At 64.1% G+C, this 57,503-nt stretch carries 50 protein-coding genes, 1 tRNA gene and 1 other RNA gene (2 of these 52 running past the window's edge); 29 read left to right on the top strand and 23 right to left on the bottom strand.

Annotated features, from left to right (window positions below; translation table 11 throughout):
• The 3 genes in view from FJW03_RS27765 to FJW03_RS27755 are tightly spaced (each overlapping or abutting the next) and all read left to right on the top strand, a layout consistent with a single transcriptional unit that may run on beyond the window.
• Positions 1–290 carry the 3' end of an efflux RND transporter periplasmic adaptor subunit gene (locus tag FJW03_RS27765; protein ID WP_140765070.1) on the top strand. 850 nt of this gene lie to the left of the window's left edge, so only the last 290 of its 1,140 coding nucleotides appear in the window; its start codon lies beyond the left edge, outside the window; the stop codon is at positions 288–290.
• Entirely contained in the window at positions 287–1,366 is a 1,080-nt protein-coding gene (locus FJW03_RS27760; protein ID WP_140765072.1) for an efflux RND transporter periplasmic adaptor subunit, read from the top strand. The genes FJW03_RS27765 and FJW03_RS27760 overlap by 4 nt, the downstream gene beginning before the upstream one ends.
• On the top strand, positions 1,363–4,464 hold the full coding sequence (locus tag FJW03_RS27755) for an efflux RND transporter permease subunit (protein ID WP_140765074.1): 3,102 nt from the start codon (positions 1,363–1,365) through the stop codon (positions 4,462–4,464). The genes FJW03_RS27760 and FJW03_RS27755 overlap by 4 nt, the downstream gene beginning before the upstream one ends.
• Positions 4,465–4,491: 27 nt before the next feature.
• Here FJW03_RS27755 and FJW03_RS27750 read toward each other — a convergent pair whose 3' ends face one another.
• From FJW03_RS27750 to ffs, 12 genes are all read right to left on the bottom strand, one after another.
• Positions 4,492–5,238, bottom strand: coding sequence for an ABC transporter ATP-binding protein (locus tag FJW03_RS27750; RefSeq protein WP_140607800.1), 747 nt, complete (start codon positions 5,236–5,238; stop codon positions 4,492–4,494).
• Complete coding sequence (locus FJW03_RS27745) at positions 5,235–6,068, bottom strand: ABC transporter ATP-binding protein (RefSeq protein WP_140607802.1); 834 nt, start codon at positions 6,066–6,068, stop codon at positions 5,235–5,237. Before FJW03_RS27745 ends, FJW03_RS27750 begins: the two co-directional genes overlap by 4 nt.
• Positions 6,065–6,985 (bottom strand): nickel transporter permease, encoded by a 921-nt coding sequence (gene nikC / locus FJW03_RS27740; protein WP_140607804.1) that lies wholly within the window; start codon positions 6,983–6,985, stop codon positions 6,065–6,067. Before nikC ends, FJW03_RS27745 begins: the two co-directional genes overlap by 4 nt.
• Entirely contained in the window at positions 6,982–8,049 is a 1,068-nt protein-coding gene (locus tag FJW03_RS27735; protein WP_140691289.1) for an ABC transporter permease, read from the bottom strand. Before FJW03_RS27735 ends, nikC begins: the two co-directional genes overlap by 4 nt.
• A gap of 19 nt (positions 8,050–8,068) precedes the next feature.
• The gene (locus FJW03_RS27730; RefSeq protein ID WP_140607808.1) at positions 8,069–9,712 is read right to left on the bottom strand and encodes an ABC transporter substrate-binding protein; all 1,644 of its coding nucleotides are present in this window, start codon (positions 9,710–9,712) and stop codon (positions 8,069–8,071) included.
• 254 nt (positions 9,713–9,966) lie between these two features.
• Positions 9,967–11,244, bottom strand: a complete 1,278-nt coding sequence (locus tag FJW03_RS27725) for a lytic murein transglycosylase (RefSeq protein WP_140765076.1) — start codon at positions 11,242–11,244, stop codon at positions 9,967–9,969.
• Between the two features lie 192 nt (positions 11,245–11,436).
• On the bottom strand, positions 11,437–12,042 hold the full coding sequence (recR, locus tag FJW03_RS27720) for a recombination mediator RecR (protein ID WP_140607812.1): 606 nt from the start codon (positions 12,040–12,042) through the stop codon (positions 11,437–11,439).
• A gap of 81 nt (positions 12,043–12,123) precedes the next feature.
• Positions 12,124–13,092, bottom strand: coding sequence for a cell wall hydrolase (locus FJW03_RS27715; protein WP_140765078.1), 969 nt, complete (start codon positions 13,090–13,092; stop codon positions 12,124–12,126).
• A gap of 231 nt (positions 13,093–13,323) precedes the next feature.
• Entirely contained in the window at positions 13,324–13,731 is a 408-nt protein-coding gene (locus FJW03_RS27710; protein ID WP_140607816.1) for a hypothetical protein, read from the bottom strand.
• A 20-nt stretch (positions 13,732–13,751) separates the two neighbouring features.
• Complete coding sequence (locus FJW03_RS27705) at positions 13,752–14,075, bottom strand: YbaB/EbfC family nucleoid-associated protein (RefSeq protein ID WP_019863040.1); 324 nt, start codon at positions 14,073–14,075, stop codon at positions 13,752–13,754.
• Between the two features lie 23 nt (positions 14,076–14,098).
• Positions 14,099–15,907, bottom strand: coding sequence for a DNA polymerase III subunit gamma/tau (locus tag FJW03_RS27700; protein WP_140765080.1), 1,809 nt, complete (start codon positions 15,905–15,907; stop codon positions 14,099–14,101).
• 105 nt (positions 15,908–16,012) lie between these two features.
• An RNA gene (ffs, locus tag FJW03_RS27695) (signal recognition particle sRNA small type) lies at positions 16,013–16,109 on the bottom strand.
• A gap of 155 nt (positions 16,110–16,264) precedes the next feature.
• Here ffs and FJW03_RS27690 point away from each other — a divergent pair.
• Genes FJW03_RS27690 through FJW03_RS27680 form a run of 3 tightly spaced genes read left to right on the top strand, consistent with a single transcriptional unit; the run spans position 16,265 to position 18,003 of the window.
• The gene (locus tag FJW03_RS27690) at positions 16,265–16,684 is read left to right on the top strand and encodes an HIT domain-containing protein (RefSeq protein WP_140765082.1); all 420 of its coding nucleotides are present in this window, start codon (positions 16,265–16,267) and stop codon (positions 16,682–16,684) included.
• Positions 16,685–16,721: 37 nt separating this feature from the next.
• Complete coding sequence (nudC, locus tag FJW03_RS27685) at positions 16,722–17,666, top strand: NAD(+) diphosphatase (protein ID WP_140765084.1); 945 nt, start codon at positions 16,722–16,724, stop codon at positions 17,664–17,666.
• Between the two features lie 31 nt (positions 17,667–17,697).
• Positions 17,698–18,003 (top strand): Dabb family protein, encoded by a 306-nt coding sequence (locus tag FJW03_RS27680; protein ID WP_140613266.1) that lies wholly within the window; start codon positions 17,698–17,700, stop codon positions 18,001–18,003.
• Here the strand turns inward: FJW03_RS27680 and FJW03_RS27675 are convergent.
• Entirely contained in the window at positions 18,000–18,863 is an 864-nt protein-coding gene (locus FJW03_RS27675; RefSeq protein ID WP_140765086.1) for a prephenate dehydratase, read from the bottom strand. The genes FJW03_RS27680 and FJW03_RS27675 overlap by 4 nt on opposite strands.
• A gap of 38 nt (positions 18,864–18,901) precedes the next feature.
• Positions 18,902–19,630, bottom strand: a complete 729-nt coding sequence (locus FJW03_RS27670) for a 3-deoxy-manno-octulosonate cytidylyltransferase (RefSeq protein ID WP_140765088.1) — start codon at positions 19,628–19,630, stop codon at positions 18,902–18,904.
• Between the two features lie 193 nt (positions 19,631–19,823).
• On the opposite strand from FJW03_RS27670, the gene FJW03_RS27665 reads away from it, so the two are divergent.
• From FJW03_RS27665 to FJW03_RS27635, 7 genes are all read left to right on the top strand, one after another.
• Positions 19,824–20,537, top strand: a complete 714-nt coding sequence (locus tag FJW03_RS27665; RefSeq protein ID WP_140765090.1) for a c-type cytochrome — start codon at positions 19,824–19,826, stop codon at positions 20,535–20,537.
• Between the two features lie 168 nt (positions 20,538–20,705).
• Positions 20,706–22,583: an extracellular solute-binding protein gene (locus FJW03_RS27660; protein WP_140765092.1), complete on the top strand. Its 1,878-nt coding sequence runs from the start codon at positions 20,706–20,708 to the stop codon at positions 22,581–22,583.
• On the top strand, positions 22,583–24,451 hold the full coding sequence (locus FJW03_RS27655) for an extracellular solute-binding protein (protein WP_140765094.1): 1,869 nt from the start codon (positions 22,583–22,585) through the stop codon (positions 24,449–24,451). Before FJW03_RS27660 ends, FJW03_RS27655 begins: the two co-directional genes overlap by 1 nt.
• Positions 24,452–24,481: 30 nt before the next feature.
• Positions 24,482–25,576 carry a microcin C ABC transporter permease YejB gene (locus tag FJW03_RS27650; RefSeq protein WP_140765096.1) on the top strand — a complete coding sequence of 365 codons (1,095 nt, stop codon included), beginning with the start codon at positions 24,482–24,484 and terminating at the stop codon, positions 25,574–25,576.
• Positions 25,576–26,721, top strand: a complete 1,146-nt coding sequence (locus FJW03_RS27645) for an ABC transporter permease (RefSeq protein WP_140765098.1) — start codon at positions 25,576–25,578, stop codon at positions 26,719–26,721. The genes FJW03_RS27650 and FJW03_RS27645 overlap by 1 nt, the downstream gene beginning before the upstream one ends.
• On the top strand, positions 26,718–28,349 hold the full coding sequence (locus FJW03_RS27640) for an ABC transporter ATP-binding protein (protein ID WP_140765100.1): 1,632 nt from the start codon (positions 26,718–26,720) through the stop codon (positions 28,347–28,349). The genes FJW03_RS27645 and FJW03_RS27640 overlap by 4 nt, the downstream gene beginning before the upstream one ends.
• Before the next feature lie 29 nt (positions 28,350–28,378).
• Complete coding sequence (locus FJW03_RS27635; RefSeq protein WP_140691253.1) at positions 28,379–29,320, top strand: 2-hydroxyacid dehydrogenase; 942 nt, start codon at positions 28,379–28,381, stop codon at positions 29,318–29,320.
• A gap of 26 nt (positions 29,321–29,346) precedes the next feature.
• Here the strand turns inward: FJW03_RS27635 and FJW03_RS27630 are convergent, their stop codons facing one another.
• Together FJW03_RS27630 and FJW03_RS27625 are read right to left on the bottom strand one after the other, a co-directional pair.
• A complete protein-coding gene (locus FJW03_RS27630; protein ID WP_140765102.1) occupies positions 29,347–29,706 on the bottom strand; it encodes a hypothetical protein in 360 nt (119 codons plus the stop codon).
• A gap of 112 nt (positions 29,707–29,818) precedes the next feature.
• Positions 29,819–30,736 carry a class I SAM-dependent DNA methyltransferase gene (locus FJW03_RS27625; RefSeq protein ID WP_140765104.1) on the bottom strand — a complete coding sequence of 306 codons (918 nt, stop codon included), beginning with the start codon at positions 30,734–30,736 and terminating at the stop codon, positions 29,819–29,821.
• 125 nt (positions 30,737–30,861) lie between these two features.
• Here FJW03_RS27625 and FJW03_RS27620 point away from each other — a divergent pair, with 125 nt between their 5' ends.
• The gene (locus tag FJW03_RS27620) at positions 30,862–31,869 is read left to right on the top strand and encodes a ligase-associated DNA damage response exonuclease (RefSeq protein ID WP_140765106.1); all 1,008 of its coding nucleotides are present in this window, start codon (positions 30,862–30,864) and stop codon (positions 31,867–31,869) included.
• A 4-nt stretch (positions 31,870–31,873) separates the two neighbouring features.
• A complete protein-coding gene (locus FJW03_RS27615) occupies positions 31,874–33,475 on the top strand; it encodes a cisplatin damage response ATP-dependent DNA ligase (protein ID WP_140613251.1) in 1,602 nt (533 codons plus the stop codon).
• A gap of 104 nt (positions 33,476–33,579) precedes the next feature.
• On the opposite strand, the gene FJW03_RS27610 is transcribed toward FJW03_RS27615, so the two are convergent.
• Positions 33,580–34,704 carry a hypothetical protein gene (locus FJW03_RS27610; protein ID WP_140613250.1) on the bottom strand — a complete coding sequence of 375 codons (1,125 nt, stop codon included), beginning with the start codon at positions 34,702–34,704 and terminating at the stop codon, positions 33,580–33,582.
• A 310-nt stretch (positions 34,705–35,014) separates the two neighbouring features.
• Between FJW03_RS27610 and FJW03_RS27605 the strand changes: the two genes are divergently transcribed.
• The 10 genes from FJW03_RS27605 to FJW03_RS27560 all read left to right on the top strand — a co-directional run bounded on the left by FJW03_RS27605 (position 35,015) and on the right by FJW03_RS27560 (position 41,734).
• A tRNA-Thr gene (locus FJW03_RS27605) sits at positions 35,015–35,090 on the top strand.
• A 359-nt stretch (positions 35,091–35,449) separates the two neighbouring features.
• On the top strand, positions 35,450–35,887 hold the full coding sequence (locus FJW03_RS27600; protein WP_140765108.1) for a VOC family protein: 438 nt from the start codon (positions 35,450–35,452) through the stop codon (positions 35,885–35,887).
• 164 nt (positions 35,888–36,051) lie between these two features.
• Entirely contained in the window at positions 36,052–36,240 is a 189-nt protein-coding gene (locus FJW03_RS27595; protein ID WP_140765110.1) for a YodC family protein, read from the top strand.
• Between the two features lie 222 nt (positions 36,241–36,462).
• On the top strand, positions 36,463–36,891 hold the full coding sequence (locus tag FJW03_RS27590; protein ID WP_140765112.1) for an EF-hand domain-containing protein: 429 nt from the start codon (positions 36,463–36,465) through the stop codon (positions 36,889–36,891).
• A 45-nt stretch (positions 36,892–36,936) separates the two neighbouring features.
• Positions 36,937–37,473, top strand: coding sequence for an RNA polymerase sigma factor (locus FJW03_RS27585; protein ID WP_140765114.1), 537 nt, complete (start codon positions 36,937–36,939; stop codon positions 37,471–37,473).
• A gap of 119 nt (positions 37,474–37,592) precedes the next feature.
• The gene (locus tag FJW03_RS27580; RefSeq protein WP_140613351.1) at positions 37,593–38,045 is read left to right on the top strand and encodes a hypothetical protein; all 453 of its coding nucleotides are present in this window, start codon (positions 37,593–37,595) and stop codon (positions 38,043–38,045) included.
• Complete coding sequence (locus tag FJW03_RS27575; protein WP_140765116.1) at positions 38,042–38,500, top strand: periplasmic heavy metal sensor; 459 nt, start codon at positions 38,042–38,044, stop codon at positions 38,498–38,500. The genes FJW03_RS27580 and FJW03_RS27575 overlap by 4 nt, the downstream gene beginning before the upstream one ends.
• Positions 38,501–38,610: 110 nt before the next feature.
• The gene (locus tag FJW03_RS27570) at positions 38,611–38,889 is read left to right on the top strand and encodes a GCG_CRPN prefix-to-repeats domain-containing protein (RefSeq protein WP_140765118.1); all 279 of its coding nucleotides are present in this window, start codon (positions 38,611–38,613) and stop codon (positions 38,887–38,889) included.
• 108 nt (positions 38,890–38,997) lie between these two features.
• Positions 38,998–40,461 carry a DUF1800 domain-containing protein gene (locus FJW03_RS27565; protein WP_226890476.1) on the top strand — a complete coding sequence of 488 codons (1,464 nt, stop codon included), beginning with the start codon at positions 38,998–39,000 and terminating at the stop codon, positions 40,459–40,461.
• A gap of 34 nt (positions 40,462–40,495) precedes the next feature.
• Complete coding sequence (locus FJW03_RS27560) at positions 40,496–41,734, top strand: DUF1501 domain-containing protein (protein ID WP_140765122.1); 1,239 nt, start codon at positions 40,496–40,498, stop codon at positions 41,732–41,734.
• A gap of 123 nt (positions 41,735–41,857) precedes the next feature.
• Here FJW03_RS27560 and FJW03_RS27555 read toward each other — a convergent pair whose 3' ends face one another.
• From FJW03_RS27555 to FJW03_RS27530, 6 genes are all read right to left on the bottom strand, one after another.
• Positions 41,858–45,268 (bottom strand): acyl-[ACP]--phospholipid O-acyltransferase, encoded by a 3,411-nt coding sequence (locus FJW03_RS27555; RefSeq protein WP_140765124.1) that lies wholly within the window; start codon positions 45,266–45,268, stop codon positions 41,858–41,860.
• Between the two features lie 422 nt (positions 45,269–45,690).
• The gene (locus tag FJW03_RS27550) at positions 45,691–47,271 is read right to left on the bottom strand and encodes an indolepyruvate oxidoreductase subunit beta family protein (RefSeq protein WP_140765126.1); all 1,581 of its coding nucleotides are present in this window, start codon (positions 47,269–47,271) and stop codon (positions 45,691–45,693) included.
• A complete protein-coding gene (locus FJW03_RS27545) occupies positions 47,264–49,417 on the bottom strand; it encodes an indolepyruvate ferredoxin oxidoreductase subunit alpha (protein ID WP_140765128.1) in 2,154 nt (717 codons plus the stop codon). Before FJW03_RS27545 ends, FJW03_RS27550 begins: the two co-directional genes overlap by 8 nt.
• Positions 49,418–49,521: 104 nt before the next feature.
• Entirely contained in the window at positions 49,522–50,004 is a 483-nt protein-coding gene (locus FJW03_RS27540; protein ID WP_140765130.1) for a MarR family winged helix-turn-helix transcriptional regulator, read from the bottom strand.
• Positions 50,004–51,575 carry a phytoene desaturase family protein gene (locus tag FJW03_RS27535; RefSeq protein ID WP_140765132.1) on the bottom strand — a complete coding sequence of 524 codons (1,572 nt, stop codon included), beginning with the start codon at positions 51,573–51,575 and terminating at the stop codon, positions 50,004–50,006. Before FJW03_RS27535 ends, FJW03_RS27540 begins: the two co-directional genes overlap by 1 nt.
• Before the next feature lie 300 nt (positions 51,576–51,875).
• Positions 51,876–52,667, bottom strand: a complete 792-nt coding sequence (locus FJW03_RS27530) for a cyclase family protein (RefSeq protein ID WP_140613360.1) — start codon at positions 52,665–52,667, stop codon at positions 51,876–51,878.
• Positions 52,668–52,786: 119 nt separating this feature from the next.
• On the opposite strand from FJW03_RS27530, the gene FJW03_RS27525 reads away from it, so the two are divergent.
• The 4 genes from FJW03_RS27525 to FJW03_RS27510 all read left to right on the top strand — a co-directional run.
• On the top strand, positions 52,787–54,361 hold the full coding sequence (locus FJW03_RS27525; RefSeq protein ID WP_140766475.1) for a phytoene desaturase family protein: 1,575 nt from the start codon (positions 52,787–52,789) through the stop codon (positions 54,359–54,361).
• A gap of 111 nt (positions 54,362–54,472) precedes the next feature.
• Positions 54,473–56,002, top strand: coding sequence for an ABC transporter substrate-binding protein (locus tag FJW03_RS27520; protein ID WP_140766476.1), 1,530 nt, complete (start codon positions 54,473–54,475; stop codon positions 56,000–56,002).
• An 89-nt stretch (positions 56,003–56,091) separates the two neighbouring features.
• The gene (locus FJW03_RS27515; RefSeq protein ID WP_140766477.1) at positions 56,092–57,099 is read left to right on the top strand and encodes an ABC transporter permease; all 1,008 of its coding nucleotides are present in this window, start codon (positions 56,092–56,094) and stop codon (positions 57,097–57,099) included.
• Positions 57,092–57,503, top strand: partial view of an ABC transporter permease gene (locus FJW03_RS27510; RefSeq protein ID WP_140766478.1) — the start only. Its footprint extends 437 nt past the window's final position; only the first 412 of its 849 coding nucleotides appear in the window; the start codon lies at positions 57,092–57,094; the stop codon falls past the right edge of the window. The genes FJW03_RS27515 and FJW03_RS27510 overlap by 8 nt, the downstream gene beginning before the upstream one ends.

Here is a 57,503-nt window from a genome sequence, read left to right as displayed (position 1 = left end):
CCGCCGGCATGCCGCTAGGGGCCACCGTCATCGGCTCGGTCAGCGCCAAGCCCGCGAGAGCGATCCTGTTGCCCTGGCAGGCGCTGACGTCCAGCGCCGGCAAGCCGGCGGTCTGGGTCGTCGATCCCGCGACCAAGGCGGTTGCGACGACGCCGGTCGATGTGCTGGCTTTCGATTCGGGCACCGTCGTCATCGCCAAGGGACTGAGCGAAGGCCAAAGCGTCGTCACCGCGGGCGGGCAGTTGCTCAGTCCTGGCCAGACGATCGAGATAGCGGGAGCGGGCCAATGAACCGGCTGGTACGCATCCTGCTTGGCCTGTTTGCGCTTGGCGCGCTTGGCGCCTGCTCGAAGTCGGACGAAAAGCCGCCGGAGATCATCCGGCCGGTGCTGTCGGTCGTGATCGAGCCGCGCACCACCCAGACCTTCGGCTTCGCCGGCTCGGTCGAGCCTCAGGTCAGCGCGGATCTTGCCTTCCGCCTGCTCGGCCGGGTTGTCTCGCGCGACGTCAAGGTCGGCGACATCGTCAGCAAGGGCACGACGATTGCCGCGCTCGACCCCACCGCGCTGGAGCTGGCGGTGCAAGCGGCCAAGGCGGAGCTCTCCAACGCCGAGGCACAGTTCGCCAATGCCGCTGCCAGCGAGGAGCGCCAGCGCCAGCTGCTTGCCTCGGCCAACACCTCGCAGTCCGTCTTCGATGCCGCGCAGCAGGCCAGGAAAGCGGCCGAGGCGAGTGTCGAGCGGGCCAAGGCCTCGCTGGCCAAATCGCAGGAGCAGCTCGGCTATGCCAGGCTGTTCTCTGATTTCGACGGCGTCGTCACCGCCGTCGGCGCCGAGGTCGGCCAGACGGTTTCACCCGGGCAGACGGTCGTCACCGTGGCGCGCTCGGACCTGCGCGAGGCCGTGGTCGATATTCCCGACCAGTTGACCGGCGATCTCTCCGCCGGCACGCCATTCCAGGTCATCCTGCAATCGCTGCCGACGATCCAGACGGGGGCCAAGCTGCGCGAGATCGCGCCGCAGGCCGAGGGGGCGACCCGCACCCGGCGCGTGCGACTGACGCTGACCAATCCGCCGCAGGCGTTCCGGCTCGGCTCGACGGTGACGGCAACCCGCGTGACCAAGGTGGCGCCGACGATCGAACTGCCCATGTCGGCACTCCTCGAAAAAGACGGCGCCGAGAAAGTGTGGATCGTCGATCCGCAAACATCGAGCGTGAGCGCGCGCGACATCAAGCTCGCATCGAAGAATGGCGGCACCTTCACCGTTGCCGAGGGGCTTGAAGCCGGCATGCGTGTCGTCACCGCGGGTGTCCACAGCCTGAGCGAAGGTCAGAAAGTGAAGGTGCCCGAGGGAGGGGCCTCATGAAAGGCTTCAACCTCTCCGACTGGGCGCTCAACCACCGCTCGCTGGTCTGGTATTTCATGCTGGTCTTCGTGGTGGCCGGCGTATTTTCCTACCTCAATCTCGGCCGCGAGGAAGATCCGGCCTTCACCATCAAGACGATGATCGTCCAGGCCAACTGGCCAGGCGCCTCGGTCAACGAGACCGTGCGGCAGGTGACCGACCGCATCGAGAAGAAGCTGGAGGAGCTCGACAGCCTCGACTACACCAAATCGGTCACGACAGCCGGCCAGACCGTCATCTTCGTCAACCTGAAGCCGACCACCAGGGCGCGCCACGTCGTGCCGACCTGGCTTGAGGTGCGCAACATGGTGAACGACATCCGGAACCAGTTTCCGCAAGGCGTGCAGGGACCATTCTTCAACGACCGCTTCGGCGACGTCTACGGCAACATCTACGCCTTCACGTCGGATGGGCTGACGCCGCGCCAGCTGCGCGATTATGTCGAGGATGTCAGAACCAGAATCCTGACCGTGCCCAATGCCGGCAAGGTCGACCTGGTCGGCGCGCAAGACGAGGCGATCTATCTCGAATTCTCGACCCGCCAGATCGCGGCGCTCGGCCTCAACCAGCAGGCGATCGTGGCAAGCCTGCAGGCGCAGAACGCAATCACGCCATCCGGTGTCATCCAGTCCGGCCCGGAGCGCATCAGCGTGCGCGTCGGCGGCCAGTTCACCTCGGAGGAGAGCCTGCGCGCCATCAACCTGCGCGTCAACGACCGCTTCTTCCGCCTGAGCGACGTAGCGACAATCACACGTGGCTATGTCGATCCGCCGACGGCGCTATTCCGGTTCAATGGCCAGGACGCGATCGGGCTCGCCATCGGCATGAAACCCAACGCCAACCTGCTGCAATTCGGCGAGGCGCTGCATGAGGAGATGAACAAGGTGCTGGCCGACCTGCCGGTCGGCGTCGGCGTGCATCTGGTTGCCGACCAGCCTGTCATCGTCGAGGAAGCGGTTTCAGGGTTCACCCGCGCGCTGTTCGAGGCGGTCGCCATCGTGCTCGCGGTGTCGTTCATCAGCCTCGGCATGCGCGCCGGCTTCGTGGTGGCGCTGTCGATCCCGCTGGTGCTGGCCATCACCTTCACCGTTATGGAATATCTCGGCATATCGCTGCAGCGCATTTCGCTGGGCGCGCTGATCATCGCGCTTGGGCTCTTGGTCGACGACGCGATGATCGCGGTCGAGATGATGGTGGCGAGGCTCGAAGGGGGCGACAATCTGCGCAAGGCGGCGACCTATGTCTACACATCGACCGCCTTCCCGATGCTGACCGGGACGCTGGTGACGGTTGCCGGCTTCATCCCGATCGGCCTCAACAACAGCGCCGCCGGCGAATACACCTTCACGCTGTTCGTCGTCATCGCCGTGTCGCTGCTGGTGTCATGGATCGTGGCGGTGCTGTTTGCGCCACTGCTTGGCGTCACCATCCTGCCGGCGACGATGAAGGCCAAGCACCACGACAAGCCCGGCCGCCTCACGTCGCTGTTTCGAAGGGTCCTTGTCGGCTCGGTGCGCCGCCACTGGCTGACCATCATCGTCACGGTGCTTCTCTTCGCCGCTTCGATCGCCGGTTTCGGTCTCGTCCAGCAGCAGTTCTTCCCGCCATCCGACCGGCCGGAGCTGGTCGTCGACTGGAACCTGCCGCAGAACGCGTCGATCGCCGATACGCGCGACCAGATGGAGCGGTTCGAGCAGCGGGCGCTGGTCGGCAATCCAGACATCGACCATTTCTCGTCCTATATCGGCCAGGGCGCGGTGCGCTTCGTGCTGGCCTATGACGTGCAGCCGGGCAACCCCTATTTCGGCCAGACCGTGATCGTCACCAAGAGCATCGAAGCCCGCAACCGGGTCAAGGCCGCGCTGGAGAAGCTGCTGCGCGAGGAATTCGTCGGCACCGACGCCTTCGTCAAGCTGCTCGAACTCGGACCGCCGGTCGGCCGTCCTGTCCAGTACCGCGTCGGCGGACCCGACATCCAGACGGTGCGAGAACTGGCGCAACACTTCGCCGGCCTCATCTCGGTCAATCCGAAGCTCGCCGCGCCGACCTTCGACTGGAACGAACCGCAGCGTGTGCTGAGGGTCGACGTGCTGCAGGACAAGGCGCGCCAGCTCGGCATCACCTCTTCCGACATCGCCAGCGCGCTGAACAGCACGGTCGGCGGCGCCACGATCACCCAGGTGCGCGACGCCACCTACCTGATCAATGTCGTGGCACGATCACGCGAGGCCGAGCGCGGCTCGATCGAGACATTGCAAAACATGCAGCTGCCGACCAGCACCGGCGAGGCGATCCCGCTCGCGGCGGTCGCCAACTTCCGCTACGACCTCGAACAGCCGACGGTGTGGCGTCGCGACCGCATCCCGACCATCACGGTGCGCGCCGGCCTGGTCGGCGACGCGTTGCCGGCAACCGTGGTCAACGAACTCAAGCCGTCGGTCGACGCCTTCATCACCAAGCTGCCGCCGGGTTACTCGGTCGAAACGGCGGGCTCGGTCGAGGAAAGCGCCAAGAGCCAGGGACCGATCGCGGCGGTTGTGCCGTTGATGCTGTTCGTGATGGCGACGATCCTGATGGTCCAGTTGCAGAGCTTCCAGCGCCTGTTCCTGGTGGTGGCGGTGGCGCCGCTGGGCCTGATCGGCGTGGTGGCGGCCCTGGTGCCGAGCGGCGCGCCGCTCGGCTTCGTCGCCATCCTCGGCGTCCTGGCGCTGATCGGCATCCTGATCCGCAACTCGGTCATCCTGATCGTGCAGATCGAGGACCTCGTGACCGAGGGCAAGGACCGGTGGACGGCCGTCATCGAAGCCACCGAGCACCGCATGCGGCCGATCGCGCTGACCGCGGCCGCGGCCAGCCTGGCGCTGATCCCTATCGCGCGCGAAGTGTTCTGGGGTCCGATGGCCTACGCCATGATGGGCGGCATCATCGCGGGTACCGCGATCACGCTGCTGTTCCTGCCGGCGCTTTATGTGACGTGGTTCCGCATCAAGGAGCCGAAGCGTGAGCCCGAAGGCAACGGCGTACAAGGGGAAACGGTGCCCGAAGGTGGAGCAGTCTAAGGCGGGAACTCGGCGTCAGCGATAACGTCAGGCCCGCACAAACCCCTCGCTCGCCCTGAGCAAATTCCGCGTATAGTCCGCATTCACGCGGTGGCCGATCAACTGGCTGGCGGTCAGCGTCTCCACCGCCTCGCCGTTCTGCATCACCATCAGCCGCTCGCACATATGGGTGATGATGGCGAGGTCGTGGCTGACCATCAGGAAGGTGAGCTTGCGCCGCCGTCGCACCTCTTCGAGCAGGTTCAGCACTTCGGCCTGCACCGAGGCGTCGAGCGCCGAGGTCGGCTCGTCGAGCAGGAGGATCGAGGGTTCAAGGATCAGCGCGCGGGCAATGGCGACACGTTGGCGTTGGCCGCCCGAGAGCTGGTGCGCGTAGCGGAAGCGAAAACCGTTGCCGAGCCCGACTTCGTCCAGCGCGCGTTCGATGCGCTTTTCGCCGTCGGCGAAGCCGTGGATGGCAAGCGGCTCCTGCAGCAGGCGGTCGACGGTCTGGCGCGGATGCAGCGAGCCATATGGGTCTTGAAAAACCATCTGCACTTCGCGGTAAAAAGCCTTGTCGCGGCGCGCGCCGAGCGTCTTGCCGTTGACGGCGATGCTGCCGGAGGAGACCGGTGCGAGGCCGGCAATCGCTCTTAGCAATGTCGACTTGCCGGAGCCGCTTTCGCCGACAAGCCCATAGGACTCTCCTTCCCTGACCTCCAGGCTGACGCCCTTCAGCGCGCGAAAGCGGTCGAAGATCACCTCCAGCCTGTCGACGGCAATCGCTGACGTCATGCCGCCCACTCCGGCTTGCGGTCGAGCACCGGCAAGGGATGGCGCTCGAAGCCGATCCGCGGCATGCAATTGAGCAGGCCGCGCGTATAGGGATGCTGGGCCTCACGCAGCTCCGAGGCCTTCAACTGCTCGACCACTTTGCCGGCATACATCACGACGACGCGGTCGCAGAAAGACGAGACCAGGCGCAGATCGTGCGAGATGAAGATCAGCCCCATGCCGCGCTCGCTGACCAGCTTATCGAGGATGTTGAGCACGTCGAGTTGCACGGTGACGTCGAGCGCCGAAGTCGGCTCGTCGGCGATCATCAGCTCGGGTCCCGCAATCAGCATCATGGCGATCATGGCGCGCTGGCCCATGCCGCCGGAGACTTCGTGCGGATGCAGGTCGAAAACGCGCTTGGGATCCCGGATCTGTACGGCCTCCAGCATGGCCAGCGCCCGCTCGCGCGCCTCGGCCTTGGAGACCTTCTCGTGCGTGCGCAGCGTCTCGACGATCTGGCGGCCGATGCTCATCACCGGATCGAGCGAATATTTCGGATCCTGCAGGATCATGGCGATGCGGTTGCCTCGTAGCGCCCGGCGTTCGCGCGGCGAGATGCCGAGCAGGTCGATGCCGTCGAAGGCCAATTTGCCGGCCGATATCCGGGCCTGCGGCGGCGTCAGGCCCATGATGGCGCGGCCCGTCTGCGACTTGCCCGAGCCGGACTCGCCGACGATGCCGAGGCGTTCGCGGCCAAGCGAGAATGAAACGCCACGCACCGCCTCGATCAGCCCAGTGCGGGTCGGGAAGGTGACGCGCAGGTCCTCGACGTCGAGAAGGGCGCTCATTGGTCACCGCTGCGGGGATCGAGCGCGTCGCGCAGGCCATCGCCAAGCAGGTTGAAGCCGAGGCTGACGATGAGGATCGCGAAGCCCGGCGCGCCGGCCACCCACCATTGGTCGAGCACGAAGCGGCGGCCCGAGGCGATCATGGTGCCCCATTCGGGCAGCGGCGGCTGCGCGCCGAGGCCGAGGAAGCCGAGGCCGGCGGCGGTGAGGATGATGCCGGCCATATCGAGCGTCACACGAATGATCAGCGAGGAGATGCAGAGCGGCATGATGTGGCGCAGCACGATGCGGGCGGGCGACGCGCCCATCAGCTGCACCGCCTTGATGTAGTCGGAGTTGCGCACGGTCAGCGTTTCGGCACGCGCGATGCGCGCATAGGGTGGCCAGGACGTGATGGCGATGGCAAGCACCGCATTCTCGATGCCGGGGCCGAGGGCGGCGACAAAGGCCAGCGCCAGGATCAGCTTGGGGAAAGCGAGGAAGATATCGGTGATGCGCATCAGGATGGCATCGGTCCAGCCGCCGGCATAGCCGGCGACGGTGCCGACGAGAAGACCGATCGGGGCGGCGATGATGGCGACCAGAATGACCACATAGAGCGTCCAGCGCGAGCCGTAGAGGATGCGCGAATAGATGTCGCGGCCAAGGTCGTCGGTGCCGAACCAGTGCTGCGCGCTCGGCGCCAGCAGCCGCGCGTTCTTCAGGTCGCCGACAGTCGGCGAATAGGGCGCCAGCACGCCGGCAAGAGCGGCAATGACCAGCAGCGCGATGATGATCAGCAGGCCGACAAAGGCCAGCCGATTGGCGGAAAAGCGCCGCCATGCGACATAGGCGCGGCCGAACCTTGCCTGCATGCGGGAGGCCGGCCGCTCGCTGAGCAGCCAGTCGCGACGGCTCTGGATCGCCTCGGCGCTCATGCGGATTTCGTCCTCGGATCGAGCAAACGATAGAGCAGGTCTGACAAAAGATTGATGCCGATGAACACCGAGCCGATGACGATGGTGCCGCCAAGCACGGCGTTCATGTCGGCATTCTGCAGCGAGTTGGTGATGTAAAGCCCGATGCCAGGCCAGGAGAAGACGGTCTCGGTCAGCACCGAACCTTCGAGAAGGCCGGCATAGGACAGCGCGATCACGGTGACCATCGGCACGGCGGCATTGCGCAGCGCGTGGGCCCAGATGATGCGGCGTTCCGACAGGCCCTTGGCGCGCGCGGCGACGACATATTCCTGAGCAAGTTCGTTGAGCATGAACGAGCGCGTCATGCGGCTGATATAGGCGAGCGAGAAATAGCCGAGCAGCGAGGCCGGCAGGATGATGTGGCGGAAGGCGTCCCAAAAGACATCCCACTGGCCCTGCATCGCCGAGTCGAGCAGGTAGAAACCGGTGACGGGCGTGAAGGTGTATTCGTAGACGACGTCGAGCCGCGCCGGAAAAGCCACCCATTGCAGCTTGGCGTAGAACAGCACCAGCCCCAGAAGCCCGAGCCAGAAGATCGGCACGGAATAGCCGATCAGGCCGATGACGCGCACGACCTGATCAATGAGGCTGCCGCGCCTGACGGCCGCCAGCACGCCGAGCGGCACGCCAAACAGCGCGCCGATCAGCGTTCCGAGCGTGGCCAGTTCCGTCGTTGCCGGAAGAGCGCGGCGGATGTCGGTCATGACAGGGTTGGTGGTCAGCACCGAGGTGCCGAAATCCCCGTTCAGCGCACTCCTGACATAGATATAAAACTGTTCGATCAGCGGCAGGTCGAGGCCCATCTCGCGGCGCGTGCGCTCGACCACGTTTGCCGGCGCGCGGTCGCCGAGCACGGCCAGCACCGGGTCGATCGGGATGACGCGGCCGATGAAGAAGGTGACCGCGAGAAGACCAAGATAGGTCGTCACCGCGATGACCAGGAACCGGCCGATCGAGGAGAGAATGGCAAAGGCGCGGGCGCTGCCGCGCCCCGCCTTCCCCTGGCTTTCAACCGCGCTCATGCGGCGTGTCCCGCGGGCGCTATTCCTTGGAAACCGGCCCCACGAAGTTGGTGTCGAAGCTCGGGCCGAGCGCGAAACCCTTGAGGTTCTTGCGCAAGCCAGCCACTTCCAGTTGCTGGTGGATGAGGACGAAGGGGCTGGTGTCGAGTACCTTCTTCTCGAGGTCCTGGTACAGCGCGGCGCGCTTGGCCGAGTCCTTCTCCAGCAGAGCCGCTTCGGTCTGCTTGGTCAGGTCCGGAATGTCCCAGGCGTTGCGCCAGGCCAGTGTGTGCGACTTGCCGGCATCCGAATTGTCCGGGTTCGAGGCGAAGGTCTGGGCGTTGGAATTCGGATCGAAATAGTCCTGTCCCCACTGGCCGATATAGATGTCGTGGTTGCGGGCGCGATACTTGGTCAGCGTCTGCTTGCCGTCGCCGGGGATGATCTCCAGCTTGATGCCGGCCTGTCCGAGCGTCTGCTGGATCGATTCCGCCATGCCCGTGGTCGGTTGGCCGGTACGCACATCCATGGTCACGCTGAAGCCGTCTGGCAGACCTGCCTTCGCCAGCAGTTCCTTGGCCTTGGCGACGTCGAGCTTGAAGGGGTTTTCGTCGAGAGCGCCAAGATCGCCCTTGGGCAGGAAGGTCTGGTGGATCTCGCCGATGCCCTTGAGGATGGTCGAGCTCAGCGCGTCATAGTCGACCAGATATTTGAAGGCCTGGCGAACCTCGGGCTTGGCCAGGTTCGGGTTCTTCTGGTTGAGGCTGATGTAGAAGACCGTGCCCTTCGGCGCGCTGTTGGTGGTGAGATCGGCCTTCTTGGCAATGGCGTCGAGGTCGTTCGGTTCGAGATTGCGGGCAACGTCGATGTCGCCGGCCTCGAGCGCCAGGCGCTGCGCCGAGCTTTCCTTCATGTTGCGATAGATGACGCGGGCGAGCTTGGCCTTTTCGCCGTGATAATTGTCATTGCGCTCCATGACGACGGCTTCGTTGGCGCGCCATTCACGCAGCTTGTAGGCGCCGGAACCGGCATAGCCGGTCTTCAGCCAGGCGTTGCCGAAGTCATTGTCCCATTTGTAGTCGGCGGTGGGCGCGGCCTTGACGACGTGCTCTTTGACCAGCTTGCTATCGACGACCGATGCGACGGTCGCCGACAGGCAGTTCAGCACGAAGCTCGGCGCATAGGCCTTGTCGACGGTAAACTGGAAGGTGGTGTTGTCGACGGCCTTGGCCTTGTCGGCGACGTTGTCGCCGCTGATGCCGAACTGTTCGATGATGAAGGCTGGGCTCTTGTCCAGCTTGACAACGCGCTCGAACGAGTAGGCGACGTCGGCAGCCGTGATCGGATTGCCCGAGGCGAATTTCAGGCCGGGCTTGAGTTTGAAGGTGTAGGTCAGGCCGTCGTCGGAGACGGCCCAGCTTTCGGCAAGATCGGGCTTGACTTTGGAGGTGTCGCTGAGGTCGAGGCGAACCAGCAGATCATAGGTGTTGCCGGTGACTTCGGCGGTCGACAACTCGAACGCCTCGCCCGGATCCATGGAGATGATGTCGTCGATCGCGAAACCCTCGACCAGTGTGTCGGCGGGCGTGACCGCCCCGGCCGGCGCTCCGGCCAGAAGGAGAGCCGACATGGCCGCGCCCGCAAGCAGGATGCGGGATCGTAGAGCAAACTTTTCCATCATCATGGTGATTGTTCCCTGTTTTGTTGACCTGAGTTCCCGGCTCAGGATTGCGGTGTTCTTTTCGGGGCCGGCAACAGCCCCTCGACCACTTACCGTCGTGGTTTTTGTCCAATTGGTCAACAGCATATCCGGCGCTTCGGGGCAGGCGACGAGGATTTTACGCGACGGCTCATTCGACCGGAATGGCGGGCGGCGCGTCGACGCACACGCAGGCCAATCGGGGCTGGCAAACGGGACAAATCCCTTACTTTTTTGGGTTATTTCAGCGCGGCGACCAGGCCGGCGTCTGGAAAGCAGGTCGCAGGCTCGCCGTTCTTGGTCTGCCACTTGCCAATCGAGCGTCGGGTCTTGAAGCCCGGCAGGCCGTCGGCGCTGCCAACGTCATAGCCTTTGGCTTCCAGCGCCCGTTGCAGGGCGGCGATGTCGGAACGGTGGAGATCGCCGACCGGCCCCCAGCTGCCGGAAAAATTCTGATCGCCATGGGCAATCCCGTCAGCGCCGTGGCCGATGAACAGCGCGTAAAGGTCGCTGGTGTTGTATTCCTTGAGCACATAGAAATTGGGGGTGGCGATGAAGGCCGGGCCGCTGCGACCGGCCGGCATCAGCAGGAAACCCTCCGCCTTCAATTCGCTCGCCGGAAACGGCTTTCCATCGACACGTTTGATGCCCATGGCGGCCCATTGCGAGATCTTCTTGCCCTGGTCCGGCCCTTCCAGCGAGCAGGAGACGCTCTCTGGCACCGTCACCTCGAAACCCCAGCCGCGTCCCCGCACCCAGCCATAGTGGACGAGATAGTTGGCGATCGAGGCGAGCACGTCGGGCGTCGAATTCCAGATGTCGGGTCTGCCATCGCCGTCGAAATCCACGGCATGCTTGAGGAAAGAGGTCGGCATGAATTGCGGCTGGCCGAGCGCACCGGCCCAGGATGACTTCATGGCGTTGACCGGGGCCAGGCCGCGCTGGACGATTTCCAGCGCCGCAAGCAGCTCGGTGCGGAAGAAGTCCTTCTTGGTCGACATGAACGCGTCGGTGCCCAGCACCTCGAAAGCGTCGTAAGGCATCTTGGCGGCGCCGAAGCCGGTCTCGCGGCCCCAGATCGCCAGCACGATCTCCCCCGGCACGCCATAGCGTTTCTCGATCAGCCCAAGCACTCTTGAATTGGCGCTCTCGCGTGTGCGCCCGCCCAAGGTGACGGCGCGGACGATCTTCTCGGCGAAATAGTTGGCAGGCGCACCGAACTCGGCCTGATGCTGCTTCTGCGGCGTCGCAGGCTTTTCGCCGGGCATGACGAGGTCCGGCAGCTTGAGGTTCGGCTTCACGCCGAGGAAGACAGCGTCGAAGGTTTTTTTCGAGATGCCTTTGGACTTGGCTTCGGGCCAGAGGTCGGTTTGGAGCCAGGCCTGGAACTGGTCGTCGACGTATGCGGCGGAGGCGGGGAGAGCAAGGAACAGCCCAACGAGTGCGGCCAGAAAGAATACAAAGCTGAATCTGCGATGGACGCGCTCTATGGCGCCCCCCTCTGTCCTGCCGGACATCTCCCCCTCAAGGGGGGAGATCAGACGTCGCCACCGCTTTCGCCAACTATCAAAATCCACAGGAATGGGCTGCCCGCGAATCTGCCAATCTCTCCCCTTGAGGGGGAGATGTTCGGCAGGACAGAGGGGGGTACTTGGCACAGGTGTCGAAGGATTTGTGACGGCCATTGCGCGCACTTCCTGCCAATCTTGTCAAAACGCCGTCCGCGAGCGCAGCGCGGCGGCCAGCGTGCCTTCGTCGAGATAGTCGAGCTCGCCGCCGACCGGCACGCCATGCGCCAGCCGCGTCACCTTGATGTCGAAGCCGGAGAGTTGGTCGGTGAGGTAGTGCGCGGTGGTCTGGCCCTCCACCGTCGCGTTGACGGCGAGGATGATTTCCTTCACATCGCCGCCGGCGACACGATCGACCAGCGAGCGGATGTTGAGCTGATCGGGACCGATGCCGTCGAGCGGGGACAGCGTGCCGCCGAGCACATGGTAGCGCACGTTCATCGCCGCCGCCCGCTCCAGCGCCCAGAGATCCGAGACGTCCTCGACAACGATGAGGGTGGCGGCATCACGGCGCGGGTCGGTGCAGATCATGCAAGGGTCCGACGTATCGACATTGCCGCAGGTGGAGCAGATGCGCACCTTGTCGGCCGCCTCGCCCATGGCGGCGGCGAGCGGCGACAGGAGTTGCTCCTTCTTCTTGATCAGATGAAGGGCGGCACGCCTGGCCGAACGGGGACCAAGCCCCGGCACCTTGGCCAGGAGCTGGATCAGGCGTTCGATCTCGGGACCGGCGATTCGCTTCGACATCGCTCTGATCTAGGATTTTTCAGAGCGCTTTGAAACAGCCCGCATCCGCGCATGACCTGCCATTGCGGGTCGGGACGCGGATCAATTCTCTTCGAGCGGCCGACCCTGGCTGACGATCATCGCGCCGATGGCATCGGTGTTCTCAGGCGTCGACTGGAATCCCATCGCCGCTTCCTGCGGCGCGCTCTGGACCGAGGAGATGACCCTTGTGTTCAAAACGCCGCCGAAACGGGCGGCATCCGGCTCTTCCATCGGCTCCTGCATCGCCACCAGTGTCGGCTTCACCGCAACGCGCGCGGACTTTGCCGCCGGCGCCACGGCGGCGGTCACATAGGTCTGCTGCGCGGGTATGGCGGTTGCCTGGGTCGAGCGCGCGGTGGTTACGCCAGCCTGCTTGGCCGGATCGGCATGGACAATCGTCCTGACCACCGGTTCCGCGGATGCCATAAGCACGGGCGCCGCAGGCGCGCGCTGCTGCTGTTCAACCGAGGCCACCATCGGCTCATCGGGCAGCGGCTGCCAGTCGCGGCCGCGCTTTTCGTAGAAGGCATTGCCGCCGGCGACCATGGTGTAATGCATGTTGTTGTAGGGGAAGCGCAGGCCGGCGGTGTGGAAATACATCGTGTTCTTGAGCTTGGCCTTGCGCTCGCCCTTGAGCACGGCGTCGGCGGCTTCTTCGACATCGGGCATCGCCCGCGAGTTCATCTGCCTGGTCATGACACCTGGCGCGAACTGCCCGGGCTCGCCCACCACTTCGCAGATGGTGTTGCCGTGCTGGCCGGAGCGCAGCCGGTTCATGACGACGGTGCCGACGGCGATCATGCCGTCACGGCTCGAGCGGTTGGATTCGAAGAACATCGCCCTTTCCAGGCATTCCTTGTCCTTCGGCGTGTGGCTGTAAGACCGCGAGCTCAGGAAACTCGGCGTGATGGCGTCGGTCAGGCTGGCAACGGACATGCCGTGCGACGTGGTCTGACTGCAAGCGGCCAAGAACAGGGGAGACGTAACGACGCCGAGCAACAGCGGCGCCTTCCATCGCATGGCAATCAACAGGTAACCCTCTCACTTCGATGCCCGCCCCCCAGGCTGCGGCAAGAATGAGACACTTTCGGGCAAAATGATGGCTAAAACGTTATTAATGAAGCACTGTTGCCAAATTGGCACAATTTCGTGGCTTTCCAGATAGATCGAGCCATCATTTCATAAATGCGATGACCGCCCTCTCTTGGTTTCGCCGCAATTCCGGACGGAAAACCGCCTCACGCTTTTCCGGAATCGCTTTTATCGCCCCGCCGCAATCGCGGCCGGTTGCCCCGGCTCGACCTCCTCGACTTTCTCCGAAAACAGGCCACGCCTGAGGAACAGCGCCCGCGCATCCCTGGCCGTCGGCGCGATCTTTCCCGGCCAGTCGCTGTCGATGAACTCGGCCTTGGTGAAATCGGGATTTGTTTCGGAAGCCGCCTCGAGGAATTCGGCGATCTCCAGCACGATCGCGCGCTCCCCCCTCGAAAGCGCCGATCTGCCGGCCTCGATCGACGGGCGGTGCACGAAATCCTCGAACAGATTGAAGTAGCCCTTGATGCCGACAATATCGACGCCGGCATCGCAATCGGCCAGGATTTCCAGGATCTCATAGATCCTGTTGCGGATACGCTGCTCGATCAGTCGTTCGGACGGCTCGTCGATCATGGGCTCATCGCCGCCGAAGGCTAGAAGGGCAGTTTCATTCCCGGCGGGATCGGCAGGCCGGCGGTCAGCGCCTTGGTCTTTTCCTGCATGATCTGCTCGACCTTGGCCTTGGCGTCATTGTGGGCGGCGAGAATCAGATCCTCGAGGATCTCGACCTCGTCCTCCTTGAACAGAGACGGGTCGATCTTCAGCGACTTCATCTCGAACTTTCCGCTCAGCGTCACGCTGACCAGGCCGCCGCCGGCCTGGCCGACGGATTCGACCGTGGCGATCTCATCCTGCATGGCCTGGAACTTGGCCTGCATTTCCTTCGCCTTGCCCATCAGGCCGAGAAGATCTTTCATGGTCCGATCCTTGTCTTGATTTGTCAGGTCTCGTCGTCATCTGCCGGCGGTTCAACCGGCACTTCGGCCTCGGTCTCGTCGACCTCCGGCGCGTCGGGAATGCGCACGTCGATGATCTTGGCGCCGGGAAAGCGCGCCAAGATAGCGGCGACGGTCGGATCGCTCCTGGCATCGAGGAAGGCGTTTTCGCGCTTTGTCGATTCCATCTCGGCCAGCGTCTGGCCACCTTCTTCCTTCGACAGCGACACCAGCCAGTTGCGGCCGGTCCAGGCGCGCAGCTTCGTCGTCAGGTCGTTGAGCAGCATCTTGGGCGCGTCGCTGGTCAGGCCGACATCGATGCGGCCGGGCTCGATGCGCACGAGACGAATGCAGCTCTTGAGCAGCACCTTGAAGGCGATGTCGCGCTGCGCATCGGCAAGGGCGATAATGTCGGCCAGCGATTTCAACGGTACCGGCAGCGTCTCCGGCGCCGGCTGCGGAGGCGCGACGAAGGCGGTCGGAGCCGGCGTGGCCTCGACCAGCCGCATGGTCTGCGCGCCGCCCGATCCGCCAGGCATGCGCGTCTGGGCCACCGCACTGGCCCCGCTGCCGCCGCCATTGCCGGGGCTGGCGGGCGCTCCGTTTGGGCGCGGCGCACCGTTTTGAACCGGTGCTCCCCCTTCGAGCGATCGCAACGCCTCGTCCAGCGTCGGCAGGTCGGCGGCGTGCGCCAGACGGATCAGCACCATTTCGGCGGCGCTGACGGGCCGGTTGGAGGACTGCACTTCGGGAATGCCCTTGAGCAGCATCTGCCAGGTCCGCGACAGCACCCTGACCGACAGCGCCCTGGCGAAATCGGCGCCACGCTGGCGTTCGTCCTGCGACAGCGATGCGTCGTCCATGGCGGTCGGCACGAAACGCAGCCTCGTGACGAGGTGGTTGAATTCGGCAAGATCGGTCAGCACGGCAGCCGGGTCGGCGCCGGTGTCGTATTGGGCGCGGAATTCGCCAAGTGCGGCCGCCACATCACCTTTCATCACATGTTCGAACAGATCGACGATGCGGGCGCGGTCGGCCAGGCCGAGCATGGCGCGCACGGCCTCGGCGCTGACGGAGCCGGCGCCATGGGCGATCGCCTGGTCGAGGATGGAGAGCGAATCGCGGGCCGAACCCTCGGCGGCGCGCGCGATCATCGCCAGCGCGTCGTCGTCGACCGAAATGCCTTCCTTGGCCGCGATCGAGGAGAGATGCGCGACCAGCGCACCGGCATCGATGCGCCTCAGATCAAACCGCTGGCAGCGCGACAGGACGGTGATCGGAACCTTGCGGATCTCGGTGGTGGCGAAGATGAATTTGACGTGCGGCGGCGGTTCTTCCAGCGTCTTCAACAGGCCGTTGAAGGCCTGCGTGGACAGCATGTGCACTTCGTCGATGATGTAGACCTTGTAGCGAGCCGAAACCGGGGCGTAGCGCACGCGCTCGATGATGTCCCTGATGTCGTCGATGCCGGTGTGCGAGGCTGCGTCCATCTCGATGACGTCGACATGGCGGCCTTCCATGATCGCCTGGCAATGCTCGCCGGGCACCGAAAGGTCGACCGAAGGCTGGTCCACTGTTGATGTCTTGTAGTTCAAGGCGCGGGCCAGGATACGCGCCGTCGTGGTCTTGCCGACACCGCGTACGCCGGTCAGCATCCAGGCCTGCGCAATGCGGCCGGTGGCAAAGGCGTTGGTGAGGGTGCGCACCATCGGCTCCTGGCCGACCAGCTCCGAAAAATTCGACGGACGGTATTTGCGCGCCAGCACGCGATAGGCGCCCGCCTTGTCCGCTCCCGAATTTCCGGCTTCGCTCATTCGCCCGTAAAGCTCCAAGGACCGCCTTTGAACGCGGCCGATTCCTGCGCATAGTTTCGCCCGCTCGGCTTGGCGCCGTCAATGTCGCGGGAGAAAGGCGAAGAGGCGGGAGGCTGGAACAATGACCCGTTCCGGGCTCGTTAGGGCTGCTTCCTTCCGGACCTGACCCGGTTGGCGAGTGGATCGTCCACCACCAACCTCCCGCTGTCCATATCGGCAATTGCGCGATGAAATGCAAGTGCGCATGAGATTTGACGCACCAAACCGTGAGGAAAACAATGATTCGCTTGCGGCCCCCGTGCCAGCGCTCTAGCGTCCACGAGTTCGAGGAAAGCAAGAAAAGTAAGGGAAACGCCGATGTTGCCGGGCCTGAAGGCCGGATTCACGCTGGACGCCCGGCTGGAGGCGGACAGCGAGCAGTTGATGTGGCTTGGGCTGTGCGAATTGCGGATCATGAACGATCGCCGCTGGCCATGGCTGGTTCTGGTGCCGCAAAGGCCGGGTGCGGAGGAGACCCACGACATGACGCCACTCGACCAGGCGATGCTGACCTTCGAGACCAACATGGTGGCACAGGCCCTGAAGAAGGTGACCGGCTGCACCAAGATCAACACCGGCGCGCTCGGAAACATCGTGCGCCAGCTGCACATCCATGTCATTGCACGGTCTGAAGGCGATCCCGGCTGGCCCGGCCCGGTGTGGGGCCACGGCCTGCGCGAGCCGTATCAACGGTCCGATCTGCGCCGGTTTGCCGAAACGATAAGGGCGGCGCTATAAGCCTTTCCCGTGTCCATCCCAGAGCACCAGAGTCCCCATGAGCTTCCGCCTGTTTGACGCGCCGATGCGCGAGCCGAGCCAGTTTGTCGGCTTTGCCGGCAACACGATCGACCGGCAATCCGAGAAACGCGCCGACGATTCGGTCGACGAGGCTCTCGCGGATCCGACGGCGCGGCTGCTTTTGATGAATGGTGGCCGGCTGTATCTGAAATCCGGCAATGGCAGCGGTTTTGATCTCTGGTTCAGCGTCGCCGAAAGCCAGCCTTTCACGCCCTTCTTCGACCAAAGCGTGCTGCTCGGTTTTTCCGGACAGGGACCGGTGCTTGCCGTACCGGCGGGCATCGACGACGAACAGCTGCCCGAGACAGTCAAGGCGATCGACTACCGGTCGGTCTATATGCAAGGGCTGATCGACGAAGCCGCGGCCGGGGCAATGGCGCAAGGAGCCGCCCTGCTCGCCTGGCATGCCAGCCATCGCTTCTGCAGCAAATGCGGCACCCAATCGCAGATGCGGGCGGGCGGCTACAAACGGCATTGCCCGAATTGCGGCACCGAGCATTTCCCGCGCACCGACCCGGTGGCGATCATGCTGACGGCGACGCGGGAGAAATGCCTGCTCGGGCGTGGCCGGCACTTCGCTCCGGGCATGTATTCGGCCCTTGCCGGGTTCATCGAGCCGGGCGAGACGATCGAGGCGGCGGTGCGCCGCGAAACGCTGGAGGAGGCCGGCATCCGGCTCGGCCGCGTCGTCTATCATGCCAGCCAGCCTTGGCCGTTCCCCTATTCACTGATGATCGGCTGTTTCGGCGAGCCGCTCAACGAAGACATCCAGGCCGATCTCAACGAGCTGGAAGACTGCCGCTGGTTCTTGCGCGACGAAGTGCGCTCGATGCTCGCCCGGGAGCATCCTGGCAACCTGATCACGCCGCCGAAAGGAGCCATCGCGCATCACCTCATCCGCGCCTGGGTCGACAGCGCATAGCGAATACTGAAAGTCATTGCAGGAGAGGCAAATGATCCGCCACACCGTCGTCTTCACGCTGAAGCATGCGCCGCACTCGCTGGAGGAAAAGTGCTTTCTGGTCGACGCCAGGAAAATCCTCTCGGCGATCCGGGGCGTCACCGATTTCGAACAGTTGCGGCAGGTGAGCCCCAAGAATGACTATCGGTTCGGCTTCTCGATGGAGTTCGCCGACCAGGCCGCCTACACCAGATACAACGATCATCCCGACCATGTCGCCTTCGTGCGTGACCGCTGGGTGCCGGAGGTCGAGAAATTTCTCGAGATCGACTACGTGCCACTGGGCGCGGTGATTTAATCGGCCACTTTCCACTGCTCGCGCGACTGGCTGGCCGGATAGACACCCAGAATGCGCACCTCGCGTGAAAAGAAGCGAAGCTCGTCCAGCGCCAGCTTGACCAGCGGATCGTCGGGATGGCCCTCGATGTCGGCATAGAACAGCGTCGCCGTGAATGCGCCCAGTTGGTAACTCTCCAGCTTGGTCATGTTGATGCCGTTGGTGGCGAAGCCACCCATCGCCTTGTAAAGCGCGGCCGGCACGTTGCGGACGCGGAACATGAAGGTCGTCATCATCCTGACGTCGGGTGACGGGCGCTCGGCCCACTGCTTGTTCTTGGTCAGGACGACGAAGCGGGTGACGTTGGAATCGGTGTCCTCGACATTCTCCTCGATGATATCGAGCCCGTAGAGCGTCGCCGCCAGCGCCGGCGAAAGCGCGGCCATGGTGCGGTCCTTGACCTCGGAGACCATCTTGGCGGCGCCCGCCGTGTCGCCAGCGACGACCGCCTTCCAGCCGTTTTTGCGGATGTATTTGCGGCACTGGCCAAGCGCGTGGATGTGGCTGTGCACGGTCTTGATCTCGTCGCGTTTGACGCCGGGCAGCACCATCAGCTGGAAATGGATCGGCAGGAAATATTCGCCGACGATGTGAAGCCTCGATTCCGGCAGCAGGTGATGGATGTCGGCAACGCGCCCGGCGATGGTGTTCTCGATCGGGATCATGGCGAGATCGGCCTTGCCGGTCTCGACCGCGTTGAACGCGTCCTCGAAGGTCGGGCACGGCAACGGCTCCATCGAGGGATAGACGTTGCGGCAGGCGGTGTCGGAATTGGCGCCCGGCTCGCCCTGGAAGGATATTCTGTTGGTCATTTCAGGCATGCCCAGATCTCGATTCACAGTGTCTCTGTTCGGAGGGATCAGTTTGAAAGGACGGTTCGGGCGCGCTCAAGGTCTTGCGGCGTGTCGACGCCAAGCGGCAGCGACTGGACGACCTCGGCGTCGATACGCATGCCGGCTTCCAGCGCCCGCAACTGCTCCAGCCGCTCGCGGCGCTCGAGCGGCGACGGCTTCAGTGACACGAAGCGCTCAAGCGCGGAACGCCGATAGGCGTAGAGGCCGATATGGTGATAAAGCGGCCCCTCGCCCCATGGCGCGGTGGCACGGGTGAAATACAGCGCCCTTAGCCTCGTGGCGGACAGAGGCGAACCGACGACCTTGACGACGTTGGAATTGGTCTTTTCCTCCTCGCGTACGATCTCGACGCAGAGCGTGGCGATATCCACGGCCGCGTCCTCGAAAGGCCAAAGCGAGGCGGCGATGATGCTGGGATCGATGGTCGGCAGGTCGCCCTGCACATTGACGATCGTTTCGACCTCGCGCCGGGGATCAAGCTCGACCAGCGCCTCGTGGATGCGATCGGAGCCGGATTCGTGATCGACGCGTGTCATCACGGCCTCGAAACCATGCGCGCGCACCGCTTCGGCGACACTTCGCGTGTCGGTCGCTACCACCACGCGGCCAAGGCTGGCCTCGGCCGCGCGGCGGGCGACATGGACGATCATCGGGGCGCCGGCGATATCGGCCAGCGGCTTGCCCGGCAGGCGGGTCGAGGCCATGCGGGCCGGTATCAGGATCAAGGTGGACATCGCTATGGCAAGGCGTTCGAAAAGAGGAGGGGAAAAGTGGCAAAAGGTCTCACTGGAAGCGCCCTTATAGGTGTTGCAACGCCCGAGCAAAAGACCTAGTTTCCGCGCGATTTGACCGGCTCCGGAGGGCGGGTCTCGATACCGACGGACGGAGTGGACGGATCAGTCCGCCGGAAAAGGGAGCAAGGGGCGTATGGATTCCAACGAAGTCAACAAACTGCTCGCCGGATTGCTCGGAACCATTTTCGTCGTCTTCTCGGTCGGCCTGGTCTCGGACGCGCTGTTTGCCTCGCCGGCTCCGGAAAAGCCAGGCTTCGCCATCGAGGCCGCCGAGCCCACCGAAGGCGGCGCTGCCGCCCCGGCCGCGGAGGCCAAGCCAATCGCCGACCTGCTGCAGAACGCCAATGTCGAGGCGGGCGCTGCCGTCTTCAAGAAATGCCAGGCCTGCCATTCCGGCGAAAAAGGCGGGCCGAACAAGGTCGGCCCCGATCTGTGGGACGTCGTCGACCGTCCGGTCGCCGAACATGAAGGCTTCGCCTATTCGGCCGGCATGAAGGAATTCTCCAAGGGCGGCACCGAGAAGTGGACCTACGACAACATCAACCACTTCATCACCTCGCCGAAGAAATTCGTGAAGGGCACGGCGATGGGTTTCGCCGGCCTGCCCAAGGACGAGGACCGCGCCAACGTCATCGCCTATCTGCGCACGCTGTCGGACAATCCCAAGCCGCTGCCGGCGCCGGGTGCCGCCGCGGACGCTTCCGCGCCCGCCAAGCCAGCCAGCGGAGCCGCTCCGGCAAAGCCGGCTGATGGCGCCGCACCGGCCAAGCCGGCTGATGGCGCCGCACCGGCCAAGCCGGCCGCTCCCGCGGCACCTGCACCGGCAGCACCGGCGCCTGCCAAATAACCAAAATATCATCTCATGATCTTGAAAAAGCCGGGTTCAGCCCGGCTTTTTCGTTGAGATAACACCGGGTGCGGCGACAGAGCCGGGCGATTGCGGTTTTCACGCGCGCCAAATCATCTAGGATCGCCTTTCTGGATGATCTGGCATGTACCGCGAAGAGGATAGTGCATGACGATTGGCCGAATGCTTCTCAAGTCGCTGCTGGCGGCGGTCCTGCTGGCGGCGGGCTTGCAGACGACCCTGGCCGACGAGTGGCGGACCACCTCGTCGCTAATCGGCCAATCCAAATACGGCGACAACTTCCAGCACTATGACTACGTCAACCCAAACGCGCCCAAGGGTGGCACGTTGAATTCGGTGCTGCTCGGCACCTATGACAGCTTCAACCCCTATATCGTCCAGGGATCGCCTGCGGCCGGCCTGGTCGGATTCGGTGGCGGCCTGCTCTACGACACGCTGATGGAGCAGGCGACCGATGAAGGCAGCACCAGCCATCCGCTGATCGCAGACGCCTATAAATATCCGGCCGACTATTCCTCGGCGACCTACAGGCTCGACCCGCGCGCGAAATGGCATGACGGCCAGCCGATCACCGTCGACGACGTGATCTGGTCGTTCCAGGTGCTGAAGGCGAACAGCCCGCAATACAGTCGTTATTTCGAGAACGTCACCGATGCGGTCGCGGTCTCCGACCACGAGGTCGAGTTCCATTTCAACCAGAAGGGCAACCGCGAGCTGCCGAAGATCATCGGCGACCTCGTAGTACTGCCGAAGCACTGGTGGGAAGGCACGGATGCCAATGGTAAGAAGCGCGACGTCACCAAGCCGACTCTGGAAATCCCGCTCGGCTCGGCGGCCTACAAGATCGCCAGCTTCAAGCCGGGCTCGGAAATCGTCTGGCAGCGCGTGCCGGACTATTGGGGCGCCAAACTGCCGGTGAAGATCGGCCGCGAGAATTTCGACACGCGCCGATACACCTACATCCTCGACGACAATGCCGCCTGGCTTGCCTTCACCAAGGGCGGCCTGGAAGATATCAACCGCGAGTACAGCTCTCGCAAATGGGCGACGGCCTACAATTTCCCAGCCATCAAGGCCGGCGACGTCATCAAGAAGGATTTTCAGACCCAGTCGCCACAACCAATGCAGGGCTTTGTCCTCAACCAGCGGCGGCCGTTGTTCCAAGACCGGCTGGTCCGGGAGGCACTAACCATCCCGTTCGATTTCGAAAGCATGAATCGCACCTTGTTCTTCGGCTTCAATACCCGCACATCAAGCTATTTCCAAGGGACCGAACTGGCATCCAGCGGCTTGCCGCAGGGCAAGGAACTGGAAATCCTGGAAAAATATCGCGACAAGTTGCCGCCGGAACTCTTCACGCAGGAATTCAAGCTGCCCGTCTACGACTCCCCGCTAGCGGAGCGAAAGTATCTGAAGCAGGCGGTCGATCTCTTCGCCAAGGCCGGCTGGGTCATCAAGGGCGGCAAGATGGTCAACGCCAAGACAGGCGCGCCGTTCAAGTTCGAGATCCTCGGCTGGAATGAAACCGACCAGGTGATCGCCAGTCCCTACATCGCCAATCTGCGCAAGATCGGTGTCGACGCCTCGCTGCGCATCATCGATCAGACGCAATACATCAACCGCGTCAACAACTTCGATTTCGATGTCGTCACGGGCCTGTTCGGCCAGTCGGACTCACCCGGCAACGAGCAGCGCGATTTCTGGAGCTCGAAGGCCGCCGACGCACCTGGTTCGCGCAATCTGATGGGCATCAAGGATCCTACCGTCGACGCGCTGGTCGACCGCATCATCTTCGCCACCGACCGCGATGATCTCGTCGCCGCCACCCATGCGCTCGACCGTGTCCTGCTGTGGAACTTTTACGTGGTGCCGCAATACTATCGTTCCGCGGTTTGGCTGGCCTATTGGGACAAGTTCAAGTTCCCCGACAAGCAGCCCGCCTATGTCGGTGCCGATATCGATTCGTGGTGGATCGACCTCGACAAAGAGAAGGCGCTGGCGGCCAAGTACAAGGGCGGCAATTGATGGCGGCTCTTCCCCGCCGCGACTTTCTAGCGCTTGGCGCGGCTGCCGCTGCCGCGGCTCTGTTGCCCGCAAAAGCCTTCGCAGACATCGCGACAGGCACAAAACTGCATGGGCTCTCCGCCTTCGGCGATCTCAAATACAAGTCGGATTTCACCCATTTCGACTATGTCAATGTCGAAGCACCGGCTGGCGGTGTGTTCAACTTCGCCCCGCCGAACTGGGGCTACAACCAGGATACGCAGACCTTCAACACGCTGAACTCCTTCGTGGACAAGGGCGATGCGCCGCCGCGCATGGAGATGTGTTTCGATGGGCTGATGGTGCGGGCGCTGGACGAACCCGACGCCGTCTATGGCCAGATCGCCGACGGCGTGTCGCTGTCCGACGACCGCAATGCCTTCACCTTCTCGCTTCGCCCCGAAGCGCGTTTCCATGACGGCACGCCGCTGACGGCGCAGGATGCCGCTTTCACCTTCAAGCTCTACAAGGACAAGGGCCACCCCGACCTGTCGCTGTCGCTGACGCATCTGGTCGATGCCGTCGCCGTCGACGACCGCACGCTGCGGCTTACCTTTTCCGGCAAGCAATCGGCCCGCACCGTGCTCAATGTCGTGGAATTCCCGATCCTGTCGAAGGCCTTCTACACGGCCAACCTGTTCGACTCCTCGCAGTTGAACCCGCCGCTCGGCTCCGGCGCCTACAAGGTCGGGCGCTTCTCGGCCGGGGCATGGATCGAATATGACCGGGTGGCGGACTATTGGGGCCGCGACCTCCCGGTCAATCGCGGGCAGAACAATTTCGACCGCATCCGCATCGAGTTCTACCAGAACCGCACGGCCGGTTTCGAAGCCTTCAAGAAAGGCGAAATCACCTATCGCGAGGAATTCACCTCGCGCGTCTGGGCGACCGCCTATGACTTTCCAGCCCTGACTGCCGGCAAGGTCGTCAAGCACGAATTCCCCGCCGAAAAGCGGCCGACGATGCAGGGGACGGCGGTCAACCAGCGGCGCGAACAGTTTCGCGATCCGCGCGTGCGCCAGGCGATCGCGCTCTGCTTCGATTTCGAATGGACGCGACGCAACTTCTTCTACGGCTCGTACGAGCGTTCGCAATCCTGCTTCGAGAAATCCGATTTTCGTGCCGAAGGCCTGCCATCGCCGCAGGAATTGGCCCTGCTGGAGCCGTTGCGCGGCCAGCTTCCGGCCGAAGTCTTCGGCAAGGCGGTGACGCAGCCCGCGTCCGACGGCTCCGGCCGCGACCGCAAGCTGCTTGGCCAGGCGGCAAAGCTTCTCAACGCAGCGGGCTGGAAGCGGACGGGCGATTTCGTCGTCAACGACAAGGGCGGCAGGCTTTCGGCGGAATTCATGGTCGACGACGACACCTTCGTGCAAGTCTATTCGCCCTGGGTCGCCAACATGAAGGCGATCGGCATGGACGCCACGATCCGGCTGGTGGATTCGGCGCAATACCAGGCGAGGCAGGCGACATTCGATTTCGATCTGCTGTCAGCCGCCTTCTCGTTCAGCGCCACGCCGACGCGCGACGATCTCGAAGTCTTCTTCCACTCCAGAACCGCCAACCTTTCCGGTTCGCGCAACCTGCCAGGCGTTTCAAACCCCGCTATAGACACGCTGATCGACGCGGTTGGGGCAGCCAAGGACCGTGAAAGCCTGTCGGTCGCGATGCGGGCGCTCGACCGGGTCTTGCGCGCGCGGTGCGATTGGATTCCTAGTTGGTTCCTGGCGAATCACCGAAGCGCCTATTGGGACATGTTCGGCTTTCCCGAGCAGAAACCCGATTTCGGTTTTCCGGTCGAGGCGCTGTGGTGGGTCGATAAAGGCAAGGCGGCAAAAATTGGCAAAGGCTGAGATCTCAGTCCAAAGAGGGCAGGAAGCCTGATGGGCGCCTATATCCTGCGCCGCATCCTTTTGATGATCCCGACCCTGTTCGGCATCATGGCGATCTCCTTCGCCGTCATCCAGTTCGCGCCGGGCGGCCCGGTCGAACAGGTCATCGCCAAGCTAACCAATCAGGGCGCCAGCGACCGCCTCGGCGGCGGTGGCGGCGATGCGGGCGGTTCCAATTTCGACGCCGCCGGCGACGTCGGCTCGAAATATCGCGGCGCCCAGGGGCTCGATCCAGAATTCATCAAGAAGCTGGAAAAGCAATTCGGCTTCGACAAGCCGCCGCTCGAGCGCTTCGGCATGATGCTCTGGAATTACGCCCGCTTCGATTTCGGCAACAGCTATTTCCGCGATATTTCGGTGCTCGACCTGATCCTCGAGAAAATGCCGGTTTCGATTTCGATCGGACTTTGGATCACGCTGCTGTCCTACCTGATCTCAATCCCGCTCGGCATCCGCAAGGCGGTCAAGGACGGCAGCCCGTTCGACGTCTGGACCAGCGGCGTCGTCATCGTCGGCTATGCCATTCCAGGCTTCCTGTTCGGCATCCTGTTGATGGTGCTATTTGCCGGCGGATCCTTCTGGGACTGGTTCCCGCTGCGCGGCATCGTCTCGGACAATTGGGATCAATTGTCATGGCCGGGCAAGATCGTCGACTATTTCTGGCACATGACCCTGCCGCTGACGGCGCTGGTGCTGTCGGCCTTCGCCACGACGACGCTGCTCACCAAGAACTCGTTCCTGGAGGAAATCCGCAAGCAGTATGTGGTGACCGCGCGCGCCAAGGGCCTGTCGGAAAGGCAGGTGCTTTACGGCCACGTGTTCCGCAATGCCATGCTGATCGTCATCGCCGGTTTTCCCGGCGCCTTCATCTCGGCCTTCTTCACCGGGTCGCTGCTGATCGAGAACATCTTTTCGCTCGACGGCCTTGGTCTGCTCGGCTTCAGGTCGGTGGTCGAGCGTGACTATCCGGTGGTGTTCGCCAACCTCTACATCTTCTCGCTTCTTGGACTGTTCATCGGATTGCTGTCCGACCTCATCTACACCTGGGTCGATCCGCGCATCGATTTCGAGCGGAGAGACGTCTGATGTCTGAGGCAAGCGTTACTGCGGGCGCGGTACCGGTCCGGATCCCACGGCCGTTTCTGTCGCCGCTCAACAAGCGCCGCTTGCAGAATTTCAAGGCCAACCGGCGCGGCTTCTGGTCGTTGTGGATTTTCCTGATCCTGTTCGTGCTGTCGCTGTTTGCTGAATTCATCGCCAACGACAAACCGATCATCGCCTCCTACAAGGGAGAAATCCTGTTTCCGGTGCTGGTGGCCTATCCGGAAGAAAAGTTCGGCGGCTTCTACGCCGTCACCGACTATCGCGATCCGGTGATCCAGGACGAGATCAACGCCAACGGCTGGATGATCTGGCCGCCGATCCGCTACTCCTACCAGACCGTCAACAACGCCATTCCCGAAGCCGCGCCCGCAAAGCCGTCCTGGCAGTATGACGCCAAGACGCGCTGCAACCAGTATCCGAAAGGGGCTGATGATCCTGCCTGCATCGTCGGCAACTGGAACTGGCTGGGCACCGACGACCAGGCGCGCGACGTGTTGGCGCGCGTCATCTACGGTTTTCGCATTTCGGTGCTGTTCGGCCTGATCCTGACCGCCGGGTCGGCCTTGATCGGCGTCGGAGCCGGTGCCGTGCAGGGCTATTTCGGCGGCTGGACGGATCTGCTGTTCCAGCGCTTCATCGAAATCTGGTCGGCTATACCCGTGCTCTATCTGCTGCTCATCGTCGCCGCCATTCTGCCGCCGGGCTTCTTCATCCTGCTCGGCCTGATGCTCTTGTTCTCCTGGGTGGCGCTGGTCGGCGTGGTGCGGGCCGAGTTCCTGCGCGCCCGCAACTTCGAATATGTGAACGCGGCGCGTGCGCTCGGCGTGCCCAACCGCACCATCATGTTCCGGCATCTGCTGCCCAATGCGATGGTGGCGACATTGACCTTCCTGCCCTTCCTGCTCTCGGGCTCGATCTCGACGCTGACCTCGCTCGACTATCTCGGCTTCGGTCTGCCGCCCGGCTCGGCGTCGCTCGGCGAACTGCTGAAACAGGCGCAGCGCAACCTGAACGCGCCGTGGCTCGGCATTTCTGGTTTCGTCGTCATCTCGCTGATGCTGTCGCTGCTGGTCTTTGTCGGCGAGGCGACGCGCGACGCCTTCGATCCGCGCAAGACGTTCAAATGAGCGAAGCGCCCCTGCTCAGCGTACAGGACCTCAGCGTCGCCTTCAGCCAGGGCGGCGGCCAGTCCGTCGCCGTCGACCATATCTCCTTCGATATCGCCAAGGGCGAGACGGTGGCGCTGGTCGGCGAATCCGGCTCCGGCAAGTCGGTCTCGGCGCTGTCGGTGCTGAAGCTGCTGCCCTATCCCAGCGCCAGCCATCCGTCGGGAAAGATCCTGTTCCAGGGCGCCGACCTGCTGGCGATGAGCGAGAAGCAGTTGCGCCAGGTGCGCGGCAACAAGATCACCATGATCTTCCAGGAACCGATGACCTCGCTCAATCCGCTGCATACGATCGAGCAGCAGATCGTCGAGATCCTGAAGCTGCACCAGGGCATGGCCGACCGCCCGGCCAAAGCGCGCACGCTTGCGCTGCTCAACGAGGTCGGCATTCGCGATCCGCAGAAGCGGCTCGACGCCTATCCGCACCAATTGTCCGGCGGCCAGCGCCAGCGCGTCATGATCGCCATGGCGCTGGCCAACGAACCGGAACTCCTGATCGCCGACGAGCCGACGACGGCGCTCGATGTCACAGTCCAGGCGCAGATCCTGGAACTGCTGGCCGGTCTCAAGAGCCGCAAGGGCATGTCGATGCTGTTCATCACCCACGATCTCGGCATCGTGCGCAAGATCGCCGACCGGGTCTGCGTGATGACCAAGGGCAAGATCGTCGAGACGGGAACGACCAAGGACATCTTCGCCAACCCCCAGCACCCCTATACGCGTCACCTCCTGGCCGCCGAGCCAAAGGGCAAGCCGCCGGCCGCCAATGCCGGCGCCAAGGCGGTGATGACGGGCAAGGACATCAAGGTTTGGTTTCCGATCAAACAGGGCTTCTTTCGCCGCACGGTCGATCATGTGAAGGCGGTCGACGGCATCGACGTCACCGTACGCGCCGGCCAGACGCTGGGCGTGGTCGGCGAATCCGGATCGGGCAAGACGACGCTCGGCCTGGCGCTGGCGCGCATGATCTCCTCGACCGGAACCATCCAGTTCAACGGACGCGACATCAACCAGCTCACCTTCAACGCCATGAGGCCGCTCAGGCGGGAATTGCAGATCGTCTTCCAGGACCCGTTCGGCTCGCTCAGCCCGCGGATGTCGATCGCCGAGATCATCGAGGAAGGCCTGAAGATTCACGAGCCGAAACTCTCAGCCGACCAGCGCGACGACAAGGTGGCCGCCGTGCTGAAGGAGGTCGGCCTCGATCCAGCGACCCGCAACCGCTATCCGCACGAGTTTTCCGGCGGCCAGCGCCAGCGTGTCGCGATCGCACGCGCCATGGTGCTCAACCCGCGTTTCGTCATGCTGGATGAGCCGACATCGGCGCTCGACATGAGCGTGCAGGCACAGGTCGTCGACCTCTTGCGCAGCCTGCAGGCCAAGCACGACCTCGCCTATCTCTTCATCAGCCATGACCTTAAGGTCATCCGGGCGCTGGCCAACGACGTCATCGTCATGCGAAACGGCCAGATCGTCGAAGCCGGTCCTTCCGAACAGATTTTTGGAAAGCCGCAAACGGACTATACTCGGGCGCTCATCTCGGCCGCTTTCAAGATAGAGACGGCGCCAACCGGCATCGTCAGCGAGTGATTGGCACAAAAGGGACTAGACGAACCACGATGGAAAAAGGCCGCATCCTGCTTGCCGTCACCGGCTTTCATCCGCAGCGCTGGCGCGACCTGTTGTCGGCCGAGCGCGAGGTGGTGCTGGAGCCGGATGGCGCCAAGGATCCATCGATCACCTATGCGGTGGTGTGGAAGCAGAAGCCGAATATCCTGGCGTCGCTGCCCAATCTGCGCGCCATTTTCTCGATCGGCGCCGGCGTCGACCATATCTTCGCCGATCCCGGCCTGCCCGATGTGCCGATCGTCAGGGTCGTCGCCGACAACCTCACCCAATACATGACCGAATATGTCGTCTGGCGGGTGCTCGACCATCATCGTCAGGGCCTGCTCTACCGATCGCAGCAGCCGAAGAAGATCTGGCACGAGGCGCAGCAACGGCCGGCCGAGGACATTTCCGTCGGCATTATGGGGCTGGGCAATCTCGGCCGCGCCGCGGCCTCGGTGCTTCTGTCGCTCGGCTTCGCGGTCAATGGCTGGTCGCGCACCGACCGGCCGATGCAAGGGGTCGCGACCTATTGCGGCGAGGCCGGATTGGTCCCGTTCCTCAAGGCGACCGATATACTGGTCGTGCTTCTGCCGCTGACGCCGGACACGCAGGGTATCATCGACTACAGCCTGCTGAAGGAACTGAGGAAACGCAACGGCCTCGGCGGCTCGGTGCTGATCAACGCCGGACGCGGCCGCTTGCAGAAGGACACCGACATCGTGCGGGCGCTGGACGACGGCACGCTGAAGGAGGCGAGCCTCGACGTCTTCGAGGTCGAACCGCTGCCGAAGACCAGCCCACTGTGGAAGCATCCGAAAGTGTTCGTCACGCCGCACGCCGCGGCGACCTCCGATCCGGTCCACCTGGCGCCGATCATGCTGCGCCAGATGGACGCCTTCGAGCGCGGCGAAAAGCTGGAGAATCTGGTGGACCGCAAGGCGGGATATTAGCTGGACTTTGCCCTCGCCTGGCCAGGTTAGCCAGGCAGGGCGAGCTTCTTCTGCTTCTCCGGCTTGCCGCAGTCGCGGCGATCGATGGACCGGTTCATGGCGTCGATCTCGCCTGACGCCTTGTCGCTGTCGCGCTGGGCCTTGGAGCGTATGTCGGGCGTGAACGGGCCGAAGCCCATGGCGGGATTGGAGAAGGTCGGCTTCGCGGTCGTCGGAAGGTTGTGTTGCTGCGCCAACCCATTGCGCTGCGCCAGCAGTTGATCGCATGGCACGCTGTCATACTGCAGCGAGGACTGGATGTTGGCGTCCTGGCGCGCCGACATCGAATTGCCCACGCAGCCGGCCGTCGCCAGGCAAGATGTCAAGACCATCATGTTCCAGCGCATCTGATATGCTCCTCCAGATATCCCGCCTGATGCGACCAGATCGCAAATATCAGTCGCGCACGCAAATCCGACTTTTTCGCAGCGGCGTCGCCGCATGACGACCATCCGCACGTCATGCGGTGTGACCTTTTCGGGCCACGACAGCCAGCCCGTTGACGGGCTGGCGGCGATCCTGCCGGATGGTTGTCGGTTTTAGCGTCAGGATCGAAAACCCATTGGCCTCGAGTATGCGCCTGACATAGCTATCCGAGTGTGCATAGCGCCGGGAGGGTTGCAGAGCGAAATCGCCGCCATCTACCAGGCTCTCGACCGAGAGGACAAACAGGCCACCGTCGGCGAGCAGGCCGGCGACTGTCCCCACCATGCCCTCCAGCGCGCCGATGTAGATCAGAACATCGGCTGACGTCACCAGATCGGCGTTCTCGCCTGGATAGGAAAATCGCTGCAGATCCGCTTTGGTCAGCGCGTCATAAATGCCTTTTGCCCGCGCTTTCCTCAACATGCTGGCGGAGATGTCGACTCCTTCCAGCCGGTCGACGATCGGTCTCAGCCTCTCGCCCATCAGACCGGTGCCGCAGCCCAAGTCGAGCGCCAGGCGGAAGCGCCCCGGCCTTGCCTGGCGGATGATGGCGTCGAGCACATCGGGCAGCCGGTAGTCGAGCTTGCCGACCAACATCTCCTCGAATGTCTCGGCATAATGATCGAAAAGCGTTTCGACAAAGGCGCTGGGAGGCGCGGTGGCAACCGGTCCCCTGCCGATCAACTGCAATTTGAGGGCCGCGCCCTGGCGATCGGCGGGATCCAGTTTCAGCGATGTCGTCCAGGCCTGCGCCGCGAGGTCAGGCCTCCCGGCGGCTTCCTGCATCTCGCCAAGGCGAAACCAGCCCATGGCCCATTGCGGCGCCAGTTCCAGCGCACCAAGCAGCAGTTCGGCCGCCTCGGCGTGATCGCCCGAGGCAAAGAGCATCTCGGCATAGTCGGCACGACGATCGGCGTTCAGGTCGCCCGATGAGGTCTGGAGTGGCTTCATAGTGATAGCGGGTTCCGCCGGCCGAGGCAGCCGGGCCGCCACCTCTGTAAAGCAAAGCATGCCTGGGAGTCAGCAGTCTCCGGCAGCGGGCTTCCCGAAGCGGAATTATATCCTATCTTGGGACGATGCGCGCCAGCGACCTGCTTTGCCCCCGGCCCGAAGGCCTGTACTGCCCGCCGGGCGATTTCTTCATCGATCCGGTGCGGCCGGTGAACCGCGCGCTGATCACGCACGGCCATTCCGACCATGCGCGCTCGGGCCACCGCTCGGTGCTGGCGACGCAGCAGACGCTCGACATAATGGGCCTGCGCTATGGCGAGGATTTTGCGGGAACGACCCAGGTGGCACCGCTCGGCGAGACGATCATCCTCGACGGCGTCAGCGTCAGCTTCCATCCGGCCGGCCATGTGCTGGGCTCGGCGCAGATCTCCGTAGAACATCAGGGCACGCGCATCGTCGCTTCCGGCGACTACAAGCGTCAGAAGGATGCGACCTGCGCGCCGTTCGAGCCGATCCGCTGCGACGTGTTCATCACCGAGGCGACCTTCGGCCTGCCGGTGTTTCGCCATCCGCCCGACACCGAAGAGATCGCCCGCCTTTTGAAATCGGCGGCGCAGTTTCCCGAACGCTCGCATCTGGTCGGCGCCTATGCGCTGGGCAAGGCGCAGCGCGTGATGCGGCTGTTGCGCGATGCCGGCTACGACAGGCCGCTCTACATCCATGGCGCGCTGGCCAGGCTCAGCGACTACTACCGGAGCCAGGGCATCGACCTGGGAACGCTGGAACCGGCGACGGTGGAAGGCGGCAGGCAAGACTTCGCCGGCGCCATCGTGGTCGGCCCGCCAGCGGCCTTCGCCGACCGCTGGGCGCGGCGCTTCCCCGATCCGATCTCGTGCTTCGCGTCGGGCTGGATGCGCATCCGCCAGCGCGCCAAGCAAGGCGGCGTCGAACTGCCGCTGATCATATCGGACCATGCCGACTGGGACGAGCTGACCGCGACCATCAAGGAGACCGGCGCCGACGAGGTCTGGGTCACGCATGGCCGCGAGGAAGCGCTGGTGCGCTGGTGCGAACTCGAAGGCATCGCCGCCCGGCCGCTGCATCTGGTGGGCTATGAGGACGAGGGCGATTGACGGCATGAACCGCTTCGCCGAACTCCTCGACCGCCTGGTGCTGACCCCGTCGCGCAACGGCAAGCTCACTTTGCTCACCGACTATTTCCGCAGCGTCGAGGATCCCGATCGCGGCCTGGCGCTGGCCGCCATCACCGGCGATCTCAACATCGCCGCGGTTAAACCGGCGATGCTGCGCATGCTGGTCACAGAACGCATGGACCCTGTGCTGTTCGGCTATTCCTACGACTATGTCGGAGATCTCGCCGAGACAGTGTCGCTGGTCTGGCCGCAGGCCCCTGGCAAAATCCCGAACCGCGAGCCGACGCTCGGCGAGGTCGTGGCCAGGCTGCAGGCGGCGAGCCGATCCGACGGACCCAAGGTCCTGGCCGGGCTGCTCGACAGCGCCGGCATCTCGGCGCGCTTCGCCATCATCAAGCTGGTCACGGGGGGATTACGCATCGGCGTTTCGGCGCGGCTCGCCAAACAGGCGCTGGCGGATTTCGGCGAGGTCGATGTCGCCGAGATCGAGGAGTTGTGGCACGGCCTGTCGCCGCCCTACACCGCGCTGTTCGCCTGGCTGGAAGGCAAGGCCGACAAGCCGCGGAACACGGCAATGGCGCTGTTCCGCCCGGTCATGCTGTCGAACCCGGTCGGCGACGGCGATCTCGAAAAGCTCGACCCCGCAGACTATGCGGCCGAATGGAAATGGGACGGCATCCGTGTGCAGGCGGTAGCGGAAGGCGGCAGCCGCCGGCTTTATTCGCGTACGGGCGACGATGTCTCCGGCGCTTTTCCCGACCTTGCCGACGCCATGAATTTTTCCGCAGCGCTCGATGGCGAATTGCTGGTCGGCGATCCCCGAGAGGCGACAGGAACCTTCTCGGATCTGCAGCAGCGGCTGAACCGCAAGACGGTGACGCCGAAGATGCAGCAGCAATATCCGGCCTTCATGCGCTGCTATGACGTGCTGCAGATCGGCGCCGAGGATTTGCGCGCACTGCCCTTCCGCGAGCGGCGCGGACGCCTTGAGGCTTTCGTAAAGACGCTCGATCCGGCCCGATTCGATCTGTCGCCCTTCGTTGAGTTCACGGATTGGCAGGTGCTGGAGGATCTGCGCCGGGCGCCGCCGCATCCGATCATCGAGGGCGTGATGCTGAAGCGCTGGGATTCGCCCTATGTCGCCGGGAGGCCCAAAGGCCCGTGGTTCAAATGGAAGCGCGATCCGCACACGGTCGACGCCGTGCTGATGTATGCCCAGCGCGGCCACGGCAAGCGGTCGAGCTTCTACTCGGACTATACGTTCGGCGTCTGGTCGGGAGCCGAGGGCGAGGAGGAACTGGTGCCGGTTGGCAAGGCCTATTTCGGCTTCACCGACGAGGAACTCAGGCAGATCGACAAATATGTCCGCGACAACACGGTCGAGCGTTTTGGGCCGGTGCGGTCGGTGCGGGCCGACCGCGACAATGGGCTGGTGCTAGAGGTGGCGTTCGAGGGACTCAACCGCTCGACCCGGCACAAATCGGGCGTCGCCATGCGCTTTCCCCGCATTTCACGGCTGCGATGGGACAAGCCGACCAACGAGGCCGACCGCATCGAGACGCTGCAGGCGCTGCTCGACCGCTAAGCAATTCCAGCGTGCAGCCGCTTCCCACCCGGAATTACCCAAAGCAACGAGTTAGAGCGGGTCAACGATTCCATCAAACGCTGAACCGCTCTAACTGCTCGCAACTACGGTTCGATCGACACGCGGATCTCGTAGATGTTGACCGCCTTGCCTTGTTTGTCGAAATCGGAATTGACGGCGATGGTTCCGGCCGAGCCCGGATGCTTGTTGGGGAACTGCACGTCGAACAGATATTCGTTGCGCTGCTGGCCGACCGCGTAGCGCTTGCGGCCGCAGTCGCCGAGCTCGCCGAAATTGCAGTCGACGGAGATCTGCGTGTCCTTACCGTCCTCGGCACGGGCGATGATGTCGAACACGGCATGCTTGCCGGCGAGCCTCTCCAGCACGCCCTGCCCGACGTCGAAGGCGATCGCCGAGCCAGAGGCGCCGGACTGGATGCGCAGGAATGAGCCGGTGTCGTCCTTCATAACCTCTGCCTTGGCGTCCGAGGGGGCGGCGACATGTGTCGGGTCGTTCGGTGAGAACACATCGATCCAGTCACGCGACTGGTCCGGCGCGCCCGGCTTTGCCGGCGCGTTGGCGCCGTCGGCCGGCGTGAAATCGTCGCCCTCGACGGTCGGCGGCGCCTCCGGCGGCGCTGTATTGAGCTGCGCCGCCGTCTTGAACACGCCGGTCTGCATGGCGAAAAACAGGCCGATGCCGATTGCCGCAAGCAGGGTCACCGTGAAGAAGATCGCGGTCAGCGGCAGGCGTCGTCCGCGAATGCGCCTTTCATCGCGGTCCGGCGCCACTTCGGTCGCGGCTCCCGGCGCGGCGGAGGCTGCGATGTCGATAGCATCCGGCATGATGTCGGGAACGACCGGCAGCACGCGCGAGCGCGCCGCGTCGGATGCCGGGTGCACAGGCTCGTCCACTGTGAAGGCGAGCGATGGCGCTTTCTGTCCCGTCTCGACCGCCGGCGCTACGCCGGCCGTAGGCCCGGCCACCGGTGCGTCGATCTGCGGGGCGACGTCCGGCACCGCCGGCAGGAATTCGGATTCGATTTCGGTGATCTTCGCCTGGATCGCCTTGCGGCGCTTGATGGCGGCTTCCACGGTCACGCCGGGATTGGCCTGGAGCGCGCGGTCGAGCGCGGCAAAGGCCGACCGATAGACCCTCTCGCGGAACGCGCGGTCCTCGGCATTACCCTTTTCCAAGGCGTTCCGGATCGCTTTTTCGATCGCGTCCAAGCGAGATCCCTCTGCAATTTGTCCAACCCTGCGTGATGGTTAGCCGCAGGCGACCAATCAATCAACGGGCGGACGGCCGCATTCTGCCTCGACAGCGTGTCCAAAGTCCATCTTGGCGATGTTCCGGCAAACAAAATCGGACCCTGTCGGCGATTTTCACGCGCAAGGACGGGCAAACCGTGCCGCAAGACCGATCCAAGGCCGGCTTTCGATCCTGGCGGAAGCCCGTGCAGAATTGCCAAGTCGCATCTTGAATTCGCAGCCGGTTGAGGCTATCACCCAGCCCATCTTGGAGGCCTTGGCCTCCCGGGCCGCTTTAGCTCAGTTGGTAGAGCACATCATTCGTAATGATGGGGTCAGGTGTTCGAGTCACCTAAGCGGCACCAAAACTCAATACCTTGGCTGATCGCCTCGCCGGATTTGTACCGCAACGGAAAAGACTCCAGCCTGCGCCTTCTGCCCAAGAGACCGAGTTTTCCAACCTCATCGACGACGACACTCGCGAACCGGACCGCGCGGACCTGTCCGCTGAGGAGCGCATAGCCATCGAGCCGCGTAGAGCCGCGTATATATGCCCGGCTCCCTTGCGGCGGCAATGGCTCGATTAGCGACCACTCAAAATCCGTCGGCTCAAACCGGCGACGCATCACAAGGCTCCCTGCCGGAGCCCTGATTCACCACTTGCTTACCTTGGCAAGCATCTTTATGAGTTTACGGCCCAGACCACGCCTTGTAGATTGAACACATGGCGCTCAAACGTATGGACAACATAGGCATCGTCGTCGATGACCTCGAAGAGACGATTGCTTTCTTTCTCGAGCTCGGCCTTGAGCTCGAAGGGCGGGCCACGATCGAAGGAGAATGGTCCGGACGTGTCACTGGGCTGGGCGATCAGCACGTCGAGGTTGCCATGATGCGCACGCCGGACGGCCACGGCCGGCTTGAGCTCTCCCGCTTCCTCACGCCGCCTGCCATCGCGGATCATCGCAACGCCCCGGTCAACGCTCTCGGCTACCTCCGCGTCATGTTCGCCGTGGATGACATCGACGACACGCTTGAAAGGCTCCGCAATCGCGGCGCGCAGCTCGTAGGCGAAGTCGTCCAGTACAAAGACGTCTATCGGCTCTGCTACATTCGTGGGCCCGAAGGGCTTCTCATCGGACTCGCCCAAGAACTCAACTGAGCGCGATACGACGATAATGACGAAGGGCCTGCGAGCGGGGCCGGCTACCCCCTGAGGATCAGGATCGAGCGCGAAGGATCGCGACGCCCCGCCACGCATATCCGCCATTGTCGAGACTCATGTTTGATGTGAAACTCCCGGCGTCAGCATGGAGGAGGCCCAAAATGTCCAACACTTTCAAGACCGGAGACGTCGTCAGGCTGAAGTCGGGAGGTCCGAAGATGACGGTCAGCGACGGCGCGGCTTCCGGCACGTATATGTGCCATTGGTTCAACCGTGAGGGCGATGTCTGGACCCCGCAACATGCGGGCTTCAAAGCGGACCAGCTGGTGGCCGCCGACCAATCCACATAATCCCAGCCCGACCGCCACCAACAATAGTGGCCTTGCCTGGCGTGGATTCAGATCGCGTCGGGCGCCGTGATACGGCGACCGTTCCAACACCGACCGCCACTGCCGACAAATCGGAACAGGCGGCACAGGCGACCGACGGATTTCTCTCGCCGCGGCGTTTAACGCTTGAAGCGTGACCATGGCACGGGCCGTGGCCGACGCCCCAACCGGAGACGCCAGAGCATGATACGCCGTTCGATCCTTGCCGCTGCCTTGAGCCTGTCGACCGTGGCAGCTTTTGCCCAGACGGCGACGCAGCCCCCTGCTCCCGCTCCTGCCATACCGCCGGCTGTCGCGCCCAAGGCCAAGTCCGACCTTACGCTGGCCAAGTTCCAGAAGCGGCGGGAGAAGGCGATCATGGCCGCCGACACGGATGGTGACGGCAAGATCAGCCTGCTGGAGTGGGAGGCCTTCCAGGCCAAGCGCAACATCAAGGGCGACCCCGCCAAATCCTTCTCGCGCATCGATTCGAACCATGACGGGTTCATCGATCGCGCCGAGCTCGACGCGTTCTTCGCCAAGCGCTTCGCCAGACTGGACAAGAATGGCGACGGCGTCCTCAAGGCCGACGAGATGCCAGGCCACAAATCCGCTCCCAAGCCGGAGCAATGACCAAGAGGCCATGACGCGTGATGAACATCGGGAGTACGCCGGCAGATGAGCCCCGATCCGGACGAGGAGTTGGTCCGTCGGGTCGGGGCCGGCGATCCCGCGGCGGTGCGGACGCTTGTCGCGCGCAAGCTGCCGCGCATCCTGTCGCTGGCCGCTCGCATGCTGGGCGACACGGCGGAGGCCGAGGATGTCGCCCAGGAAACCTTCGTGCGGATCTGGCGTCATGCCTCGAGCTGGCGGCGCGGCAGTGCACGCTTCGACACCTGGATCCACCGGGTGACGCTCAACCTTTGCTACGACCGGCTGCGCCGGCGCCGCGAATGGGTGACCAACGATTTGCCGGACGTGGCAGATCCGGCTCCGCTTCCCGATTCCCGGGAAGAGACGCATCGGGTCGAGCGCGCCTTGCAGGCGATCGCGCCACGCCAGCGCGAAGCGATTATCCTGGTCTACTATCAGGAGATGTCCAATATCGAAGCGGCCGCGACCCTGGAGATCAGCATCGATGCCCTGGAGAGCCTGCTTTCGCGCGGCCGGCGGGCCCTGCAGGCGATTCTGGCCAAGGATAGCGTCCATGACTGACAAAGGCGCGACCATGGATGCGGAACATTCATCGCGCTTTGCGGGCGTCCGGTGGGGGCCGGTCGCTGTCGTTTCCAACCCGCGTGGGCACACGGCGCCAAGGGGCAAGGGGAAAGCAAATGACTGAAGACATCGAAGACGGCCCGGCAATGGATGCCAAGCGTTTCGCGGCGCTGGCCGAAGCCTATGGCGGCGATTTGCGTCGCTGGCCGGAAGCGGAGCGCGAAGCCGCCGCGGCCTTTGCTCCAAGCGAGGCGGGCCAAGCCATTTCGCGACATGCCGGCACACTCGACACCCTGCTCGACAGCTACAGCGTCCAGCCCCCCGGCAAGGCGCTGCACGGCAGCATCCTGCGCGTCGCCGACCGGCACCTTGTCCAGCGGCGGCGTCAGCGGTTCTGGTGGCTGGGCTTGGGACTTACCGGCATCGGCCTGGCCGGTGCGGTGGCCGGATTGGCCCTAGTGACCGTCGTCACACCCGAAGCCCAGCCCGACCACTACGTGCTCGACGCCAATGCGACGGCCTTCGGCGATGCGGGCGCGGATGCCGACAATGGCGAGGAAAATCTATGAGTACGCGTTGGGTCCGCCGCCTTGTCATCGTCTCGGTTGTGCTGAACGTCTTTCTTGCAGGCGCATTTATCAGCGGTGCGGCGTGGCTGAGAAATGCCAGGGCAGGCGCGGGCTACTCGCTGGAAACGGCCGGCGGAAGGCTTCCGGAACAGGACCGCAAGGCATTCCGCAAGGCGCTGCGCCAGGTCCGCATGGAATCCCGCCAGGTCATTCTGGACGGTCAGCAGGCCAGGCAGGAGGCTGCCGACCTGTTGCAGCAGCCCGTCGTGAATACGGCGGCTTTGTCCGCCGCCCTGGAGCGGGCGCGCAACGCCGACTTGACGGTACGTACGCGACTTGAACAGGCCATCGTCGATTTTGCGGCGAATACATCGCCCCAGAATCGAAGCCTCCTGGCGACAGCGCTGCTGCGCCACGTGCAACGGGCGGCCAGCGCGCCAAAAAAATCGCCATGAAGATCGACGGAAAAAGCCTCCGGCGCCGTTTAACGAATTGAAGGGTCAAGCCTGTCCGGCCCCTTGTTGCGGGCCGGACATCTTCAACTCGAAGCACTCGGAGTTCAATGATGAACCGTCTGATAAAATATGCCGCCGCCGCCGGCCTTGCCGTTAGCGGGACATTCGCTACCGCCGCCACCTCCAACGCCATGCCGATCGTATCCGTCACCCAACCGGGGGTGCCCGCACTGGTAGAGCATGTCCGCTGGGGCTGTGGGATCGGCTGGCACCCGAACCGCTGGGGCCGTTGCGTTCCGAACCGTGTCGTGGTGCGGCCGCACTATGTGCATGGCCCATTCTACGTCTGGCACCCGCATCGCCACTGGCATCGCTGGCACCGCTGGTAGGCGGTTCTGGGCCAGGCGCAAATGCCTGGCCCCCTCCACCGGTGACGCCGGATGGGTTTGACCGGAGCCCGCATGGCCACATGCGCTCCGAAAGATGGAGGGTTCAGCTTGGCTGTTCCGGGCCCAGAAACCACGCAAGACGAGATCCTGGTTGCGTTCAATCGTTTTGGACTGGGCGCGCGACCGGGAGGCCGTGACAAACTTGCCGGCGATCCCCGCGCCGCCTTGAGGGCTGAACTCAAGGCGCCCGACATTGCCCTGATATCGCTCGACGATCCTGCCCATGCGGGACTGAAGGGAAGCACCTCAGCCATCCAGGCCAGCATGGCGGCAACGATGCAGCGCAAGCTCGAGCGCAATCTCATGGCAGAGCGGACGGCCAAAGCCGATGCATCGCAGATGACCGATGCATCGCAGATGCCACCAGCACAGCCCTCCGCAAAGCCGGCGGTGCCGAGGGTCGAGGCTGAACTGTTCCGGGCCGAGGCCAAGGCGCGACTCGACAAAGCTCTGCAAGCCGAGGTCGGCTTCGTCGAACGTCTTGTCTATTTCTGGTCTAACCATTTCTGTGTCTCGGCGGCAAAGGGGCCGATCGTGCGGGCCAGCGCCGGCGCCTTCGAGCGGGAAGCGATCCGTCCCTTCGTGCTCGGCCGTTTCGCCGATATGCTGATGGCGGTCGAGCGGCATCCGGCGATGCTGTTCTATCTCGACAACCAGCAGTCGATCGGCCCGGACTCCCGCGCCGGCAGGAAGCGCCAGCGCGGTCTCAACGAGAACCTCGCCCGCGAAATCCTGGAACTGCACACGCTGGGTGTCGGCAGCGGTTACACGCAAGCCGATGTCACCAGCTTCGCCCGCATCCTGACCGGCTGGATGATGGCCGGACGGGAAGGACGGCTTGGCGAGCCCGGCAGTTCGGTCTTCAACGCCAACGCACATGAGCCTGGCGACGCGGTGCTGTTGGGCAAGACCTATCCAGCCGCCGGCATGGGCCAGGCCGAGGCCGCGCTCAGCGACATCGCCCGCCATCCGGCGACGGCGCAGCACATCGCCACCAACCTCGCCCGACACTTCATATCGGACGAGCCGCCACCGGCGGCGGTCGCGCGTCTCGCCAAGGTGTTCACCAGGAGCGATGGCAATCTCAGGGCATTGGCGGCGACGCTCATCGACATGCCCGAGGCGTGGTCGATGCCCTTGACCAAGATGCGTTCGCCCTTCGACTACGTCGCCGCTATCCGCAGAGCAGCCGGCCCCGGTCCGGCGAACGCCCCCGGCCAGTCGCTCAGATGGCTGAACGCGCTGGGCGAGCCGCTCTGGCAGCCGCCGGGACCGAACGGCTTCTCCGACCAGACAGACAGCTGGGCGTCGGCCGAAGGCATGAAGATCCGCCTCGACATCGCCTGGCAGGCGGCCGGCCAGGTCAACGACATCGGCAATCCCAACGACATGCTCGACGCCATCATCGGGCCCTCCGCCTCGCCGGAGACACGGCAAGCGGTCGCCCGCGCCGAATCCAGGCAACAGGGCCTGGCGCTGCTGCTGATGGCGCCCGAATTCCAGCGACGATAGCGCCAGCGCGGACAACTCCCATGGAGACAAAGTCATGAGCCTGCTGTGTGAAACACCTCATCCTTCCCGCCGCGCCGTGCTGATGACCGGCGGCGCGCTGTTCGCCTGGGCCTATCTGCCCCGCTTCGCCCGTGCCGCCGACAACCGCGACCCGCGCCTGATCGTCATCGTGCTGCGCGGCGCGCTCGACGGCCTGTCGGCCGTCGGCCCGGTCGGCGATCCAGACTATGCCGGCCTGCACGGCGACATCGCGCTGTCGCTCACCGGCCCGCACGCGGCGCTGCCGCTCGATGGTTTCTTCGCGGTCAATCCGGCGATGCCGGTGTTCGCGCGGCTGTTCAGGGATAAGCAGGCTGCGGTGGTGCATGCGGCCGCGACAGGCTACCGCGAACGCTCGCATTTCGACGGGCAGGATGTGCTGGAAAGCGGCTATGCCGGTCCAGGCCATGTCGCCACCGGATGGCTCAACCGGGCGCTCGAGAGCCTGCCGGCCGGCGACCGCGTCGCGACGCTCGGCGGGTTGGCCGTCGGGCCTTCGACACCGCTGGTGATCCGCGGTGCGGCTCCGGTGCTCGGTTGGGCGCCGCAATCCTTGCCGGCTCCGGCCCGTGACCTAGCGGCACGGGTGCTCGACCTCTATCAGCATCGCGATCCCGCGCTGGCGGTGGCCTTGCAAAAAGGTCTTGATGCCGACCGCATGGCGCTCGACGACCAGATGGGTGCCAAGGCGATAAACCCGAAGGGCGGCCTCGACAGCGCCGCCGGCATGCGGCAGGCCGCACAAGGTGCCGCCAAGCTGATCGCGGCCGATGACGGACCGCGGGTCGCCGCCCTGGCCTTCGACGGCTGGGACACGCATGTCAATGAGGGCGGCGCGACCGGCCGGCTTGCCACCTTGCTCGGTGGCCTCGACGGCGCGTTCGAGGAATTCGAGAAGGGGCTTGGCGAGCGCTGGAAGGACACTGCGATCGTCGCCATCACCGAGTTCGGGCGCACGGCGCAGATTAACGGCACGGTCGGCACCGATCACGGCACCGGCACGGTGGTGCTGCTCGCGGGCGGCGCGATCAAGGGCGGTCGCGTCATCGCCGACTGGCCGGGATTGAAGCCGGCTCAGCTCTATGAGCAACGCGATCTTGCACCGACTAGCGATGTCAGAGGGGTCCTGAAGGGCCTGCTCGCCGACCAATTCGGTCTTTCCGCCGCCGTGCTTTCTGACAAGGTGTTTCCGGAGTCGTCGGCAGTGAAGCCAATGCGGGATCTCGTTACGTGATCGCTGCATAAAATCCCGCTCCGTTCCCGGAGCGGTTCGCAGCATGGCCGATCACATTTTCGTCAACGATCGGCGTCGAGCGACGCCGCGATCCCGCGCGGCGTAGTCTCGCGTCACTGGCGGTCAGGCGGCCTCGACGTCGACGATAGGTATATCTTCTCCACGCACCATTTTGGTCACGCCGGCGAAGTCGAGCTTGCCGGAGCCGAGTACCGGCACTTTCTGGACCACGCGCACCTCGGCGGGCACCATCAGGTCCATGGCGCCATTCGCCTTGGCGAAGTTCAGGAACTCGGCGCGCGTGGCATCTGGCGCCTCGGTGATGAGAATGAGCTTCTCGCCCTTGCGCACATCCGGCACGGAAGCGACGGCCGACAGCAAGCCTTTCCACAATTCACCCGCCAGCACCTCGACGGCGGCGAGCGAGATCATCTCGCCGCCGATCTTGGCGAAACGCTTGGCGCGGCCGCGAATGGTGATGAAGTCCCCCTCGTCGATGGAGACGACGTCGCCGGTGTCATGCCAGCCGTCCGGGAGAGGTTCGAGCACGCCCGGCTTCTCGGCGCGCAGATAGCCCGCCATGACGTTTGGTCCACGTACATAGAGCCGCCCGCCATCGTCGACTCCAGGCACCGGATCAAGACGATACTCCATACCAGGCATGATTTTGCCGACGGTGCCGGAACGGTTGTACATCGGCGTGTTGATGGAGATCACCGGCGCGGTCTCGGTAACGCCATAGCCTTCAAGGATGCGCACGCCGAACTTTTCCATATAGGTCATGCGCGTCGATGCCTTGACCGGTTCTGCGCCGGCAAAGCAATAGCGTATCGAACGGAAATCGTACGGGTGCGCGGTGCGGGCATAGCCGCTGAGGAACGTATCGGTGCCGAAGATGATCGTTGCGTTCGATGCGTAAATCAGTTCCGGCACGATGCGGTAGTGCAGCGGCGACGGATAGAAAAAGATCGGCACGCCCGAGATCAGCGGCAGCACCGTACCGGCCGTCATGCCGAAGGAATGGAAGATCGGCAGGACGTTGAACACCTTGTCGCCCGAGTGGAAATCGATACGGGATGCGGCCTGCGCGGCATTGGCCAGGATGTTGCGGTGGGTGAGCACCACGCCCTTTGGCGTGCCTTCCGACCCGGAGGTGAACAGGATCACCGCCGGGTCGGTGGCCTTGCGGGCAACGCGCGGCGTGCTCTTGCGCAACAGGCCGAGCAGTTTTTCCTTGAGGCCGATGGTGGCGCGCAGGTCATCCAGCCAGACAATGTCGACCGACCGGCCCATCTCCTCGACCACGGCGCCAAGCTTGGCCTGTTCGACGAAGGCACGCGAGGTCAGCACCGTGCGCACCTCGGCCGCCTTGCAGGCCGACAGGATGTTGGCCGCACCGGCGGTGAAGTTGATCATCGCCGCCACCTTGCCCGCCGAAATCACGCCAAGCAGCGTGGCGCAAGAGCCGTTGGCGTTGGGCAGCATGATGCCGAGCGTCCGCTGGCCGGCATAGAGCGTCTCGAATTTCTCGCCAAGCACGGCCGCCGCCGTCAGCAGCTTGCCATAGCTCAGCGAGCCGGTGACGGGGTCCTGCACGGCGAGCCGTTTCATGCCGCGTTCGTTCGCCGTCAAAATGATCTTTTCCAGCACCGTCCTGTCGATATCCTGGGTACGAAAGACGAGATCCGACATGACCTGATAAAGTGCCGCACCGGCCGCGGCGCGGCGCTGGCGGCCTTTCACTTCCGGCGGCACTTCAAGCTTGACCGGCTCCAGTATGGTTACCTTGACCTTCGGAAACAGGCGACGGCGCACGTGCTGCGACGTCAGCCGCGAGAACGGGCTTTTCTCCAGCCCTTCAATGCGGATCGGCACCACCATCGAGCCGGTCTTATCGGCCACCATGGCGGCGCCGTCATAGACCTTCATCAAGCCGCCGGTGACGGTGATACGGCCTTCGGGGAAGATGACCAGCGGATCGCCATTCTGCACGATCTTGATCAGCGTGCGGGTCGACATCGGCTTGGCCGGATTGAGCGGCAGCGCGCGGGTCAGTTTCAGGAAAGGCTTCATCCACCAGGCCTGCGCGATGGTGTAGTCGATGGCGAAGACCGGTTCTTCATCCGTCAGCGTCAACGCCAACGGGCCATCGAGGAAGCTGACATGGTTGAGCGCCAGGATGGGTGCCTTGCCGGCCGCCTTGAGGTTTTCCATCCCCTCGATCTCCAGGCGGTGGAAGGCGCGGAAGAGGATGGAGACGAAGTCGCGAAACGGATTCGTCGGCAAGAATTTCAGCATCAGCCAGGCAGCGACCGCGTTGGCCGCGACGAGGCCTAACAGAATGCCTCCAGTGGAAACGCCCGCGGCCTGGATCGCGGCGACGAGTATGCCGCCCACGGTCATGAAGCCGGCATTGACGATGCTGACGGCGGCGACGACGCGGGCGCGGCGCGCCTCGGGCGCCCAGGCTTGCACGGCGGCGAAGGTCGGCACCACGAGAAAGGCTGCTGAGATGGCCATGCCGGCGAGGTCGATGGCGACATGGATAGTGTTTGGCCCGGCGAAGAACATGGCAAGGGTCTCGGCCCTCGGCGACGGCTGCATGCTCCAGATGACCCGGGCCAGATCGAGGCCGAACAGTGCAAGCAGCGCCGTGCCGACCGGGGCCGGCAAGAGCACGACACGTCCCTGCGACATCCATGCGGCAATGGCCGAACCGATAGCGATCGAGACGGCGAACACGGCGAGGTAGGCGGTGACGGCGATTTCTCCGCCGCCGAGCGAATCCTTGACCAGCGTCGGCAGGATCGAAAGGATGATGGCTCCGATCAGCCAGAACCAGGAGGTCATCAGGCCGGCGCGCCAGATGCGTGTATCGGTGCGCAATTCGCTGACCTGGCGCCAGGTCGAGCGAAAGATGTTCCTGTCGATGACAAGGCTGGGAGCAGCCGAACCCGTCGAAGGGATGTAGCGGCTGACGAACCAGCAGCCGACTGCCAGGATCATCATGATCGGCCCGAAGATCCAGACGCCGATGCCATCAGCCGAGACGACCCCGCCGGCGATGGTGCCGCCGAGGATGGCGGCGAAGGTCGCCGACTCGATCCAGGCATTGGCGCGCGGCAATTCCTTGCGCTCGAGATGATCCGGCAGGATGCCGTACTTGATCGGTCCGAACAGCGCCGAGATGATGCCGAACATGAGCAACGCCGTCATCAGCACCGGGACCGAAGACAGCGCGATACCAATGACGGCGACTGCAGCGGCGGCGATCTCGGCGAATTTCAGCCGGCGGGCGATCAGGGCCTTATCGAAGCGGTCGGCGATCTCGCCGCCCAAGGCCGACAGGAGCAGGAAAGGAGCCATGAACACGGCTCCAGCAAGCGTGACCAGCGAGGCCGCCTGGTCAGCGGCCAAGGTGAAGAGGATCAGAAAAACCAGCGTGTTCTTGAGGAAATTGTCGTTGAACGCGGACAGCAACTGCGTCCAGAACAGAGGCGCAAAGCGCCGCGACAACATGAGATGAGTGTTCATGGCGGTTTCCATTTGGCGGACCCTACGGCTGTGCGCCGACAGGCCCTGCGGGTTGCAGGCGCTGTTTCATTCCCAGTGATATCAGTGAGCTGGTTAAACTTCCTTATTGCGCATGGTGCTCATACGTGGCTTCGGCAGCCGGTGTTTGAAGCGACTGATAAGCGACTTGCCCGCTGCACAAATGCAAAGCTGTTTCCGCATGTCGACCTCCCATTTATGAACAGTGTTCACAAGAGGGCAACATATCACGTTTTGAACATCGTTCAAGCGAAAAATGAACGGCGTTCACGAACCCGAAGAGAGTCGACGGTTGGATTGCAAAATCCTGCCGGATTGAGCGCCGCCAGGCGGAATTCTGACGCAAGCTGCTGTTACATCAGTGAATTGGCCCGGTGACGTCGGCGTGGCACCGTTAGCACGCCTCAATCGACGGGATTTTGATCCAAGGTCGCCACCGTCTTCAGTGCGCCGTCGAGCATGTCGCCTTTTTCGTCCTTCAAGGCGGCCTCACGCAAACGGCGGATCCAGTCGGCGGCGTCGGTACGGCCCTCGAGCATGGGAAGCGCCGACAGCACGCGGTCGAATTTCGACTGGGCGCGGAGATGGGTGTCGCTGTAGCCCTTGATCAGCCGGCGGCAGTTGAGGATTTCGACGGCCAGTGCGTAGTCGGCCGGCACGTAACCAAGCGCCAGCGTGTACCAGCGATCGAGATGCGCCGCCTCGACCCTGTGGCGCAGCAGGCCGCGACGCCAGCGGCGCAGGCCGCCGATGAACCACAGCGCGGCAAAGCCGGCAAAGCTGTCGGTGCGGATGCGCCGGCCATGATTGATGCGACGGTCGAGGAAAGCGGCGAGTTTCGGCCGGTTCTCGATGTAGCTGCCCAAACTTGCCGGCAAAGTACCGCAGAACTCCTCGATGCGGGGATGGAAATATTCGGTCACCTGCAGGATCGAGCCATCCTTGACGCCGACCTCCTTGCGCACCCTCCTGTCACGTGTTGAGCGCGTTTTCAGGTCGGCGACACGGATCATGTCATCGTAGCACATTGCATTGGCCAGATGCTTGGCGGCGGCGATGGACATCGCATAGGCATGGTCGGCGCTGTCCAGCGCGACGGCCTTGTCCAGCCGGTCAAGATACTCGTCGCCATAGGCGATGTCCTGATAGTCGACGACCTTCCTCAGTCCCCTGAGCGCCATGTCGCGCACCGCCAGGGGCATCAGGTCGATACGGGCGGCGAGCGCCTGCCAGCCCTGCAGCAAGTTTCGCGGGCCACTGACCCGCCCAGCCCCCAAAGCGGATTCGACAATCGCCGGCTCAGCCGGCTTTGGCGCCGGCGCCGCCGTGCCGCGCGCACGATCAAACGCGGCACCGAAGGCGGCGAGGCTCGCCTTGACGCCGCGACCACCGGCACCGACCGCCTGTTCATAGCTTTCGCGCGCGAACGGCAGCGCGTCCGACCCGGCCAGCGCGCCAAGCAGGCTGGCCGAGATCATCGAACCGTTCTCGGCGGCAATCTTCTCCATGTCGAAGGCGATGAAGCGCTTCGATGCGGCTTCAGCCGACGCATGCACCTTGGAAGACGAGGCCCGGCCGTCGCCCGGCTCGATCTTTTCCGATACGGCGGCGATGCGGTGCGACGAGGCGATCAGCGTCGTGCGCTCGGGCGTGACGAAGCCCCTGATGATGGCGCGGCCGGCTTCCATCAGTTCGGCGGCGATCAGGATGTCGACATCGCCCTGCGAAGGCGACAGCGCGAACACCGGCAGCCGGCCAGTGTCGCGAGCCATTTCGATATAATAGATCGTGGCGCCGGTGCGCTGGGCGACGCCGGCGACCGAAGTCGATTGCGCGACGTAGCCATTGCGTTCGGCAACGTCGGTGATCCAGTCGGCCAGCACGCCGCCGCCCTGCCCGCCAACCGCCAGCACGGCCAGCTTGATGACGCGTTCGTCTTCGGTGGCGCCCGCCTTCGGGCGCAGGGGTGGGGCCTGGTCAAGCATCGGCGAAGGTCAGGCGCCGGCTTTCGCGGCGGCGCTGCAACAGATTGATCGCGGCACGGCGCGCGGATTCCACGAACCGGTCCCAGCGGCTGGGGTTGTGCACGACATCAGCGCGGTAGAAGGATGGGCAGAGCACCGCGGCGTCCGCGACCTCGCCGCAATTGCCGCAGCCGACGCAGTTCTGGTCGATGCTGGCGACCGGATCGTCGCGCAGCGGATCATCGAGCGACTTCACCGACAGCGACGGGCAACCGGACAGCCGCATGCAGGCATGGTCGCCGGTGCAGATGTCCTCGTCGACGCCGAACTTCGGCTTCACCACGCGCTCGCCGCCCTTGATCGCCTTGTCGACCAGCGGCTTTTCGCGGCGCTGCCGATTGAGCATGCATTCGGAGGAAGCGACGATGACCTTCGGCCCCTTCTCCTCCGTCGTCAGCGCTTCGCGCAACGTGTCCTGCATCTTGCCGACATCGTAGGTGCGGTCGACATGGCGCAGCCATTTGACGCCCATCCCCTTCACCGCCTCGGTGATCGGATGCTTGGTCGACTTGGTCTTGTTGCCGGCGCGCGATGACAGAATGTCCTGCCCGCCGGTCGCGGCGGAATAGAAATTGTCGACGATGACGATCACGCCGTCATTCTTGTTGAAGACCGCATTGCCGATCGAGGAGGTCAGGCCGTTGTGCCAGAAGCCGCCGTCGCCGACGAAGGAGATCGAGCGGCGCTTGGCATCGGGCGAATTGAACGCCGAGGCCGAGGCCGGCCCCAGCCCATAGCCCATGGTGGTGGCGCCGAGTTCAAAGGGCGGCATGATCGAGAACAAATGGCAGCCGATGTCGGAGGCGATGTGATGCTTGCCGAGTTCCTGCTCGACCAGCTTGGTGGCGGCAAAGATCGGCCGCTCCGGGCAGCCGATGCAGAAGCCCGGCGGACGACCCGGCACGACGTTGATCAGATCAGCGGTGTCGACCCCCTCGCCGACCTTGTTGGGCGCACGCACCTCACCCGGCAGCAAATGCGGCGCCTCGGCGCGCAGGAAGGCGCCGATGCCGTCGAGCATGACCTGGCCGGTATACTCGCCGGCCATCGGCAGATGCTCCTTGCCGACCAGCCTGGTGCCGCGCCCGGCCTTATGCAGCATCGCGGCAAACGCCTGTTCGATGTAGTTGGGCTGGCCTTCCTCGACGACCAGCACGGCCTGCTTGCCTTCGCAGAAGGACAGGAACTCATCGTCGATCAGCGGATAGACGGCATTGAGCACATAGAGCGGCACGTCCGTCTCGCCATAGGTATCCGCGAGGCCGAGACGCTGCAGGGCGCGGACGACGGAATTATACATGCCGCCCTGCATGACGATGCCGACTGAGCCATGATCCGAGCCGAAGAATTCGTTGATCTTGTTCTTGGCGATGAACTCCACCGCCGCCGGCCAGCGCTTCGCCACCTTCTCCTTCTCGTGCAGGAAGGAGGCGGGCGGCAGAACGATGCGGCCGGTGTCGCGGCGCGGGGCCGAAAGCGCGTCGGCCACGCTCATCGGCGGGCGCTTGTTGTCCTTGGCGATAAAATGGCCGTGGACATGGCAGCAGCGGATGCGCACCTGCAGCATGACCGGCGTGTTGGAGACCTCGGACAGTTCGAAGCCGTCTTCCACCGCCTTGACGATCGACGGCAGGTTGGGACGCGGGTCGAGCAGCCAGACCTGGCTCTTCATGGCGAAGGCGTGGCTGCGTTCCTGCATGATCGAGGAGCCCTCGCCATAGTCCTCGCCGACGATGATCAACGCGCCGCCGGTGACGCCGCCGGACGCGAGATTGGCGAGCGCGTCGGAGGCGACATTGGTGCCGACGGTCGACTTGAAGGTCGCGGCACCCCGGATCGGATAATGTACGGATGCTGCCAGCATGGCGGTGGCGGTCGCTTCCGACGCACTGGCCTCGAAATGCACGCCGAGCTCGCCCAGAATGTCCTGCGCATCGGCCAGCACGTCCATCAGATGGCTGATCGGCGCGCCCTGGTAGCCGCCGACATAGCCGACGCCGCATTGCAGCAGCGCCTTGGTGATGGCGAGGATGCCCTCGCCAGCGAATTCCTCGCCGGCGCCGAGCCTGAGTTTTTCGACTTCCTTGGCAAAAGACCGTTCGGCCATCTCTGCCTCCTTCCGTTGCCGCCCAAACCCGCGGCGGGTAATCTAGAGTCCCTGTTTATGCATGTCGTTTCCCCAAAACCGGGTCCACTTTTGGGCGACATGCATCAGATGTCGTGCTTGCGAATGTTCTTCAGCATCTTCTGCAGCGTCGCGATCAATGCGGCGTATTCGGCATCGTCGACATCGTCGAACATCGCCTCGAACGCATCATGCATGGCCGGCCAGGCGCGGGTAAACTCGGCCCGGCCCTCGTCGGTGAGGAACACGTGGCGGATACGGCTGTCGGCGACCCCCTGCTCGCGCCGTACGAAGCCCTGGCCCTCCAGCGTGTCGAGCGTGCGGCTCAAGGTCGACTGCTCGATGACGGTGTAGACCGAAAGATCGTTGACGGTGAGACCGTCCGTAACTGACAGCACGGCCAGCGTGCGCACCTGCGGAATGGTCAGGCCCTGCTTGCGGAAATCGTCGCGCAAGGTGGCGTTGTAGCGGCCCATGATGCGGTTCATCAGATAGGGCGCGAATTGCTGCAGTCCGATCTGGCCGAGCGTCGAAATGCGCTGGCGCCTTTCTGGAAGCTTCTGTTCCATCACAGCCTCCCCGCCAGGAGAAAGCCGGAGCCGCCGCCAAGGCCGGCGCCCGGATGGGTCGAGGCGCCGATATGGTAGAGGTTTTTGATACCGGTCTGATTGTTGCGGCTGGTCTTGAACGGCCGCCACAGGAACGATTGGTCGATGGTGGACGAACCGCCATAGGGGTCACCGCCGACCAGATTGATGTTCATGGCTTCGAGATCGGCCGGCGAATAGGCACGGCGCGCGATGACGCCGTCCCTGAAGCCGTCAATATGGTTGGCGAGAATCGCCTCAGTGCGGTCGGCATAGGCCTCGCGCAACTCGGCGGTCCACTGCCCGTCGGCCGGCGTCTGCAGCTTGCCGGCGGCATCGCCCTTGATGTGGCGCGGCGCCTCGGGCAGTTGTAGCCACAGGATCGCCTTGCCCTCGGGGCAGCGCGACGGGTCGAGCGCGTGCGGCTGGCCGACACAGATGGTCGGCACCTCGGGAAGCATGCCGCGCGCCGCCTCGTTGCAGGCTTTCGAGACGCCATCCAGGCCCGGCGTCAGGTGCAGCAGCGCCACCTTGTCCAGCCCTTCACCGCGCCACGCCGGCGGCTTGTCGAGGGCGTAATGGATCTGGAAATTGCCTTTGCCGTAGCGGTATTTCTTCGTCGCCTCGACATCGCCCTTGGGTGCCTCGGTTCCAAGCAGCCGGCCGTAAAGCTGCGTCGGCGTGACCGAGCAGATAACGCTCTTTTTCGCATGGACCGTCTCGCCCGAGGCCAGCCGCACGCCGGTGGCGCGGCCGCCGGCCAGGATGATGGAGGCAACGTCGGATTCTGTGGAAATGACGCCGCCGCGCTCGATGATAAGCGCCTCGAAAGCCGACAGCAGGTTCTTCGCCCCACCCTTGACGATCGGCGCGCCTGCCGCCTCCAGCGCGAAGGCGATTACCTTGGCGATCTGACCGGAAAAGGCATCTTCCGGGCCGAGCCCGGCATGCAGCACCCAGGGCGCCCAGAACGCACGTATGGTTTCGGACCGGTAAGTGCTTTCCAGCCAGCCGCGCGCCGGCACCAGGGCCTCACCAAGGAAGGCGGCAAGGCCGCGCGGACCGCGCCGCCAGGCGTCGCCCGCCAGCAGCTTTGCCGTCGGATAGGACCACAAGCTGCCGCCGAGCAGGCCAAACAACAGGCCTGCATTGCGCTCGATGCCGCCGACATCCTCGGCATGCCGGTCGCCATCACCCGCGGCGATTGCGTTGAGTGCCGCGACATTGGCGGCGCGGTCGGTGCTGAGCACCGCATGGCTGCCGTCCGGCCGCAGCACGCCGGTCGGCGTTACCGCGTGGCAGAACTCCAAGCCGTGCCGCGCAAGGTCAGCACCAAGCGCCGCGAAGGCTGGCGAAGTGATGAACAGCACGAAGGTCGTCGCCATCACATCGTGGATGAAGCCGGGCGCGGTGATCTCCTCGGTGCGCATGCAGCCGCCGATGCGGTCGTTGCGTTCCAGCACGAGCACCTTCGCCCCCTTGCCGCCAAGCATCGCCGCGCACACCAGCGCGTTGATGCCACTGCCGACGATGATGTGATCGGGGGAGGTCATCGACGGTTCTCTGGGGAGCGGGATTTAGGAGGGCAAGGTAGCGTTCCTTCGCGCCCCCCTCTGTCCTGCCGGACATCTCCCCCACGAGGGGGGAGATTGGGCGTCGCGACCGCTTTCGTCAGTCTCCAACGTCGCTGGGACAAGTGAGGCGCCAGAGCTGCCAATCTCCCCCCTCGTGGGGGAGATGTCCGGCAGGACAGAGGGGGGCGCCGTAGGCGGCTAGCCTCGCCAGGCTGGCGCCCTCTTGCTGCCATGACATTATCACCCGCGCGCATGATCTTCTCCCGAAGACCCCTCGCTCTACTTTCCCGATACCAGCGCCAGAGCGCGGATCGGGCTGCCGGTGCCGTGCTCGATCTTGAGCGGTGCGGCGATCAGGATCGCGCCCTTCGGCGGCAGTTGATCGAGATTGCAGAGGCTGGCGAGCCCATAGCGGTTGGCCTTGTGCATCAGGCTGTGGGCAGGGAATGGCGGCTCCATGCCGCCGGCCTTGCCGGCATCGGTGCCGATGGTCTCCGAGCCCCAGCCCTTGATGTCCTTGCTGATCAGATACTGGATGGCCTCGGCGGTCGGGCCGGGCGTGTGCGGACCGGTGTCGTCGGCATTGAGGAATTCGGCTTCCGAACCGTTGCGCTTATACCAGTCGGTGCGCATCACCACCCATTCGCCCGGGTTGATGGCGCCATGGTCGGCTTCCCAGGCCTTGATATGGTCGACCGTGAGCAGGAAGTCGTGATCGGCGGCGGCTTCCCCGGAGCAGTCGATGACATTGACCGGGCCGACGAAGTTCTGCGCCGGAATGGTGTCGGTGGCGCCGTCGGCATAATCCTTGCCGGTGATCCAGTGCTTGGGCGCATCGAAATGCGTGCCGGAATGTTCGCCGAGCTTCAGCCAGTTCCAGGCCCACCACGGGCCGTTCTTGTCATAGGCGGAGATGGTGTGGATCTCGACCTTCGGCGTGTCGACGGCGAGTTCCGGTGGCAGCTTGATCAACGGCGTGTCGGGTCCGAGCGGCGCCGACAGGTCGACTACCTTGATGGCGCCCGAAAGCAGCTGGCCGGCGACCTCGCCGAGGAGTTTTTGCGTGTCCATGGTCTCTGTTCCCTCTTTCTTGATGGTGCTGGAGGCTCGTGTCGGCCCTTAATATCCTACTAGACGAAAACATATGCATCTGCAATTATCTTTAAGCATAAAGGAAATGGGAACGGGGCGTGAGCGAGTTCGACGCCATCTTTGTCGGGGCGGGCCACAACAGTCTGGCATGCGCCGCGCATCTGGCGCTCAAAGGCTGGAAAACCGGCGTTTTCGAACGCAACGCGGCGGTCGGCGGCGCCGTCCAGACCGGCGAATTCACCCTTCCCGGTTTCCGCCACGATTTCGGGGCGATGAATCTGAGCCTGTTTGCCGGCTCGGCCTTCCACCGGAAATATGCAAATGAATTGAAAGCGCAAGGGTTGGAGTTCGCGCGGGTCGCCGACTGTTTCGCCAGCGCCTTCCCGGACGGACGCTGGTTCGGCGTCAGCAACGACCTGGAGAAAACAGCCGCGCGCATGGCTGCCTTCTCCGCCGCCGATGCCGCGACATGGCGCAGGCTGGTCGCGGCCTTCCCGGCCGAAGCCGAGCATCTGTTCCGGCTGCTCGGCTCGCCGATGAGTGCCCGCGCGCTTGCCGGTACGGCCTGGAACCTGTGGCGCAGGAAAGGCATGTCCGGCGCGCTCGATACGGGTCGCCTGCTGCTGTCATCGTCGCGCGCCTGGCTCGAGGAAAATTTCGAGTCGCCGCATGTGCGTGCAACACTCGCCACCTGGGGGATGCATCTCGACTTCGCGCCCGACATCGCAGGCGGCGCCGTGTTCCCCTATCTGGAATCGATGGCCAACCAGAGCTTCGGCATGGTGCTGGGCAAGGGCGGCGCCGACACCATTGTCCGCGCCTTGTCGGGCATGGTGACGTCAGCCGGCGGCAAGATCGTCACCGGGGCCGAGGTGGCCGAGATCACGGTTTCCGGCGGCAAGGCGACCGGCGTGCGGCTGGCCTCCGGTAAGAGCCATACGGCGACCAGGGCGGTCATCGCGGGCGTTGCGCCCAGGGCACTGACGGGCAAGTTGCTGTCCGGCGGTTCGGGCGACGCCGGCTTCGATACGGCGATGAAAAAGTTCCGCCATGCGCCGGGCACGATGATGATCCATCTGGCGCTCGACGACCTGCCCGACTGGCGCGCCGGGGCGGAGCTTCGGCAGTTCGCCTATGTCCATCTGTCGCCCTCGCTCGACGCCATGTCGCGCACTTATCAGCAGGCGATCGCGGGCATGCTGCCGGACGAACCGGTGCTGGTCGTCGGCCAGCCGACCGCGATCGACCCGTCGCGCGCGCCCGCGGGCAAGCATGTGCTGTGGGTGCAGGTGCGCATGCTGCCCGCCGAAATCCTGGGTGATGCTTCGGCCACGATCGCGGCCGCGCATTGGGATCAGGTCAAGGAAGCCTATGCTGACCGCATGCTCGACATCATCGAGACCTATGCGCCTGGCCTGCGCGCGAAAATCCTTGGCCGGGCTGTGTTCTCACCCATCGACCTCGAGCGCGAGAACCCGAACCTGGTCGGCGGCGACCAGGTCTGCGGCAGCCATCATCTGGCGCAGAACTTCCTGTTCCGGCCGGCGCGCGGCTATGCCGGCTGGAACACGCCGGTCAATAATCTGCATCTAACGGGCGCCGCGACGTGGCCGGGCGCAGGCACGGGCGCGGCCTCGGGCTTCATGCTCGCGCAACAGCTTGGCGGGAGGTAGGCACCGACGATTTTGTCGAGGTGACGAGAGGCAAGGCGCTGCTGCCCACGAAGCCTGAACCAATGAACGGACAGTGCCGCGCAAAGACAATAACCAACAAGGGGAACGACCATGACAATCAACAGACGCGAATTGCTCGGATACAGTGCCGCGGCACTCGGTGTGGCCGCTGTCGGCCTGCCAAACCTCGTCAAGGCCGCCGCCGGCGAATTGACCATCGCCTACAACGTGAACCTGCCCTCCTGGGACCCGACCACCGGCCCATCGGCCGTCAATCCGACCATCCAGGGCCTCTACCAGTCGGTGTTCGACCAGTTCATCCCGCAGAAGCCGGACCTGTCTTTCGCGCCCGGCCTGCTGACCGAATGGGGCTGGAGCGACGACCGCACCAAGGTGATGATGACGGTGCGCGAGGGCGTGAAATGGCACGACGGCTCACCGTTCACGCCCGAGGACGTCGTCTGGTCGCTGCAGCGGGCGGGCGATGAGAAGACCGGCAACCCGATCCAGTTCGTCTGGAAGAACGTCAACAACTTCAAGATCGACGGCAACAAGATCACCGGCAACGTCGTGCAGTTCGACCCGGTCTATTTCAAATGGATGTCGTTCCTCACCGGCTACATCATGCCGAAGGCCTATTACGAGAAGGTCGGCGCGGAAGGCTTCGAGAAGGCGCCGATCGGCACCGGGCCCTACATGGTGGACAAGTTCGAACGCAACGCCTTCCTGCGGCTCAAGGCCAATCCGAACTATTGGGGCCCCAAGCCGGCCTTCGAGAATGTGACGATCAAATTCGTCACCGACGCGGCGAGCCGCGTCGCTGAAGTCGAGTCCGGCTCTTCGCAGGTGACGCTCGAAATCCCCTATGAGGAATACGACCGGCTGATCGCCAAGGACGGGCTCGCCGGCTCTATCAAGAACGTTTCCGACATCGGCATGATCTTCTTCAACGACATCGAGGCGATGCTGGACAAGAATGTCCGCCAGGCGGCCGTGATGGCGGTGGACAAGGAGCTTCTGGTCAAGCGGCTGCTACGCGGCTACGGCCAGCCGCTCGCCACACTGGAAACGCCAGAATACGCAGCCTTCGATCCGTCGATCAAGGTCGAGCACAACCCGGACAAGGCCAAGGAACTGCTGGCCGCTTCCGGTTATTCGCCGGACAAGCCGGTAAAGTTCACGATCCAGACCACCAAGGGTTTCAAGCCCAAGGACTATGAGATGATCCAGGCGATCGTCGGCATGTGGCGCAAGGTCGGCATCGAGGCGACGATCGAGGTCTACGAGATCGCCAAGCATTACGAACTGCGCGCCGCAGACAAGCTGGCGCCGGCCGCCTTCTACAACTGGGGCAACGCCATCGGCGACCCGACCACGTCGACCGGCTTTGCCATGTATGGCCCGAGCCCGCATTCGGTTTGGGACAGCCAGGACCTGATCGACATGATCAACCCGCTGTGGGGCGAAAAGGACGAGGCCAAGCGCATCGCCGGCTGGAAAGCGGTCGACAAGTACATCGCCGAGCAAGCCTATGTGCTGCCGCTGATGCAGTACGCGCAGCCGATCGTGCATGCCAAGGGCGTCAAGGTGGTCCAGCATATTTCCGGCGCGCTGCTTCCGGCCCTGATGACCCCGGCCTGACATCAGCCCTGAATTACCGCGCGCCGTCACCAATGACGGCGCGCATTTTCCATCGGGAATACGAGCCACGGGCTCCTGCAAAGATTTACATGCTCCTGCAAAGATTCCTGATCCGTCTTGCAACGATGCTGATCACGCTGTTCGGCGTGGCCGTCGTCGTGTTCGTCGTGATCCGTGTCGCGCCCGGCGACCCGATCGCGATGATGCTGCCGCCGGGCGCCACCGATGCCGACATCGCCCGGCTGCGCGCGCTATACGGGCTCGACAAGACGATCGTGCAGCAGTTCTTCATCTGGCTGTCCGGTGTTGTCAGGGGCGATTTCGGCACCTCGATCTCGCTCAGGCAAGATGTGCTCGGTCTCGTCTTCAACCGGCTGCCGGCAACGCTGGAGTTGGCCATCCTCGCCCTTGTCATGGCGGTGGCGCTCGGCGGCACGACCGCGATCCTCGGCGCGCGCGAACGCGGCACGGCGGTCGAGGCCGGCATCGACATCGCCAGCGGCGCGGCGCTGTCCATTCCCGACTTCCTGTGGGGCCTTGTGCTGATCCTGCTGTTCGGCGTTCTGGTGCCGATCTTCGACATTTCCGGCCGCGTGTCGCCACAGCTCGACCTGCCCTTCGTCACCCAGTTCTACCTGTTCGAGAGCCTGCTTCGGCTGCGCTTCGACCTGACCTGGGATCTCCTGAAACACATGCTGATGCCGGCGGTTGCGCTGGCGCTGCCGCTGGCGGCGATCATCTCGCAACTGTTGAAACAGTCGCTGAAGGAAGTGCTCGACCTCGACTATGTCGTGCTGGCACGGGTCAAGGGATTTTCGGAAACGCAGGTCATCCTGCGCGAGGCACTGAAGAACGCCGCTTTGCCGACGCTGACCTTAGTCGGCGTGCAATTCACTTTCCTCATCGGCGGCACCGTCATTGTTGAGCGGCTGTTCTCCTACGAGGGACTCGGCAACATGGCGATCGATGCCGTCATCAACCGCGACCTGCCGCTGATCCAGGGCATCGTGCTGGTCTTCGCGCTGCTCTTCGTGCTGATCAACCTTGCCGTCGACTTGATGTACGCGCTGCTCAATCCGAGGCTGCGCCATGGATAAGGCACGCGCCTCAAGACGCAGACTGAGCCCCAGGCTGTGGCTCGCCGGCGGTTGGCTGCTGCTGGCGCTGCTAGCCGCGATCTTCGCGCCATTGGTCGCGCCGCAGGATCCGCTGGCGCAGGACCTGATGCTGGAGCGGCTGCCGCCCTTCTGGCTCGACGGCGCCGAGCCCGGCTATTGGCTGGGCACCGACAGCCTCGGCCGCGACCTGCTCTCCCGGCTGATCTTCGGCGGCCGCATCGCCTTCATCGTCGCCTTCGCCGCCGCGATCGCCGCCTGTCTGGTCGGCTCGACGCTTGGGCTGATCGCGGGCTATTTCGGTGGCTGGGCCGACCGCGTCATCTCGCGCATCGTGGATGTCTGGATGGCGTTTCCGCCGGTGCTCTTCGCCATCCTGCTGGTCG

Origin of the sequence: Mesorhizobium sp. B4-1-4, from assembly GCF_006439395.2 — a bacterium.
Classification (GTDB): Bacteria; Pseudomonadota; Alphaproteobacteria; order Rhizobiales; family Rhizobiaceae; genus Mesorhizobium.
Note: the sequence above shows the minus strand (reverse complement) of the source record. Positions and strands in the feature narration are given on the sequence as shown.

Coding starts and splice junctions, on each gene's coding strand:
- FJW03_RS27760 (WP_140765072.1), top strand. CDS start 287: ATGAACCGGCTGGTACGCATCCTGCTTGGCCTGTTTGCGCTTGGCGCG.
- FJW03_RS27755 (WP_140765074.1), top strand. CDS start 1,363: ATGAAAGGCTTCAACCTCTCCGACTGGGCGCTCAACCACCGCTCGCTG.
- FJW03_RS27750 (WP_140607800.1), bottom strand. CDS start 5,238: ATGACGTCAGCGATTGCCGTCGACAGGCTGGAGGTGATCTTCGACCGC.
- FJW03_RS27745 (WP_140607802.1), bottom strand. CDS start 6,068: ATGAGCGCCCTTCTCGACGTCGAGGACCTGCGCGTCACCTTCCCGACC.
- nikC (WP_140607804.1), bottom strand. CDS start 6,985: ATGAGCGCCGAGGCGATCCAGAGCCGTCGCGACTGGCTGCTCAGCGAG.
- FJW03_RS27735 (WP_140691289.1), bottom strand. CDS start 8,049: ATGAGCGCGGTTGAAAGCCAGGGGAAGGCGGGGCGCGGCAGCGCCCGC.
- FJW03_RS27730 (WP_140607808.1), bottom strand. CDS start 9,712: ATGATGATGGAAAAGTTTGCTCTACGATCCCGCATCCTGCTTGCGGGC.
- FJW03_RS27725 (WP_140765076.1), bottom strand. CDS start 11,244: ATGTCCGGCAGGACAGAGGGGGGCGCCATAGAGCGCGTCCATCGCAGA.
- recR (WP_140607812.1), bottom strand. CDS start 12,042: ATGTCGAAGCGAATCGCCGGTCCCGAGATCGAACGCCTGATCCAGCTC.
- FJW03_RS27710 (WP_140607816.1), bottom strand. CDS start 13,731: ATGATCGACGAGCCGTCCGAACGACTGATCGAGCAGCGTATCCGCAAC.
- FJW03_RS27705 (WP_019863040.1), bottom strand. CDS start 14,075: ATGAAAGATCTTCTCGGCCTGATGGGCAAGGCGAAGGAAATGCAGGCC.
- FJW03_RS27700 (WP_140765080.1), bottom strand. CDS start 15,907: ATGAGCGAAGCCGGAAATTCGGGAGCGGACAAGGCGGGCGCCTATCGC.
- FJW03_RS27690 (WP_140765082.1), top strand. CDS start 16,265: ATGTTGCCGGGCCTGAAGGCCGGATTCACGCTGGACGCCCGGCTGGAG.
- nudC (WP_140765084.1), top strand. CDS start 16,722: ATGAGCTTCCGCCTGTTTGACGCGCCGATGCGCGAGCCGAGCCAGTTT.
- FJW03_RS27680 (WP_140613266.1), top strand. CDS start 17,698: ATGATCCGCCACACCGTCGTCTTCACGCTGAAGCATGCGCCGCACTCG.
- FJW03_RS27675 (WP_140765086.1), bottom strand. CDS start 18,863: ATGCCTGAAATGACCAACAGAATATCCTTCCAGGGCGAGCCGGGCGCC.
- FJW03_RS27670 (WP_140765088.1), bottom strand. CDS start 19,630: ATGTCCACCTTGATCCTGATACCGGCCCGCATGGCCTCGACCCGCCTG.
- FJW03_RS27665 (WP_140765090.1), top strand. CDS start 19,824: ATGGATTCCAACGAAGTCAACAAACTGCTCGCCGGATTGCTCGGAACC.
- FJW03_RS27660 (WP_140765092.1), top strand. CDS start 20,706: ATGACGATTGGCCGAATGCTTCTCAAGTCGCTGCTGGCGGCGGTCCTG.
- FJW03_RS27655 (WP_140765094.1), top strand. CDS start 22,583: ATGGCGGCTCTTCCCCGCCGCGACTTTCTAGCGCTTGGCGCGGCTGCC.
- FJW03_RS27650 (WP_140765096.1), top strand. CDS start 24,482: ATGGGCGCCTATATCCTGCGCCGCATCCTTTTGATGATCCCGACCCTG.
- FJW03_RS27645 (WP_140765098.1), top strand. CDS start 25,576: ATGTCTGAGGCAAGCGTTACTGCGGGCGCGGTACCGGTCCGGATCCCA.
- FJW03_RS27640 (WP_140765100.1), top strand. CDS start 26,718: ATGAGCGAAGCGCCCCTGCTCAGCGTACAGGACCTCAGCGTCGCCTTC.
- FJW03_RS27635 (WP_140691253.1), top strand. CDS start 28,379: ATGGAAAAAGGCCGCATCCTGCTTGCCGTCACCGGCTTTCATCCGCAG.
- FJW03_RS27630 (WP_140765102.1), bottom strand. CDS start 29,706: ATGCGCTGGAACATGATGGTCTTGACATCTTGCCTGGCGACGGCCGGC.
- FJW03_RS27625 (WP_140765104.1), bottom strand. CDS start 30,736: ATGAAGCCACTCCAGACCTCATCGGGCGACCTGAACGCCGATCGTCGT.
- FJW03_RS27620 (WP_140765106.1), top strand. CDS start 30,862: ATGCGCGCCAGCGACCTGCTTTGCCCCCGGCCCGAAGGCCTGTACTGC.
- FJW03_RS27615 (WP_140613251.1), top strand. CDS start 31,874: ATGAACCGCTTCGCCGAACTCCTCGACCGCCTGGTGCTGACCCCGTCG.
- FJW03_RS27600 (WP_140765108.1), top strand. CDS start 35,450: ATGGCGCTCAAACGTATGGACAACATAGGCATCGTCGTCGATGACCTC.
- FJW03_RS27595 (WP_140765110.1), top strand. CDS start 36,052: ATGTCCAACACTTTCAAGACCGGAGACGTCGTCAGGCTGAAGTCGGGA.
- FJW03_RS27590 (WP_140765112.1), top strand. CDS start 36,463: ATGATACGCCGTTCGATCCTTGCCGCTGCCTTGAGCCTGTCGACCGTG.
- FJW03_RS27585 (WP_140765114.1), top strand. CDS start 36,937: ATGAGCCCCGATCCGGACGAGGAGTTGGTCCGTCGGGTCGGGGCCGGC.
- FJW03_RS27580 (WP_140613351.1), top strand. CDS start 37,593: ATGACTGAAGACATCGAAGACGGCCCGGCAATGGATGCCAAGCGTTTC.
- FJW03_RS27575 (WP_140765116.1), top strand. CDS start 38,042: ATGAGTACGCGTTGGGTCCGCCGCCTTGTCATCGTCTCGGTTGTGCTG.
- FJW03_RS27570 (WP_140765118.1), top strand. CDS start 38,611: ATGAACCGTCTGATAAAATATGCCGCCGCCGCCGGCCTTGCCGTTAGC.
- FJW03_RS27560 (WP_140765122.1), top strand. CDS start 40,496: ATGAGCCTGCTGTGTGAAACACCTCATCCTTCCCGCCGCGCCGTGCTG.
- FJW03_RS27555 (WP_140765124.1), bottom strand. CDS start 45,268: ATGAACACTCATCTCATGTTGTCGCGGCGCTTTGCGCCTCTGTTCTGG.
- FJW03_RS27550 (WP_140765126.1), bottom strand. CDS start 47,271: ATGCTTGACCAGGCCCCACCCCTGCGCCCGAAGGCGGGCGCCACCGAA.
- FJW03_RS27545 (WP_140765128.1), bottom strand. CDS start 49,417: ATGGCCGAACGGTCTTTTGCCAAGGAAGTCGAAAAACTCAGGCTCGGC.
- FJW03_RS27540 (WP_140765130.1), bottom strand. CDS start 50,004: ATGGAACAGAAGCTTCCAGAAAGGCGCCAGCGCATTTCGACGCTCGGC.
- FJW03_RS27535 (WP_140765132.1), bottom strand. CDS start 51,575: ATGACCTCCCCCGATCACATCATCGTCGGCAGTGGCATCAACGCGCTG.
- FJW03_RS27530 (WP_140613360.1), bottom strand. CDS start 52,667: ATGGACACGCAAAAACTCCTCGGCGAGGTCGCCGGCCAGCTGCTTTCG.
- FJW03_RS27520 (WP_140766476.1), top strand. CDS start 54,473: ATGACAATCAACAGACGCGAATTGCTCGGATACAGTGCCGCGGCACTC.
- FJW03_RS27515 (WP_140766477.1), top strand. CDS start 56,092: ATGCTCCTGCAAAGATTCCTGATCCGTCTTGCAACGATGCTGATCACG.